Here is a 56,392-nt window from a genome sequence, read left to right as displayed (position 1 = left end):
GGATGCTGAGGCCCTGCGGATGACCCCCCTGAAGACGGCGGCCGGCGCAGCGGACGGCCCTCTGCTGGTCGAGCGGCACGGGCGGGTGGTCACCCTCACGCTGAACCGGCCGCACCGCCGGAATGCGATGTCCACCGCGATGCTGGACCGACTCGCGCGTGAACTGGGAGCCCTGACGGCCCGGGACGGGAACGCACCGGGTGTGCTGGTGATCACCGGGGCCGGCGGGACCTTCTCCAGCGGTGCGGACACCCGCGAACCCGACTGGCGGGACCTGTCGCGCCGCGCGGTGCGACGCTCCCGTTTCCGTGCCGTGTTCTCGGCGTTGCACGAGGCCCCCTTCCCCGTGGTGGCGGCCGTCGAGGGGTACGCGCTCGGGGGCGGGCTCGAACTGGCCCTGGCCTGCGACCTGGTGGTGGCCGGTCAGGGCGCCCTGTTCGGTCTTCCGGAGCTGGGGGTCGGCGCCGTGCCGGGCGGCGGCGCGGTGCACTCGCTGGTACGGCGGGTCGGCCGCGGAGTGGCCGCCAGGATGCTGCTGATTCCCGAGGAGCGCGTACGGGCGGACGAGCTGTACCGGCTGGGCGCGGTGGAGCGCACCGTGCCCGACGGCGGGGCGCTCGCCGAGGCTCAGGCGCTGGCGGCCTCCGTGGCCGAGAGGGATCCGGCGCTGCTGGAGGCGGGGGTCAGGCTGGTGCGGGACTCCGGGCACCTGGACCGCACGGCGGCGCTCGGCGTGGAGAACGGCTACTGGTGGCAGGCCGCGTCCGCCGCGGGCCGCGACCCGTCGCACCCCGGTGACCAGAGCGTTTCGGGCCACGAGCGGTGAGTGCTTCGTTGCGGCGGGCGGGGCGCCCCGTTAGCCTTGTTCATGAGATTCAGTAACCAGTGAACGATCTGTGTGCGCCGCACACCAGGCGCTGACGCCCCCACCCCCGATGCCCTCGATGCTCGCCGGACGACCCGGGCCGACCGTGGACGCATGAGCCGTGGACGCAAGGGGAGAGAGCAGAAGAGACGTGACCCCTCTCATCGAATGCATCGACGTCACCAAGAAGTTCGGTGACTTCACCGCGCTGAACCGGCTGAACCTGACAGTTCCCCCGGGCGTGGTCCACGGATACCTGGGGCCCAACGGAGCGGGCAAGAGCACCACGATCCGCATGCTCATGGGCCTCTCCCGGCCCACCTCCGGCCGGGTCCGGGTGCTGGGCCAGGATCCGGCCGACCCCGAGGTCCGGCGGCGCATCGGCTACCTGCCCGGAGAACTGCGGCTGGACGACCGGCTGACCATCGGGCAGACACTGGTCTCCTGGGGGCGGCTGCGAGGGCTCACCGACACCGCCTACCGCGACGAGCTGGTCCAGCGGTTCGGCCTCGACCCGTCCCGGAAGGTGCGCGGGCTCTCCACCGGCAACCGCCGCAAGGTCGGCCTGGTCGGCGCCTTCATGGCCAGGCCGGAACTGCTGATCCTGGACGAACCGACCAACGGACTCGACCCGTTGATGCAGCAGGTGTTCCTCACCACCGTCGAGCAGGCCCGGGACAACGGGCAGAGCGTGCTCCTCTCCTCGCACGTCCTCTCCGAGGTCGAACGGGTGGCCGATCTGGTCGCGGTGCTCCAGGGCGGCGAGCTGGCCGCCTCCGGGCCGACCCGGGAACTGCGCCGCCGGGCCGCCCAGCGCTTCCACATCACCTTCGCGGAGGGCGAGGACGTCCCGCTCACCGCGCTGGCCGCCCTGGACGGGGCATCGGCCGTGGAGCGGCGGCGACCGGAGGGCCAGGAGGTCTCCCTCGCGTGGGCCGGCTCGCCCGACGCGCTGCTGAGATTGCTGGCGGGTCACCGGATCACGACGCTCACCGCGCCCGAACCGGACCTGGAGGACGCGTTCCTGGAGTACTACCGGCAGGACGTCCCCGGCAGCCGGAGCTCCACGGCCGAGGAGCCCTCCTCGGCCTCCGACCCGGTGCGGTAGCGACCGCCGGACGCCACCGCCACGGGTCTCAGCCACCAAGGCCGCTCCCCCGGGCCGGCCGGAAGGGAAACACATGTCATCGCCCAGTTCGGAGATCTTCCGGCGCGGAGTACAGATTCAGAAGCGCACGCTGATCGCCTGGTCGGCCGCGCTGGTCCTGCTCGCACTCTCCGTCGTCGGCGCCTGGCCCTCGATGGAGGACTCCGGCGCCCTGGAGGACTTCTCCTCCGGCGTGTCCCCGGAGGTGGCCGCGGCGTTCGGGATCGACCAGATCAGCAGCGCGAGCGGCTACCTCAAGGGGAACCTGTACGCGGTCCTGCTGCCGCTGCTCCTCGGCCTGATGGCCGTCACCGCCACCACCGCCCTGACCGGCGGGGACGAGGAGGCCGGACGGCTCGAACTGCTGCTCGCGCTGCCGGTCGCCCGCCGCCGGGTCTTTCTGGTGCGCTTCCTCTGCGTGGTCTTCGGCCTGGCCCTCACCAGCGTCCTGGTCTGGCTGTCGGTGTACGGCTCGGTCGTCTCCTTGGACATGGACGTCTCCGGGGGCGGGGTGGCGGCGGTGACGCTGACGGTCGCCCTGCTGGCCGTGCTGCACGCGGGGATCGCGTACGCCGTCGTCGGGTTCGGCTTCGGGCGCGGTCCCGCTCTGGGCGCGGCGGCGGGCGTGCTCGTCGTCGGGTACCTGCTGCACGCCATCGCGCCGATGTCCGACGGCCTGGAGCCGCTGGCGAACGTCTCCCCCTGGGAGTGGGCGCTGGGCAACGACCCGCTGCTCAACGGACTCCCCTGGGGCGGGACCGTGCTCCTGGCGGCCCTCTCGGTCGTGGTCGTCGCCGCCGGTACCTACGCCGTGGACCGTCGCGACATCAAGAACGCCTGAACCGCACGCCCGCAGCGGCCCGGCACCTCCCCGAGGGAGGTGCCGGGCCGTCGGCGCGTGTACGGGCGCGCCACGGGCTTCGGCGTCCGAGTCGCGAGCTGTCGACGTACGGACCCGGAAAACGAGTACCGGCAGTCATCACATATGGCGTACATGAGTACTTGACGGCCGTAGCAAGGCTCATGTAGGAGCAGTTAGCTTCGGTTCATGGACAGCAGCCGAGCCCATTCCCCGGACCTCTCCGATCCCGTCGTGCTGACCGGCATCGGGTGCGTGCTGCCCGGCACCACCGATGTCCATGACTTCTGGGACCATGTCTCCACAGGAACCCCACAGGTGAGCCGGCTGGAGAAGCCCGCGTTCGCCGCTGCCGGGCTGCCCGTCCACGCGGCCGCGCAGTTGGGCGAGTTCGACGCCGCGACCCGGCTGCCGCACCTCCTCCCGGCGCACGCCGCGAAGTACAACCGGGACATCCTGGCGACCATGGCCGCCGTCAGCGACGCGCTGAAGGACGCCGGGATCGCCCGGGGCCAGATCGCCCCGGAGCGCCTGAGCATCATCCAGTCCTCGTCCCGCGGCCCGCTGTCCTGGTGGACCGAGACCCTCGCGGCGGACTCGGGACAGGACCCGTACGGAGGCAAGGCGACGGCCATGTTCCGCGGTCTCGCCGGCTGCCCGGCCACGCTGGCCGCCATCGACGTCGGCGCGAGCGGCCTGGTCACCACCCTCAGCAGCGCCTGCGTCGGTGGCCACCACGCCATCGGCCTCGCCCTGCGCGAGCTGCGTTCCGGCAGCGCCGACGTGGTCCTCGCCGGAGGGCACGAGTTCCCGATCGTCCCCGAGGTCGCCCGCTGCTACCTGGCCCTCGGTGACGGAGTGCTCTCGCCGGAGAGCGACGATCCCGCCACCGCCGTACGCCCCTACGACAGGAACCGGCGTGGATTCGCCCTCGGCGAGGGCGCCATGACGCTCTGCCTGGAACGGGAGTCGTCCGCCCGGGAGCGCGGCGCACGGATCTACGCCCGGATCCTGGGCCACCGGGCCCTCAACGAGGCCGACCACGCCACCAGCATGGACCTGGTCGGTGACGTCACCGCCTCGGTCGTCGCGGGCGTGCTCGACGACGCCGGGCGCAAGCCCGAGGAGATCGGCTACGTCTGCGGCCACGGCACCGCCACCCGGTACAACGACATCGCCGAGAGCCGGGCCCTGCGCCGCCTGCTGCCGCGCCACGACGACGCCGACCTGCCGCCGCACGGCTCCAACAAGCCCATCTACGGCCACACGTTCGGCATGGCCGGGATCATCAACGTCGCCGCCACCTCGTTGATGCTCCACCACCAGCGACTGGCCCGGACCGCCAACCACCTCACGCCGGACCCCGAGTGCGACTACGACCACGTCGCCGAGGGGCCGCGTGACACCGAGATCGACCTCGCGGTCTCGCTGTCCTTCGCCTTCGGCTCGCAGACCTCCGTCATGGCCCTGGAGCACGCATGACCACAGCCCCCGCACGCCCCTCCGCCGCCGGCCACCGGCCCGCCCCCTACCTGGCCACCGGACCCGACGACCTGGTGCGCCGCTTCGTCCGCGAGGGCGACCACGTGCACGCGGCGGCAACGATGTCACGGCCCAACGCCCTGCTCAACGCGGTGTGCCGGGCCTTCGCCGGCAGCCACAGCCTGACGGTGAGCACCACCGCCGTGCACTCCAGCGCCCACGCGCTCGCCCTCTCCGGTGCGGTGCGCAAGGTGATCACGGGCTTCGTCGGTGACACCTTTCCCTCGCCGCGCCCCAACCGCCTCTACCGCGAACTCGCCGAGGGCAAGCCGTTCGAGGCGGAGATGTGGTCGCTGCTCAGCTACACCCAGCGGCTGATGGCCGCGGCGCTCGGCCAGCCCTTCGCCACCACCGGCTCGATGCTCGCCGAGACCGACCTGCGCAACGGCAAGGAGGGCAGCCTCCACCTGGTGCCCCACCCCGAGGACCCGGAGCGGTCCGTCACCCTGCTCAGCCCGTTGCGTCCGCGCTTCACCCTGTTCCACGGCGTCGCCGCCGACCGCCGGGGCAACGTGGTGGCCTGTCCCCCGCTGGGCGAGGGCGCGTGGGCCGCGTACGCCGCAACCGAGGGCGTGCTGGCCTCCGTGGAGGCGATCGTCGACGACGAGGTGATCGCGGCGATGCCGGACCGGGTGGTCGTCCCCGCCGGCCGTGTGCTGGGCCTGTGCCAGGCACCGCTCGGCGCCCACCCGCAGTCGCTGCGCACGGGCGGACTGGCCGGTGTCGACGGCTACGTGGACGACTACGCGTTCCTCACCGACATCGTGGCCGCCTGCAAGGACCCGCAGACGGCCGCCGCCTGGTACGAGGAGTGGGTCGGCGGGACGGGGAGCCACGCCGAGTACCTGGAGCGGCTGGGCGGGGAGCGCCGCGCCGCGCTGCTCTTCCCCGCTCCCCCGGGAACGCCGGAGAAGGACCGGAGCCCGGCGGACGGATCCGGCGCTCCCACCGAGCAGGAGCAGCTCATCGTGCTCGGCGCCCGCGCGGTCGCCGATCTGGTCCGGGAGCGCGGGTACGACACGCTGCTCGCCGGGATCGGCACCTCGCACATGTCCGCGTGGCTGGCGGCCCGGCTGCTGGCGAACGACGGCATCCAGGTGCACGTGGCCGCGGAGCTGGGCCTCCAGTCCATGGACCCCGAGCCGGGCGACGTCTTCCTCTTCAGCCAGCGGCACGCCGAGCGCTCGCAGATGCTCGCCGGTGTCGCGGAGACGCTGGGCGGGGCCGTGGCCGCCAACCCGCGCTGCCTGGGCGTGCTCTCGGCGGCGGAGATCGACCCGGACGCCAACATCAACACGACGCTGCTGCCGGACGGCCGCTGGATCACCGGCTCCGGCGGGGCCAACGACATCGCCTCGTCCGTGGACTGCGTGGTCGTCGCGGTCGCCTCGGCCCGCCGCTACGTACCGCGGCTGACCCACCTCACCAGTCCGGGCCTGCGGGTCCGCGATGTGGTCAGCCAGTTCGGACGCTTCACCCGCCCGGCGCCCGGCACGCCCTTCGAGCTGACGAGCTGGCTGCCGCCGGTGCCGGGCCGCGGACGCACCGATCAGGACCTCCCCGACGGGCCGCAGGCGGCGGTACGCGACCTCACCGGCTGGACCTTCCCCGAGGGCTCCACGGGGGTCAGCCGGTTCCTGGCCGACGAGAAGGCCGTCACCACCGAAGAACTGGCCCTGCTGCGCACCATGGACCCGGAAGGCTGCTACCGATGACCACCACCGCCCCCGACCCGGCGACGGCCCACCTCCGCCCCCTGCCGCCCACCGCGATCGCCCCGGTGCGGCTCGCCGGGATCGGCCACTACTTCCCCGGCGAGCCGGTCACCAACGCCCACTTCGAGCAGCTCGACGCGCTGGGCATCGACGACGCCTGGATCCGCGAGAACACCGGGATCGTCAGCCGTCACTGGCCGGCCGACGAGAAGGAGCGCGCCGTGGAGATGGCGGCCAGGGCGGTGGACGACGCCCTGACCGCCGCCGGACTGGCGCCCGACGACATCGACCTCGTCATCGGCACGACCTCCACCACCCGGCCGCGTACCAACCCCTCCAGCGCGACCAACAACTACATGGACATCTCGCTGCCGCTGCAGAAGCAGGCCGGACTGCGCCACGCCACCTGCTTCGACGTCACCTCGGTGGCCTGCGCCGGCTTCATGTACGGCACCGCGGCCGCCGCCGCGATGCTCCCGGCGCTCGGGATGCGCAACGCGCTGGTGGTCTGCGCGGAGAACCCGCGCCCGATCCTGAACTTCGACTACCGCTACTCGGCGCTGTTCGGCGCGGGAGCGGCGGCGGCCGTCTGGTCGGCCGACACCGAGGAGCGCGGGCTGCTGGACGTGGCGCTGCACGCGGACGGCTCGTACTTCGACGCGTTCGACATCGACGAGAACGACAAGATGCTGATGCGCGGCAGGGAGGTCGGCGCGGTCGGTCCGAAGCTGCTCTCCCACGTGGGCCAGGAGATCCTGGAGCGCAACGGGCTGACGGTGGACGACGTCGACTGGTTCGTCCCGCACCAGGGCAACCTGAACATGATCAATCAGGTGTGCCGGACGCTGGGGATCCCCGGCGAGAAGCTTCTCACCAACATCCGGGAGCGCGGCAACACCTCCAGCGCCTCCATCCCCAGCTGCCTTTCCGAGAACCTCCGCTCCGGGAAGATCCGCTCCGGCGACCTCGTCGCGACGATCGGCATCGGCCGCGGCTTCAGCTGGGGCGCGATGCTCCTGCGGATTCCGTGACCCCGGCGATCCCCCATCCGCCGGACGGCCCCCTGCAGCCACCGCACCGTACGGGAAGACGAGAGATGCACGACGAGACCCCCTTGTGGCGCGAGAGCGGTCTGCGCCTGTCCGGATTCGGGCACTACTACCCACGCCTCCTGGTCGAGAACGGGAACGCCGACGCCTCCGCGGGCAGCACCGTGGACGAGGCCGTCATCGGCCGGCTCGACGTCCGCAGCCGGCACGTGGCGGACGAGGAGGAGACCCCCGCGTACATGGGGGTGCGCGCCGCCCGTGCCGCGCTGGAACAGGCGGGCGTCACGGCCGCCGAGGTCGACCTGCTGGTCTTCAGCAACTGGACGGACCGCCAGTTCGTCCCCGAGTGGGGCCCGCACGCCGCGCACCTGCTGGGTGCGGACCGGGCGCTCGCCTTCGACGTGTGCGGCGCCTGTACGGGGTTCGTGCACGGGGTCCAGACGGCAGCGGCGCTCCTCGGGGCGCACACCGCCTGGCGCCATGCCCTGGTCGTCGCCAGTGAGCGGTTCTCGCGCCGGGTGCGCCCGGGCAGCAAGGGCGAGCTGATCGTGGGCGACGCGGCCGGTGCGGCCGTGCTGTCCCGCGGGGCCGAGGCGGACGGGGGGTTGTGGGACTCACTGCTGATCAGTGACGGCTCCGGCCGGGAGACGGTCACCGTCCTGCCGCCCAACGGATGGATCAAGAGCAGTCCCGAGCTGGTCTCCATCGCGGCCGACTCCCACGCCGACCTGGCGGCCCGGATGCTGGCCCGCTCGGGCACGAAGATGGAGGAGATCGACTGGGTGGTGCCGCACCCCGGGACGGGCCGGCTGCACACCGCCGTGCGGGAACGCCTCGGCATCCCGGAGGAGCGCTTCGTCACCAACTACGAGACACGGGCGAACACCGGCAGTGCCTCGGTGCCGATCGTGCTCTCCGAGATGTCGCGGGACGGCCGGCTGAAGCCCGGGGACCTCTGCTACACGCCGACCGTGGGCTCGGGCTGGTACTACGGAGGGCTGCTCTGCCGTGTCTGATCAGCCATCACGTGCTCCTCTGCACAGGGGGAACCGCGGCACCGCTCTGGTCACCGGCGGCAGCCGCGGCCTCGGCGCGGCCATCGCCCGCCATCTGGCCTCCGTCGGCTGGCACACCGTGATCTGCGGGCGCGCCCCGGAGAGCCTGGACGCGGCGGTCGAGGCGGGAGCCGACGACGGTCTCGTCCTGCACGCCGTACGGGCGGACGTCACCGACGAGGGTTCGGTGGCCGCCCTCTTCGAGCGGCTGGCCGGGGAAGCCCCGCCGCTGGGGCTCTGCGTCAACAACGCCGGGAACAACTTCTCCCGCCGCCTGGTGAGCGTCAAGGAGCGGCCCGGCGGCCCGCCGCTGCTCTCCCCGCACCCGCTGGAGGACTTCGAGCGGGTCGTGACGTCCCTGCTCACCGGCACCTTCCTGGTCGGCCGCCACGCGGCGCAGGCGATGCTGGCCGCCGGTACCCCCGGGGCCATCGTCAACATCTCCTCCACGGTCCGCCACGGCGCGTACGGGCAGTCGGCGTACTGCGCGGCCAAGTCCGGCGTGGAGGCGCTGACCCGCACCTGGGCGGTCGAGCTGGGCGAGTACGGCATCCGGGTCAGCGCGGTGGCGCCCGGCGTCGTCGACGGCGAGGCGCTGCGCCGCCGCTCGGCGGCGAGCGAGCGGCACGCGGCCTACATGGCCGATCTCCGGCGCCATGTGCCGCTGCGCCGCTGGTGCGACGAGCAGGACGTGGCGGAGGCGGTCGCCTTCGCCGCCGACAACCCCTCGGTGACCGGCACCGTGCTGGAGGTCGACGCGGGCGGACTGCCCGCCCGCGTCCTGCCCCCGGCCGGCCGGCCCCCGAGTCCGGCCCCTGCGGAACGGACCGCGGGGGCGAGCACGGCAACCGCGCGCGCGGACCTCCCCGAGAAAGCGGAGAAAACAGCATGACCAGCGGCTTCGCGCCCACTTTGCTCCAGGGCAGGACCACCTTTCTGACCGGAGCCAGCAGCGGGATAGGCGCCGTCCTGGCGACGATGCTCGCCGCCCACGGCTCCCGAGTGGCGCTGATGGCCCGCAGCGAGAAGGAGCTCCGCCTGCTGGCCGAGCGGATCGAGGCGGACGGCGGGCGGGCGGTGGCGGTCCCCGGGGACCTCACCGACGCCGACAGCGTGCGCGCCTCCGTCCGCGCGGCCGAGGAGCAGCTCGGCCCGGTCGACCGGCTGGTGCACTGTGCGGGTGAGGCCCGCAACCAGGCGTTCCTCTGCGACCAGGACGAGGACCAGTGGATGGCCACCCTCGACATCAACCTGCTCGGGGCCTTCCGGGTCGCCCGTGCGGTGGTGCCGGGAATGATGGAGCGCCGCGAGGGCAACATCGTGATGGTCTCCTCCATCGCCGGGAAGCGCGGGCTGCCCGCCAACACCTCCTACTGCGCCTCGAAGTTCGGGCTGAACGGAATGACGCAGGCGCTCGCCGCCGAGCTGGGCGCCTTCGGCGTGCGGGTCAACGCGGTCTGCCCCGGGCTCACCGACAGCCCGGCCGCCACGGACGGCGAACGGTACGGCGACCCCTTCATGGCCGCCATCGCCAAGCACCACGGCCCGCCGGACCTGACCTGGGAGCGGTACCTCAGGCGCGCGGTCAACAGCACCGTCCTGCGCCGCCTGGTCCGTCCGGAGGAGGTCGCCGCCCAGGTGCTGTTCCTGCTCTCCGACCTCTCCGGCGGGATGACCGGGCAGGCCGTCAACGTGGACGCGGGGGCTCTGTGAGCAAGGAGCACGGCCTGCGGCAGGGCGAGCCGCCCCTGCCGGAACAGCTGTCGGCCCCGGCGGCCCGGCCCTGGGTCCCCGGCCACCGGGACACCCTGGTCACCGGGATGGGCTTCTGCCTGCCCGGCGCGGGCGACGAGCCGGTGCGCGAGGCCGGGCAGGTCTGGGCGACCGCCTCCACCGGGGCCAGCCATGTCGAGCGCGACGGCTTCCACCACGGCACCGTGCGCGGTGCGCGCGAGGCGTTCGGTGAGCTGCTGCCGGAGATGCCGGCCCGTTATCTGCGCAGCTACGCCGACGTCCACCTCTACGGCCTCGTATCGCTGGCCGAGGCGTGCAAGGACGCCGGACTCGACCACCGTGCGGGCGAGTTGAGGGGCGCGGACGTACTGACCGCCCGGGCCGGGGTGGACAGCAACTACGACAGCTACCGCGCCTGGCACGACGCCGACCCGGCGACGATCAGCCCGGCGGACGCCAAGTCCCTCTTCGTGCGGCTGCTGGTGGCGGGCACCTCCAGCGATGTCGGTCCCGTCCAGGCGGCGCTGCTCGGCTCCACCGGCGCCAACTACACGGTGAGCTGCGGCTGCGCCTCCTCCTCCGTGCTGCTCGGCATCGCCCGCGTGATGATCGCCTCCGGCCAGAGCGACCTGGTCGTCGTCACCGGGGTCGACCGCTTCGACACCGAACGGGTGCTGCACGGGCATCGGTTGCGCGAGGTGGTGGAGCGCGAGGGGGTGACGGTGCGGCACAACGACGATCCGCCGGCCGCACCCCGGCACGACCGGTCGATGCGCCCGTACGACGCGGCGGGCGACTGCATGAACTACGGCGACGGCTCGGTGACCCTGATCCTGGAGAGCCGCGAGCACGCCGCCGCGCGCGGCGCCCGGGCACACGGGGCGATCCTCGGCCAGGCCACCACGCGCGGCGGGCTGAACAGCGCGGTCGCCATCGACACCAGTGGTACGGGGCTGGCCGAGGCGGCCCGCCGGGCCCTGGGCGACCACACCTCGCTGGGACGGATCCCGTACGTCAACGGCGGAGGCGAGGGCGACGCGCTGTTCACCCGGATCGAGTCCAACGCGGTGCGTGCGTTGTGGGGCGAGGAGTCCGAGCGCGTACTGGTGAGTTCGCAGGAGGCCTGCTTCGGCCACAGCGGGGCGCCGCTCGGCAATCTGGGCGCGGCGCTGACGCTGATGATGATGCGCGAGGGCCGGGTCTGTCCCACGGCCAACTGCGAAACCCCTTCGCCCGTCTGCACGTTCGACCCGGTGCCGGGGACGAGGACGCGTCCGCTGGAGTTCGACCGGGCGCTGAGTTTCAACTACCAGGTGGGCGGGGTCAACAGCGCGTTGCTGCTGGGTGGTGGCGATGTCTGCTGAGCTGCCCGCAGGGGCCGGGGTGTGCCGAGACGGACGGTGGTCGTGATGCCCGTTGGGATTCCCCTGCTGCGGCTGGCCGGTGCCGGACTCGTCCTGCCGGGGCCGGACGGCCGCGCCTGCACCGACCTGGACACCTTCTGGCGCGTGGTGCGCGACGGGGTGAGCTGCCTCTCCCCGTACTCGCATCCCGAACTGCCCCTGCGCATCGCCGGGACGGTCGACGGCTGGGATCCGGAGGCCGCCCTGCCCTTGTCGGAACGGCAGATCCGCCGCTCCTCACGGGCCGGGCTGATGGCCACCGGAGCGGTGCACCGGGCCCTGGAGCAGGCGGGGCTGAGCGCCGACGACCTCGATCCGGAACGCACCGCGCTGGTCGCCTGCTCGCTCCAGTTCGCCTTTCCGGAGACCGAGCGCTACTACGACCTGGTCCGGGACAAGGGAGTCGCCGCCCTCGGCATGGAGTACTGGCTCAACGGCACCCCGCCCAGCGTGGTGGGCACCGTGGCCTCCGGGCTCCGCCTTCCCTGCCAGACACTGAGCGTGGCGGGTTCGTGCAATGTGGCGCTGCGGACGCTGCACCTCGTCCAGCAGATGTTCCGGTGCGGAGACGTCGACCGCGCGATCGTCGTCGGCGTGGACACCACCGTGGACCCGGTCTTCGTCGCGGGCACCAGCCACACCGGGCGCAGCGGCTACCGCGCCTCCTCGCTCTCCGACGACCCCGCCGACGTCCGGCCGCACGACGAGTTCCAGACCGGCAACGCCACCGGGGAGGGTGCGCTCGCCGTCATCCTGGAGGACCCGGCGACGACCGGGGACCGCCCCGGACTGCTGCACCGCGCGCACCTGCGCACCTCGCGCTCCAACGGCCCCTCCACCGTCGCCACCGGCCCGCCCGCCAACGTGGTGGGCGATGTGCTGGCCACGCTGGCGTCGGCCGGGCGCGGTCTCGGCGATCTGGCGTTCGTCAACGACTACGCGGACGGCAACCGGTTCGTCGAGGACCACCTGTGCGAGGCGCTGGCCGGCGTACGGGAGGCCTCCGGGTACGGCGGCGAAGTACGGCTGACCAACCAGGAGGCGGTCTTCGGCCATGTCGCCGGGACCGGCGGCCTGGTCAAACTCCTCGGCAGCCTCCTCATGCTGCACCACGGCCGCATCGCGCCGAGCGCCAACACCCTTGTCCCGTACGCGGGTCTGCCCGGCGATCCGGTGCCGGCGGGCGGCCTGGCGACCGGCGGCGACAGTGCGCTGGTGCTCGCCTCCGGGGCGGGCGGCGACGCGACGAGCATGGTCATCGAATACGAAGGCGGCGACTTGCCATGACCCACGTTCACAGTACGGCGACGCGGCCCGGCACGGCCGCCGGGGGGGATCCGCTGCGGGCGCCGATCAGCACCCGCGTGGTCGTCGACGCCTCGGGGGCCGGGACGGGGGGCGCTGCCGCCGCGGCCCTCTCCGACGCGCTCACCGCGCTCGGCCTCGCGCCCGAAGCCCCTGACCGCGACGCCGACGCCCCGGCCGCGTACTGCGCGCTGCTGCTCGGCGAGGAGGCGTACGGCGCCGAGCGCTCGGCGGGCCTGGACCGCGAACGGGTACGGGCCGCCGCCCTGACGATGGCGTCGGCGGGCCGGGGACGCCTCGTCCTGGTGACCGACGCGACGGGCGAGACGCACACCGGGACCGACCCCGACCGGTACGCCCGGCTCGCCGCCGACCGGGCCTGGTGGCAGCACCTGGTCACCCAGGTGGCCGGGCACGGCGTCACCGGCAACACCGTGGTCACCGGCTACTCCCCCGACCTGGGTCACCGACTCTCCCCGGCCGCCGAGGCCGGGCTGCTGCGCTATCTCGTGCAGCGCCGCCCCACCTCGGCCGTCGATGTGGCGGCCACCGTCGCCTTCCTGGTCTCCGAGGGGTGTTCGTACCTCGTCGGCGAGACCCTGCCGGTGGACGGGGGCGCGAATCTCGGCCAGATCCCGTCCCTGCCCGCCGGCCCGCCTGCTCCCGCCGCTCCGCGCCGCGCCGCCCCGCAGGAGCAGCCGCCGCCGGAGCCGGTCAGCGGCCGGGACCTACGGGGACACAAGGTGCTGGTGGCGGGCGCCAGCAGCGGCATCGGCCGGGCCGCCGCCCTGCACCTGGCCGGGCGCGGGGCCGACGTGGTCCTGGCCGCCCGCCGGACGCGAGCGCTGGAGGAGCTCGCCGACGAGATCGCCGCACTGGGCGGGCGGGCCTGGGCCCTCCGCTGCGACCTCTCCGACGCCGAGGACGCCGCGACCCTGGGCGAACGCGCCTGGAAGACCGCGGACGGGGTCACCGCGCTGCTGTACGCGGCGGGGCACCTGGGTTTCAGCGCGGTCGGCGGCGACCGGCCGTCCGCCGCCCGGACCTTCGCGGTGAACCTGCACAGCTTCATCGCCGTCACCGAGTACCTGACGGCCCGTTGGCGGGACGAGAAGGTCTCCGGCGCGGTGGTCGGGGTCGCCTCGGTCAGCTCCACGCTCAGCCCGGTGTCGGGACTGGAGTACTACGGGGCGAGCAAGGCGGCGATGGCGCAGTACATCCGCTGCCTCGCGGTCACGGTGGCGCGCCACGGCATCCGCGCCAACTGTGTGGCTCCCGGCATCATCGAGACGCCGATGGGCGACGCGGCGGGGCCCGAGCACCGACGCGGCTGGCTCAGCCGGATCCCCGCCGGGCGGGTCGGTGACCCGCGCGAGGTGGCGGCGGTCCTCGGCCACCTCCTGAGCGGCTCGGCCTCCCGGGTGACCGGTGCGGTGCTGCGCGCGGACGGCGGCTTCGGCCTCGGGGACGTGGCTCCGCTGCGGCCGGGCTTCCCCGGGCCGGCCGGGGAGGGGGGCCGGTGAGCGCGGACCTGGGAACGGGCGGGACGCGAACGGGCGCGGAGGACGGACCGGCAGCGGACACGACGCCGGGGGCGGCGTCCGGCAGCCCTGTCACCGGCCCTCCGGTCGCCCTGGTCGCCGGGGCCTCGTCCGGGATCGGCGCCGCCGTCGCCCACAGGCTCGCGGCGCGCGGCAGCGCCGTGGCGCTGATCGGACGCCGCGAGGCCGAGCTGAAGGAGGTCGCGGAGTCGATCCGCGCGGCCGGGGGCACCGCACTGCCTCTCGCCCTGGACCTGGCCGAACCGGGCGCCCCCGCCGAGGCGGTCGCCGCCACCGCCGCCGGGCTGGGTCCGGTCGGGCTGCTGGTGTGCAGCGCGGGCGCGATCCGGCTGGCCGCCGTCCACGAGACCGAGGAGCGGCACTGGGAACGGCAGTTGCGGGTGAACCTCACGGTCCCGTTCCTGCTGGCGCGTGAGGTGCTGCCCGGGATGCGGGAACGCGGCTACGGCTGGATCGTGAACATCGGGTCGGGGGTGGGCTCGGAGGTGGTGCCGGGCAGCGGCGGTTACGGAGTCAGCAAGCACGCCGTGCACCGGCTCACCGAGCTGATCCACGAGGAGAACCGCGACCTCGGCATCCGTGCGGTCACCGTCGCCCCGGGCTGGGTCTCCACCCGGCTGGCGGCCCGGCCCGCCGATCTCGGCGTCCCCGAGGAGGAGGTGCTGGAGGCGGAGGACATCGCGGAGACCGTCGTGTGGCTGCTGGACCGTCCGGCCCGGATGAGCGTCGGCCCGCTGGTGCGCGTCGAGCCCTCGGCGAGCCGGGCCGCCGCCGGTGACGCCATGACCCGCCATCTGACCCGGTCCCGTGCCGAGGGCGCCGGACCGGCCGTGAAGGAGAACCCCTGATGGGCAGAAGCACCCTCGTCGAGCACGACGTGCCGGTGGAGATGCGCGACGGGACCGTGCTGCGGGCCGATGTGTGGCGCCCCGCCGACGGCCCGGCCTCACCCGCCGTGCTCTTCCGGACCCCGTACGGCAAGTCTCCGCTGGGGCTGACCTCGTTGACCCCGGCGCAGTGCGTCGACCGGGGGTACGCGGTCGTGGTGCAGGACACCCGGGGCCGGTTCGCCTCGGAGGGCGAGTGGGCGCCGCTGGACTGGTCGCAAGAGGGGCCGGACGGATACGACACCGTCGAGTGGACCGCCGCACAGCCCTGGTGCGACGGGAACGTGGCCATGGCGGGCTCCTCGTACCAGGCCATCGTGCAGTGGCTGACCGCCGTGGAGAAGCCCCCGCACCTGCGGGCCATCGCGCCCATGATGTCCACCTCGGCGCCCTTCGACGCCGAGCAGCTCGGCGGCTCCGTGCGGCTGGACCACCTCACGAGCTGGCTCGGCCTGACCGCGCTGGAGTGGGTGCAGCGCCGTGCGGCGGCGGGCGACCCGGTGGACGGGGCGATCGTGGCCGAGGTGACGCAACTGCTCACCACGCCCGACGTCCTGCTGCGGCGCTGGCCGTTGGCCGCCGTCCTCGACTTCGAGGGCTTCCCCGGCCGGCTCCGGGACGTCTTCGCCGGGCGCGTGGCGACGGTGGCCGACTACCGTCTCGAGGAGGTCGACGTGCCCACCTTCTCGGTGGGCGGCTGGTTCGACGTGTTCTCCCACGGCACCGTCGAGCTGTACCGCGCCATGCGCGCCCGGGACCCGGGGGCCGGGCGGCACGAGCTGGTGATCGGCCCCTGGGTGCACTCCGGCCAGCTCCCGCAGGTACAGGGCGAGGTGAACACCGGCCTGTACGGTTCGGCGCAGGGCGCACGCCTGGCCGATCTGCACCTGGACTTCTTCGACCGCCACCTGAAGCAGGCCGGGGGGACCACCGGTGAGGATCCCGGCGGGGACGTGCGGTACTTCCTCTTCGGTGACGACACCTGGCACCGGGCCGCGAGCTGGCCGCCGCCCGAGGCCGTCGACTCACCCTGGTACCTGGCGGGTCCGGCCGACGGCGGCGAGGGCGGCCGGCTGCTGCCCGCGCCGCCCCGGCAGGGCCCGGACCACGACACGTTCACCTACGACCCGGAGGATCCGGTCCCCTCGCACGGCGGGCGGGTGCTCCAGCTCGGCCGGCTGGTGGCGGGCCCGCTCAACCAGGCGCACCTCGAGAGCCGGCCGGACGTGCTCTGCTACACCTCCGAGCCGCTCGCCGAACCGCTGGACGTGGTCGGCCGACAGCGGCTGCGGCTCCGCTTCGGCTCGGACGCAGCCGCCACCGCCGTGGTCGCCAAGCTCACCGACGTACATCCGGACGGGCGTTCGCTGCTGGTGGCCGAGGCGAGCCTCCGGCTGGAGGCGGGAGGGGACGGGCCGCCGGACGAACCGTACGAGGCCGACCTGCTGCTCGGGGACACGGCGTGGCGCTTCGCCCCCGGGCACCGGCTGCGGGTCCACGTCACCAGCAGCAACTTCCCCCATCTGGACCGGCACCCCAATGTGCCGGGCCCGATCGGCGAGGCGGAGCACTGCCGCACCGCTCGGCAGTCGGTCTGGTACGGAGGTCCGTACCAGAGCGTGCTCCGGCTGCGGACCCTGCCCGCCCGGAGCACCGGGGAGGGGGCGTGAGCGCGGAGGCGGGCCGTTCCGGGGCGCGTCCTCAGGCACCGGCCGCCACGCGGCCCGCCTCCGCGCTCCCCGCTCCCCCGCGGATCCCGGCCGATGTGCTCGACCCGGCGTCGGCACAGGTGCCGACCGCCGAGCAGTGCGTGCTGGGTCCTCTGCTCCGGCGACGGGCCGCCGCCGCGCCCGAGGCACCGTACGCGCTGATGCCGGACGGCGACATCTGGACGTACGCGCGGACGCTCCGCGAGACCGAGGAGACGGCCGCCGCGCTCCAGGCGCTCGGCGTCACGCCGGGCGAACTGGTGCTCAGCTGGCTGCCGAACGGAGCGGACGCACTGCGCACCTGGTACGGCGTCAACCTGACGGGCGCGGTCCTGGTCCCGCTCAACACCGCCTACCGGGGCGCGGTCCTGAGCCAGGTGATCACCGACAGCGGGGCCGAGGTGCTGATCTGCCGGCCGTCGCTGGCGGCCCGGCTGGAGAAGGCGCCGGACGGGACGGGAGCGGTGCGTACGGTGGTCCTGCTGCCGGGGCCCGAGGACGTGCCCGAAGAAGTGGAGGCGCTCGCCGGGCGGCTCTCCCTGCGCTTCCGCGTGGAGACCGGACTGCGGGCGGAGCGGCAGGAGTTCACGGAACCGGTGCCCGCTCCGCAGCCGTGGGACGCGCAGACCGTCGTCTACACCTCGGGGACGACCGGCCCGTCCAAGGGGGTCGTCTCCTCCTACGCGCACCTGTACAGCAGTTGCACCGCCGCCTTCCACGACATGGCCGGACCCGAGGACCGCTACCTGCTGCAACTCCCGCTGTTCCACGCCGGCGGCACGATCGGCGCGTACGGGATGCTGGTGCACGGCGGTTCGGTGACGGTCGTGCCCGCTTTCACCACCAGCGAGTTCTGGCCGCTGATCCGGCGTACGGGGACGACCCTGTGCACGCTGCTCGGCGTGATGGCGACCTATCTGCTCAAGCAGCCGCCGCTGCCGCAGGACACCGGGCATCCGCTGCGGGCGGCCTACGTCATCCCGTTCACCGAGGGGGCGGCGGAGTTCTCCGAGCGGTTCGGGGTCTCGGTCCGCGCGCTGTTCAACATGACCGAGGTGTCGTGTCCGGTGCTCTCCGCCCCGGACCACCGCCCCGGCGTCCCGATGCACTGCGGCCGGCCCCGGCCCGGCATCACCGCCCGGGTCGTCGACGACCACGACCGCGAGGTGGCGGACGGCGAGGCGGGCGAACTGGTACTGCGTTCGGACCGTCCGTGGTCGTTCCTCAGCGGCTACCTCGGGCGGCCCGCCGAGACGGCCGCCGTCTGGCGCAACGGCTGGTTCCACACCGGGGACACCGTCCGGCGCGTCCCGGACGGCGGGCTGGTCTTCGTGGACCGCAAGAAGGACGCGATCCGCAGGCGCGGCGAGAACATCTCCTCCTTCGAGGTGGAGGCTCAGGCGGTGGCCCACCCGGCGGTGCTGGAGGCGGCGGCGGTGGCCGTGCCCGGTGACGAGGGCGAGGACGAGGTCCTGCTGGTGGTGGCGGGCCGCGCCCCGGCCGCACCGGTCGACCCGGCGGCGCTGCTGGGGTTCCTGCGGGAACGGCTGGCCCATTTCATGCTGCCGCGCTACATCCGGGTGCTGCCCGAGCTCCCGAAGACCCCCACCGGCAAACCGACCAAGCACACGCTGCGCGCGGAGGGCGTCACGGCGGGAACGTGGGACCGCGAGGCGGCGGGCATCCGGATACGCAGGGAGAAGATCGTATGAGCCAGGAAACATTCCGGACGGACCAGGAGCCCGTGGCCGAGTGGGCGGGCGCGGCCACCGAGTCGTTCGCGGTCTTCGCCGACCGGGTGGACGGCAAGGAGGACATACCGTTGCGCGCCTCGCTGGAGGGCGGGGTCGCCACGCTGACGCTGGACCGGCCGCACCGCCGCAACAGCCTGGATCTGACGCTCTCGCGCCATGTGCTGCTCGGCCTGATGTGCGCGGGCGACGACCCCCGGGTGCGCACGGTCGTGATCACCGGGAACGGCGGGGCGTTCTGCGCGGGCGACGACGTCGAGAGCGTACGGAGGTGGCGGCTGGGCGACCGGGTGGACACCCCCTTCGACCCGGTCACCTCGGACGCGCACTATCTGCGGATCTGCGAGGCGATCCTGCACCTGCCGAAGCCGGTGATCGTGGGGCTGACCGGTCCGGCGGCGGGCGCGGGGGCGGAGATCGCCTGCGCCGCCGACTTCCGGCTGGCCGACACCCGCGCCTCGATCGGCAGTTGCCTGGCCGGAGTCGGGCATGTGGGGAACGTGGTGCTGATGTCCCGGCTGACCGGCCCGGCGCGGGCGACGGAGATCTACCTCACCGGGCGGATGGTCTCGGGGGCCGAGGCGGTGCGCCTGGGGCTGTTCGACCGGCTCTGCGAACCCGAGGACTTCGGCCGCGACCTCGCCGAGCTGGCCGGCCGGTTCGCCGCGCTGCCGACCGCTTCGGTGGGGCTGTTCAAGGAGTTGCGGGAGCGGAGCTGGGGGCAGCCGGCCGAGTACGGACTCCGTCTCCAGGACGCGTACCACCTGAAGACGCACGCCACGGTGGCCGACGCCCGCGAGGGGATGGCCGCGTTCACGGAGAAGCGGCCGCCCCGCTTCACCGGCGGCTGACCGGGCGAGGGCTTCCCGTCACCGCCGACGCGGTCGGGCGGGCGGCCTCCTCCCTTTGCGGTCGTGACGGAGAGAGTATTCTGATTCTGATGAACGAAGTGCTGTGGCACCACCGTCCGGCGGCTCCGCCGCTCCTGTCCCCGTCCCCGTCCGCCCGGCTCGTCAGCGGCCTGGACGAGGAGTGCGCGCGATGACCTGGCGGGCCGGCGCCGGGTCCCGGGTCGAGGAGGTGGCGAGCAGTGTCGAGGCCTCGGGCGTCCGGTTGCACTACTGGACCGCCGGGGCGGCCGACCGTCCGGTGGTCGTCCTCACCCACGGCGCGGGGGCCGACCACCGCATGTTCGATCCACAGATCCCCGCGCTGGTCGACGCGGGCTACCGCACCCTGCGCTGGGATGTGCGCCACCACGGTGCGTCCGTCTCCGGCACCGGCGGATTCCGGCCCCGGGCCGCGGCACAGGACCTGGGAACGCTGCTGGACGCGGCCGAGGTACGCAGGCCCGTGGTGCTGCTGGGGCAATCGATGGGCGGCAACATCTCGCAGGAGTACCTGCGCCAACGGCCCGAGGAGGTCGCCGCGCTCGTGATCATCGGTTCCACGTCCAGCACCCTGCCCATCACACGGGGCGAACGGCGCCGCCTGGCGCTGTCCCGCGCTCTCATGCGGCTGATGCCCTACCGCCGTCTGACCCGGTGGATGGCCCGGGCATCGGCCGAGACCTCCGGGGCCCAGGAGTATCTGCGCGAGGTCTTCGCAGCGAACGGGCGGCGTTCTTTCCTCACCACCTGGGACGGCATGACGCGCGCGGTCGCCCCGTCCCCCGGCTACCTCGTCGAGAAGCCCGAGCTTCTGCTCTGCGGTGAACACGACAACACGGGTAACATCCGCTCGTCGATGGAACGGTGGAGCGCACGCGATCCGAACAGCGAGTTCCACGTGATCCCCGGCGCCGGACACGTCGCCCAGCTGGACCGTCCCGACGAGGTCAACCGGCTGACCATCGCCTTCCTGAAGGCCTGAGAAACCAACGAGACCATGACTGACCACGACATCACGGCCGACGCCGGATCCGCCCCGGCCCCCGGCACCGACAGGTTCAGCGCCCCGGAAGCCTCCTTCATCAACGAGATGGGTTCGCTGATGGAGCGCTGGGGACTCCCGCAAGCCACCGGCCGCCTCTTCGGCTACCTGCTGCTGCGCAACAAGCCCGTGGACCTCGACACCATGACGCGCGAACTCGGCCAGTCCAAGAGCGGACTGAGCGTGGCCGCGCGCCAGTTGGAGTCCTGGACCCTGGTGCGGCGCTCCACCCGGCCCGGCAGCCGGCGGATCGGCTACGAGGCGGTGGGCGACCTCCAGCACCTGCTGCTGGTGAACAACGCCCATATGCGCAAGTTCACCGAGACGCTGAGTTCGGGGGTTCCGGTGGCGCGCGGCGAGGCCCGGGACCGACTGGCCTCGCTCGCCGACCTGTTCAGCGGGTTCGTGCAGCAGACCGAGGCGCTGGTGGCCGAGTGGGAAGCTCGGCGCGCCGCCTCCTGAGACCCCACCGCTCCCGTACCCGGCCGCACCCCGGCGCCTCCCCGTACCGTCCCCCTTCCGAATCCCGACGGAGTGACCGTGAACGTCTCGTCCGCCCTCGCCCCGATCGACGGAACACCGGCGGGCCCTCGTGTCCGGGCCCGCCCGCCGGTCGTGGACGCCTGCTCGCTGGTGTACGACGACGCGGGCTGGCGGGCGTACCTGAACCGGCTGGGCCAGAGGGCCCCCGAGTACCTGGACGTCTTCTCCACCTCGTTCTGCCGGTACTTCGGCGCCGCGCACACCGCGTACCGCGAGGCGCTGGCCGTCCGCTGGCAGGACGCGGTCGATGTGCTCCTCCCCCCGGACCGGCCGCCCTTCGACCTGGCCGCACACCTCGCCGACCGACAACGGCAGGGTGTGACGGGCGAGTTCGCCATGGGTTCGCAGGAGCGGCTGCCGGACGGCCGTACCGTCAACGAATGGCTGCTGGAGACCGTACGGGACGCACGCGACCGCATCCACGTCTGGGCCGGTCTGTCGCTGCGCGACCCGGCCGCCGCGCTGCGCGAGCTGGAGCGGTCGCTGGCGGCGGGGGCGACCGGCCTGTGCGTGATCCCCTTCCTGGACGGCACCGACCCGGCCGATCCGTTGTTCGCCCCGGTCTGGGACGCGGCGGCCGGGGCGGGCCTGCCGGTCTGGCTGCACACCGGTCACCACTTCGCCCGCGGCTACCCCAGTGGCCTGGGCAGCTGGCGCGGGGTCGAGGCGCTGGCGGGCCGCCACCGCGAGCTGCTCCTCGTCGCCGGGCACGCGGGCTGGCCCGACGTGCAGGAGATGCTGCTCACCGCCGCCCGGCACCCCGGGGTCTTCCTGGAGTTCTCCTCGCACCGGCCCCGGCACATGGCCAAGCCCGGTTCCGGCTGGGAGCCGCTGCTCCACCACGCCCGGGGGATGGCCCGCGACCGGGTCCTGTTCGGCACCTCGACCTGGGTCAATCCGGGTCCGACCGGACCGCTGGCCGACGAGCTGGCGGCGCTCCCGCTGCCCGGCGAGGTGGTCACCGCCTGGCTCTCGGGCAATGCGGAGGCCCTGGTGGCCCGCACGGCCGCGACCCGACGGGACTGAGCCGCACGGAGGCCCTCCGGACGACCGCGCCGGTCCCGTCACCGACGCGCGGGCCGCTGCCGGGCGATGTCGCGACGGCCTCGCCGGAGCGGTCCCGCACCCCGACCACGGCGTCCGGCGCACCGGCGCCGCGTCCGTCGACGCCTGCCGCCGACCCGGCGTCGGCTTCGGTGGCGGCTCGCCGGCGGTGCGCGCATGCCGGGGCCGCTCGGGGGACCGGGTGCGCATCGTCGTTTCCGGAAGCGGCCGGGCCCGGGCCGCTCGGCGCGGGGTGCGGGGCGGGTGGTCCGACAGGGCTCGCGCTTTCCGGGGTCAGCGCGTCCTTTCCCGTGGCCTCGAGGGTCGCCGGACCATCACGACTCCGGCCGGCCGGGTGCGCAGACCGGTGGGCTGGGCTTCGTGGTCCAGGCGCGGCACCTTTCCCGGGGTGCCGCGGCAGACGGTGACGGTGGGCCGGGCCGCCCCCGACGTGCGGGCGGCCTTCCTGGTGCGGCGGCTCACTGCACGTCCTGCGCGGCGCGGTTCCAGGCGGCGTCGCGCAGCAGACGCAGCCCGTTGAGACCGACGATGACGGTCGATCCCTCGTGGCCGAGAACACCGAGCGGCAGCGGCAGGTGGCCTGCCAGGTCCCAGATGACCAGGCCGGAGATGAACACCGCGGCGATGACCAGGTTCTGTGTCACCAGGCGGCGGGCCGCCCGCGAGAGAGCGATCACGGTGGGGACGGCGGCGAGTTCGTCGCGGACGATGACGGCGTCGGCGGTCTCCAGGGCGAGGTCGGAGCCGGCCCGGCCCATGGCGACGCCGGTGTGGGCGGCGGCCAGAGCGGGGGCGTCGTTGACACCGTCGCCGAGGACCAGCACCTTGCGCCCTCGGGCCTCCAGGCGCCGCACGGTTTCGACCTTGTCCTGGGGCAGGAGACCGGCGTGGACCTCGTCGCCGGTGATGCCGACCTCGGCGCCCAGGCGGGCGGCGGCGCGGGGGTTGTCGCCCGTCACCAGCATCGGGGTACTGCCCGTCAGCGCGGTCAGGGCCGCGACGGTCGCGACCGCGTCGGGCCGCAGCCGGTCGGCGATGCCCAGCACCCCGACGGGGACGCTGTCGCGCAGGACCAGGACGGCCGTACGGCCGCCGTCCTCCAGGTCGGCCGCGACCCGGGCGGCGCGGGCCGCGTCGGTGTCGTCGTTGCCGCCGAGGAGGCGGGCGGGGGCGCCGACCGCGACCGTGTGGCAGTCGACGGTGGCGGTGACACCGACGCCGGGGGTGGAGGTGAAGTCCCGCGTGCCGGCGACAGTCAGGCCGCGGGTGCGCGCGGCATCGACGACGGCGCGGGCCAGGGGGTGCTCACTGGGGTGCTCGGCGGCGGCCGCGAGTGCCAGCAGGGCGTCCCGGTCCAGGCCGGAGCCGTCCAGGGGTCGGATGTCGGTGACGCGGGGGGTGCCCTCGGTCAGGGTGCCGGTCTTGTCCAGGGCGACCGCGTCGACCTGCCCGAGACGCTCCATCACCACGGCGGACTTCACCAGGACGCCGTGACGTCCGGCATTGGCGATCGCCGACAGCAGCGGCGGCATCGTCGCCAGGACCACCGCGCACGGCGAGGCCACGATCATGAAGGTCATCGCCCGCAGCAGCGAGCCGGTCAGGTCCGCACCGAACGCGAGGGGGACCAGGAAGACCGCCAGGGTCGCGACGACCATGCCCAGGCTGTAGCGCTGCTCGACCTTCTCGATGAACAGCTGGGTGGGCGCCTTCGTTTCCGAAGCCTCCTCGACCATGGCCACGATCCGGGCGATCACCGAGTCCGAGGCGTCCCGCTCGACCTTCACCCGCAGCGCGCCCGTGCCGTTGAGGGTGCCGGCGAAGACCTCGTCCCCCGCCTCCTTCGCGACCGGCAGCGGCTCCCCGGTGATGGTGGCCTGGTCCACCTCGCTGGCCCCGGTGAGGACGCGGCCGTCCGCGCCGACCCGCTCGCCAGGGCGGACCAGGATGGTGTCACCGACCACCAGGTCCTCGGTGGCGACCGTCGCCTCGCTCCCGTCGTCGGCCAACCGGGTGGCCGTGGTGGGTGCGAGGTCGAGCAGACCGCGCACCGCGTCCTGGGTACGGGCGGTGGCCAGGGCCTCCAGCGCACCGGAGGCGGCGAAGATGACGATCAGCAGCGCCCCGTCCATGACCTGCCCGATCGAGGCCGCGCCGATCGCGGCCACGATCATCAGCAGGTCCACATCCAGGGTCTTCTCCCGCAGCGCCGTCAGCCCGGCCCAGGCCGGTTCCCAGCCGCCGGTGAGGTAGGCGGCGGCGTAGAGAGGGCCCCACGACCAGGCGGGTGCGCCGGTCAGCTGGAGCGGCAGCGCGATCAGGAACAGCACCAGCGCCGCGGCGGCCCAGCGCGCCTCGGCCAGGGCGAACACCCGCGTGCGCCGCTTCGGCGCCGTACGCGGGGCGGCCGAAGCTGCCCGCTCGGGCCGCTGGATCAGATCGGAAGGCATGGCAGGGCAACCCTTCAGGGTGGAGGACGGCGAGACGCCCACCATACAGGAACACTTGAACAGCTTTTCATATGTGGTCGGTATGATGGACGGCATGGGTCACGGAGCCGACGACAAGCACCACGCCACCCCCCGCGAGCGCCTGGACGCGGCAGGGGCCACCGACGTCGCCGCCACCCTCCAGGCCCTGGCCACCCCTTCGCGGTTGTACATCCTGGCCCGCCTCCAGGAGGGCCCCTGCGCGGTCGGCGACCTCGCCGAGGCCGTGGGCATGGAAGCCTCCGCCTGCTCCCACCAACTCCGCCTGCTGCGCAATCTCGGGCTCGTCACCGGGGAACGCCGGGGCCGCTCCATCGTCTACGCCCTCCACGACAACCACGTCGCCGAGCTTTTGGAACAGGCCCTCTTCCACGTCGAGCACCTGCGACTCGGCCTGCGTGACGCCCCCGCCGCCACAGCTGCCCCAGCCCGTCGACAGCCGGTCGCGTTCCGCGACTCCCCCACATGACCAATCGCGAGAGTCCCGCGAACACCTCGGAACCGATCACGAATCCGCAGGTCACCGTTGGCGGAACCCCTCCCGGAACCGGCGAGTTGCGCGAGACGGTTCCGACGGACCACCCGGTGGATCCGGCACCCGGTCATGTCGCGAACACGGTAGTCGGCCGGGCCGGCCGCCGGGCGCCCACGTACCGGCATCGCACACGCCCACCGGCCTCCCCTGTCCCCTGGTCGGCGAACTGCCGGTTCCCTGCCGGGAGATGCCGTCCGTGCTCGCCGCACAGCGCCTCCCTCAGGCCGGGGGTCACCGGCTCGATCTCCTGCGCCTGCCCTGACGTCCTGGGCAGGTCCGGTGCGTGCGAGTTCCGTGCCGGCGAGCGGGGCGGCGTCGAGGCCGACCCGGCCCGCCCTCCGCGGGGAGCACACACGTCACCCGGCGACCGGCGGGTGACCGCGTCGAGCGGGACGCGTCGGACCACCACGGGGAGTTACGCATGCGACGCGAATACCGGGCTGCCGCGGGAACTCGGGAGAGGGTCACCGACCGGGCGCGGAGGGCGGCGCCGTCCGGAGGGGCTTATGTCCGTGACCTGACAGGTCACGGACATAAGCCCCTCCACCGCGGGAACGGGGCGATCGCCCGGACGACTTGGTGACCCCGGGAAGGAAGCCGGCGTGGGCCTGCTCACGCACGCGGACACGTGACAGGCCGAACTTCCGCAGGTGGCCTCGCGGCCGCCCGTCCACGCCGTCCCGGTTGCGCACCCGGGTCGCACCGGCGTCGCGAGGCTGTCGCCGGTGCTCCTCCACGGCCGCCCGGCGTTCGGCGTCGGTGGAGGACGGCCGACGGACGACCTCCTTCAGCTCCGCCCGCCGGGCCGCGTACCGCTCGACGGTCGCCTTTCGCTTCTGGTTCTGCGCGATCTTGCTCTTCTTGGCCATCAGGCCTTCACTCCCCGGGCGCGGATGCGGGCCACGGCGGCCTCGCTGCCGATGCTGCCGATGCTGCCGATGCTGTCGATGGTCTTGACCGCCTTCGCGCTGAGCGTCAGCCGGACGTACCGGCCCTCACTCGGCAGCCAGTAGCGCTTGCGCTGGATGCTGGGGTCGAAACGGCGTGACGTGCGCCGGTGCGAGTGGGAGACGGTGTTGCCGAAGCCCGGCTGGGCGCCGGTCAGTCGACAGTGGGCGGACAAGGTCTTACCTGCCTCTCGCCGGACGACCAGTTTTTGGTAATGGAAATCATTCCCATATAGTGCCCGTATGGCTCGCAACGAGGTACGCCCGATCATCAAGCTGCGCTCCACCGCGGGAACCGGCTACACGTACGTCACCCGCAAGAACCGCCGCAACGACCCCGATCGCATGGTCCTGCGCAAGTACGACCCGATCGCCCGGCGCCACGTCGACTTCCGCGAGGAACGCTGACCCGCCGACCGCACCCCCTGCCACCGGCCCGCCCCGACCCGAAGGAACCGCTCCATGAAGCCTGGAATCCACCCCGCGTACGGTCCCGTCGTCTTCCGCGACCGCGCCGCGAACTACGCGTTCCTCACCCGCTCCACCATGACCAGCGACAAGACGATCGACTGGGAGGACGGCAACACCTACCCGGTGGTCGACGTCGAGATCTCGCACGTGAGCCACCCCTTCTACACGGGAACCGCCCGAGTCCTGGACACCGCCGGGCGGGTCGAGCGGTTCGAGCGCCGCTACGGCCGACGGGAGGCGAACTGATGCGGGACGAGGCCCGCCTGCCGGTAGTGATCGTCGGCGGACTGCACTCGGATGCCCGCGGGAGGGTCGTGGACCGCCTCCTGCGTGCCGTCCCCGGCAGCGTCGCCCTCCACCACGACCTGTCCACGGCCGCCCGGGGCACCGTCCTGCGCCAGGTACGCGACGCCTCGGGCGAGCTGTCCCGCGGCGACGCCCCGCTCGTCAACGACTGCGCGTGCTGCTCGCTGCGCGAAGACCTGGTTCCCGAGCTGGAGCGGCTCGCCGACGCCGGCCTCACCCGGCTCGCCGTCGTCGAACTGTGGGACTCCGTCGAACCCAGGGCGATGGCCGAAGTCGTCGTCGCCCACGGCGCGGGGAAGGTCCGTCTCACCAACGTGATCACGGCGGTCGATCCCGCCCTCGTGCTCCCCTGCCTCGCCAACGGCGACGACCTGGCCGAAGCGGGACTCGCGGTCGGCGCGGGCGACCAGCGCACCGTCGCCGACACCTGGGCCCGGCAGCTGGAGTACGCCGCCGTCGTCGCCCTCGTGGAAAGCGAGGAAGCCGACAACGAGGACCGCGCGCTCCTCAGCCAGCTCCACCCCACCGCCCGCCAGGTGAACACCGAGTCCGCGGAACTCGCCCGGCTGGCCTTCGCCGGTTTCGATGTGGACGCGGCCGCCGCCGCTCAGCACCCGGCTTGCGCCCTGCTCCCCCAAGAGGCGGACGAAGCGGGAGTCGCCACCTTCGTCTGGCGCCGCCGTCGCCCCTTCCACCCCGAACGCCTCTACCAGGCACTGGAAGACCTCTGCTGCGCTGCCGCCCGGAGCCGTGGGCGGTTCTGGCTCGCCGACCGCCCCGACACCCTGCTCGCCTGGGACGCCGCCGGCGGAGCCCTGAGCGTGGAGAACGCCGGTCCCTGGCTGGCTTCCCTGCCCGACGCCGCCTGGGACCTGGTCCCTCCCGTACGCCGGACCGCAGCCGCACTGGACTGGCACCCGGAGCACGGCGACCGCTGCCAGCACCTCGTCTTCACCTCGCCCGGACTCGATCGCGACGGGCTCGCACGACTCCTCGAGTCATGTCTGCTCACCGATGCCGAGTACGCCGCGGGACCCGAGGCGTGGAAGCACCTGCCGGCCGCGTTCGACACCCTCCTCGCCCCCGTCCCCTAGCCCCCGGGCCGCGCAAGCCGATCCCTCCACCCCCAAGACAGAAGGACCGCCCATGGCCCGCCTCCAAGACCCCCGCAAACCCGTGAAGTCCCGTCCCAACCCGCTGGACGCGGCCGGGATCACCTACATCGACTACAAGGACACCGATCTGCTGCGGAAGTTCATCTCCGATCGCGGCAAGATCCGCAGCCGCCGGGTCACCCGCGTCACGGCCCAGCAGCAGCGGCAACTCGCCACGGCGATCAAGAACGCCCGCGAGATGGCACTGCTCCCGTACACGATCCGGTAGGGCTGAACACGGCTGCGCCACCGAAAGGTTTCCCAGTCCACTCGTCACAGGCGCTTTGAATTCGCGAAGCACCTTCACCGTGGGAGGAGTGGCAGCGCGCAAGAGAATGCACCCCCGTATCGGAGGTGCATTCTCTTCTCCCGGTTCGCCGTAAGGAGCGCTTAATGGTCGTCCCAGTGGCCATCGTGAGCCGCATGCCGGTGCCCGTCGTGCACGTAGTCCATGTGATCGCCATGGGGTACCGCCACATGCCCGCAGCCCTCGCCGTGCGTGTGGGCGTGACTGCTGTGCTCATGGTGCTCGCCGGCCTCGCACTCGTCCGTGTGACCCTGGTGGTCGCGGTGCAGATGACCGTCGTGCACGTAGTCCACGTGGTCACCGTGAGGTACTGCCACATGCCCGCAGCCCTCGCCGTGCGTGTGCTCGTGTCCGGGGTGCGACCGGTGTTCCAAGGCTGTCGCCACGCTGATCATCTCCGCGGGTTCATGCCGCCGCGCACCACGCACGGCGCGTCCGGAGCCATTTGCTGCCCGTGTACGCAACATTGCCACAGGAGACACGCGTCAGCAAAAACTCCCGCACCTTGAATCATAAAACGGTTTTCGATGCGAATGCCGGCATTGCGATTCCGGGTTCGCGGCGCACGTGAGAGTTCATGCCGTCCGGTCGATCACGCACGTAGCCGCACGGGGCGGTACGGTTCGGATCCATTCTCCGCGGCGCGTTTCGGCGGTCCTGTCGTCGGTCCGCGGTGAACCGCAGGTGCGGGGCGACGCCGCGGAGTTCCTCGCAGGTCTCCTCGATCTCCCGTTCGGGGCCGGTCCGAGCGGCGACTCACACCCGGCCTGCGGCGCACGGGCCGGCCCCACCAGTGCCTCGCCCCTCGTGACGGCCTCGCCGTGCATGCCGGACGGTCCTCGGCGCGCCTGATCCCAGCCCGATGGCGACACCGCGGCCGAGCGATGAGTCCGGCCCTCCGAAGCGGCTGTCCCCCCGCGGACTCATGTCCCGGCGGGAGCACGGACCCCGCGCGCGTCGCCCATGACCGCCACCAGTACGGCGCTGTCGCCGAACTGCCAGACCGGCGCGACATGGGCGAAGCCCGCCCGGCGCAGCAGTTCGGCGTGGCGGCGCACCGTCACCCGCTCGTCGCCCCCGCTGCCGGCGTGGACGGCCTGGCGCCGTCCGCGTTCGTCGAGCAGGTCGGCCAGTTCGGGGTCCCGGGCCGCGGCGTCCCACCAGGACCGCCAGTCCTCCCGTGCGCGGCCGCCCGTGCGCTCGGACCTGCGACGGCCCACATGGGCGGTGAGGCCCGAGCACTCCGGCGCGTCCGGCGGGAAGTGGTCTCCGTTGACGAGGACGCCGCCGGGGCGCAGCAGGGACGCCAGGGAGCGGTACGTGCGCAGCAGGGCCTGCTCGGGCAGGTAGTGCAGCGCGGTCGTCGAGACGGCGGCGTCCAGGGGGCGTTCCAGCCCGAGGGCATCGGTCCAGCCCTCCTCGCCGATGACGGTGTCGACGTAGCGGGCGGCGTCGGCGTGGTGGGTGCGCCCCAGTTCCAGCAGGAGGGGGTCCATGTCGGCGGCGACGATCTCGGCGTGCGGGAAACGGGCGGCGAGCCTGGCGGCCAGGGAACCGGGACCGCACCCCAGGTCGAGCAGATGGGGGCGGGCGCGGTCGGCGACGACGTGCTCGACGACGTCCGCGATCACGGTGAACCGCTCCTCGCGGTTCACCGCGTACTGCTCCTGCTGCCTTTCCCAGCGTTCCACCCACATCCTGGCCGCCGCCATGCTCACGCCCATCGCTTGCGCCACCTCATCCGTTCCTCGTCCGTCCGCGGGCACGGACGAATCTACAGGTGGAAACGGTTATCAGTTGCCATTCACTCCAGCGACGCGAGGACGGTCAGCAGACGGTCGATCTCCTCCACCGTGTTGTACACGTGCAGGCTCACCCGTACCGACCCGTCCCGCTCGTCGGCACCGGCCTGGCAGAGGCTGTCGGCACGGACCATGAAGCCGTGGCTGTAGAGGATGAACCCCAGGTCGTCGGAGGGGATGTCGCGGTGCCGGAAGGTGACGATGCCGTGGCGGCGCTGGGCCGCGGCGAGTGCGGAGTCGGCGGCCAGACTCGCCGGGCAGCCGAGGACCTCGTACGGGCCTAGGCGCCTGAGCCGGTCGGTCAGCCGGGTGGTGAGCGTGGTCGTCCAGCGCGCGATCCGTTCGACTCCGGCGGCGTCGAGCCAGTCGAGCGCGGCCCGCAGGGACACGATGCCCACCGTGTTGGGCGTGCCCTGCCATCCGTCCGGCCGGAACACGGGCCCTCGCGCGTTGCGCGCCCAGACGGCTCCCGTGCCGGGCAGAGCCATCGCCTTGTGCCCGGAGAAGACCACGAAGTCGACGTCCAGGACGGGATCGTCGAGGCGGACGGGCAGGTGGCCGACGCTCTGCGCCGCGTCCAGGCAGATCGGCACGTCCGGGCCGACGGCCTCGCGGATGCGGTGCACGTTCATGTCGCCGCCGTAGACGTGGTGGACGTGGGTGGCGGCCACGAAGCGGGTCCGGGGGCCGATGACCTCGCCGAGGGCCCGGTGGTCGTAGTCGCCGGATACCGCCTGGTACGGCAACGCCCGTACGCGGACGTCGACACCGCGCTCGGCCAGCAGTCGCCGGGCCTCGAGCCAGGGGTCCAGGTTGGCCCGGTGGTCGGCGTGCGGCACGAGGATCTCGTCGCCGTCGGTGAGGTACGGGACGAGCCAGTCGCGGGCGACGGTGCGCAGGCCCTCGGTGGTGCCGCTGGTGAAGTGGACGCCGGAGCGGCCCGGTTCGGGGTCGTGGAGGAACTCCTTGACCCGCTCCCGGGTCGATTCCACCAGTTCCGTGGTCCGGTTGGCCCAGGGGTAGGTGCCGCGGCCCGCGTTGGCGTTCGACGTGGTGAGGTAGGTCCGGACGGCCTCCAGGACGGCTCGCGGCTTCTGGGCGGTCGCCGCGCTGTCGAGGTAGGCCAGCTCCGGATGGGCGGTGACGATGGGGAACTGCTCCCTCAACTCCCTTTGCCAAGACGGGTCCTCGGGCTCCGCCGCGGGAAGCGGGTGCATCGCGCTCACTCGCGCACCAGCGGTGCGCCCGCGTCCCGCCAGGCGACGATCCCGCCGGCCAGGCTGCGGACGTCCGGGTGCCCCATCCGGGTCAGTACGGCGGCGTAGCGCAGCGACTTCTCCCCGACGGGACAGGCGAGCAGCACGGGCGTGCGCTTGCTGAAGGGGAGCCCGCCGCGGAGCAGGTCCTCGAACAGTTCGTCGACGATGTTGAGCGAGCCCTCGATGTGCAGGGCGGCGTAGGCGTGCGGGCTGCGCAGGTCGACGACGAGCGGCCGGGGATCACCCGTAGCGGTCCAGCGCCGGGCGTCGTCCACGCCGACGACGCGGGCCTCCGCACGGGCTTCGGCTTCCGTGACGGCCGAAGCCGAGCTCCCCCGGTCCGTCCGGCCCAGGAGTTCCGGGCGGCGTCGGCGCACGTAGCTCAGGTAGCTCTCGGCCCGGTCGCACACGATGAAGACAGCCGTCCGGCGCCGCCCCGTCCCGTCCAGCTCGGCGTCGGCGTTCCGCAGGTGCCGTACCGCTCCCTGGTAGGCGGCGCCGCCGGTCGGTCCGGACAGCAGTCCGCAGCGGCGGATGAGGGTGAGCATCCCGTCGATGGCCTCGTCGGAGGTGACCGACTCGATGGTGTCGTACGTCGCCGGGTCGAACAGGCCGACCTGGTGGACCTCGTCGATGGTGCGGATGCCGGGGATGAAGTCCGACTTGTGGGCGACCAGGCCGAGGACCCTCACCTGAGGGTCGTGCTCGCGCAGGACCCTGGCGACACCGGTCGACGAACCGGCCGTGCCCACGCAGGCGATGAACCAGTCCGGCACCCGGCCGTCCAGGTCCTTCACTATCTCGGGACCGGTGCCCGCCGCGTGCGCCTCGACGTTGCGCGGGTTGAAGTACTGGTCGGTGTGCAGGTAGGTGTTCCCCGGGTCGGAGAGCGCCCGGTGGAAGTGGGTCAGCGGGTCGTCGGTGTCGGTCGGGTCGAGGCACTCGCTGCGCCCGGGCAGTTCCTCGATCTCGGCACCGAGGAGCAGGAGGAGTTCCTTGATCTCGGGCACGCGCATGCGGTTGGTGACGCTCTTGAACCTCAGTCCGTGCATACCGGCCAGCAGGGCCAGGGCCTTGGCCGTGTTGCCGCTGGAGAGCTCCACGACCGTCCCGTCGCCGTCGGCGGCAGTCTCCAGGTGGGGCCGGGCCATGTGCCAGGCGGGCCGGTCCTTGACGGATCCGAACGGGTTGAGCATCTCCAGCTTGGCGTAGAGGTCGATGTGGCGCAGCCCGTGCACGGCGGGATCGATGCGCACCAGAGGTGTGTTGCCGATGGCCTCCGTGATGCTGTCGTACCTCATCCGGGTGTTCCCCCCAAGGGTGTGATCGGCCAGTAGTCCTCGTCCGGGCACCAGCGCCAGGAGTCGCCCCGCCGCTCCACCGCGACCGTCCGCGCGACCGGCTGCCGCTGTGCGTGGTGGGCGTGGAAGTCCATGGCGTATCCGGCGGTGTTGGCGAAGGCCAGCAGGTCGCCGACGCCCGGCAGCCGGGGCAGGAAGACCAGGCGGCGGGTGATGAGATCGCCTTCCAGGCACAGGTTGCCGGTGAGGTAGACGCCGACCGGTTCCTCGTCACCCGCCACCGCTTCGCCGCGCGGCAGCAGCACGGGGTCCACCAGGACCCCGTGCTCCTCGAGGCTCATGTCTCCCGCGTTCATGCCGAGGTGCACCAAGTACTGCCCGGAGTCCGTGTCCGCGGGGCGTACGTCCAGCACCCGGGCCAGCGACAGTCCGCACTGGTCGACCAGGGAGCGGCCGGGTTCGACGTACAGGTCGTGGAGGTGTTCCAGGAGGAGGGTGGCCGGCGGCCGGCCCAGTGCCGGTGCGGGCAGGGAGAGCAGCTCGTCGAGGTAGCCGGGCCCGGCGGTGGGACGGTGCGCGGGGTACAGCGCGGCCGTCCCGCGGACCGTGCCGCCCTCGTTGCGCAGCCCGTAACCGTGACCGCGCCAGGTCAACGGCGGGCGGACGCCGAGCACCGCCTCGGTCAGCGCGGTGGTCCACCGCTCCCACTCCCCCGCCTCGGCGACGTAACCGACGCCGAATCCGCCCCCGATGTCGAGGGCGCGCGGCGCGAGTCCCCGAGCCCGGCACTCGTCCATGAACAGCACGCACTGCTCCAGCGCCCGTGCCTTCTCCTCCACGCCGGTGGTGTCGAGGTGGTAGGCGGCGCCGGTGAACTCCACGGCGTCCGCGTTGTGTTCGAGCGCCGACAGCAGCGCCTCCGTGTCGCGCACCGGGGTGCCGAAGCGACTGCGCCGGGAGAGCAGCCGAGTGCCCGCTCCCCCGTGGCCGGCTGCGGATTCGAACCCGGACAGGCGCACCAGCACGGCGGCCCGGCCGAGACCGTGCGTGCGCACCAGGCCGCAGAGCCGTTCCAGCTCTCCGGGTGAGTCGAGGTTCACCGTCGCTCCCACGCGCGCCGCCAGCCAGAGGAACTCGGCGTCCTTGGGGCCGGTGGCCATGATGCGGTCCCCGGTGAACCCGCACCCCAGTGCGTGCCTCAGCTCCTCCAGGGAGGCGACGTCGACGCCGACGGCGGCCGGGTCCTCGGCCGCCAGTCTCCGCAGCAGGGCGCTGGACCGGTTCGCCTTGTGCGCGAAGTACACGCGCCCGGTCAGACGGTGACGCCGGTAGACCGCGCGGAAGCGGGCGGCGTTCTCGGCGACGGCCTCGGGGAGCAGCACGTTGAGCGGTGATCCCAGCGCGTCCACGAGCGAGTGCAGGAAGGGCCGGTCCGTCAGCAGTGAGGCGAGCGGCGGATCCACCCTCGGCCTCAGATACAAGGGCGCATCCACGTGAGACCCCTCCCCGTCCCTGCCGACCGCCGCTGCGGCGATCGTTCGGGAGTAGTCGTTTCCAGGTACACCCGTCCCTAAGCCTCACCGCCCCGGGTCCCTGGGCGGCCCGTGCTCAGGAGGGGGTGGTGGCGAGTATGCGGTTGAGCGCGCTGCCGGGACGGCTGGTGAGTTCCTCCCAGGTTCCCTCTTCCGTGACGCGGCCCCTCTCGAGGACGGCGATGCGGTCGGCACGGCGGATGGTCCCCGGCCGGTGTGCGATGACGATCGTGGTGCGGCCCTCCTCCTGCAGCGCGGTGGCGAGTTGTGCGTCGCCTGCGTTGTCCAGATGGGCGGTGGACTCGTCGAGGATGAGGACTCTCGGGCGGACGAGCAGTGCGCGGGCGAGGGCGACGCGGGCCCGCTGGCCTCCCGAGAGCGTCGCGCCGCGCTCGCCGACGAGGGTGTCCATCGGTGCGATCAGATCGACGCCGCACAGCCGTGCCGCTTCGGCGAGCCGGCCGTCGTCCGCGTCGGGTGCGGCGAGCCGAAGGTTTTCGGCGAGGGTGCCGTGGAAGAGGGGCGTCTCCTGTCCCACGAGGACGACCGCACTGCGCAGTTCCGCGTCGCTCACCTCCCGAACGTCCACGGGGTCGCCGTGGGCGGGGACCAGCCGGACCGTTCCCTCGGAGGGGTCCCAGAACCGGGCCAGCAGGTGGGCACAGGTGGACTTGCCGGCGCCCGAGGCTCCGACCAGCGCGAGCGTCTGCCCGGGGGGCACGGTCAGATCGACACCGTCCAGCACGGGCAGGCCACCGTAGTCGAACCTCACGCGGTGCAGCCGGACACCCAAGGGACCGGGTGGCAGGGCGCGGGGCTCGGCGGGCGGCGGGGCGAGGGCGGGAGCTTTGACGGCCGCGCCGACGCGGGAGGCGGCGGCGCGCAGTGCCACGGCCTGGCTCAGGGCGCGGGCCGATTCCGCGACCGGGCCGAGGACGGACAGGGCCAGGGCCATCGCCGCCGGGGCCCATGCGCCGTGCAGCCGTCCGGAGGTGACGGACTGCGCCGCCGCGGCGACCACGCCGAGGACCGCGACCACGATGAGGAGGTCGCGGACCGCGGCGGCGACGGCCTCCCACGTGACCTCGGCACGCTGGGCGTCGCCCACCTGCCGCCCCCGCTCGGCGAGCCCCCGGCGGCGTTCCGCCAAAGCTCCGAAGGCGAGCAGTTCGCGCAGTCCGTCGACGGTCTCCACCGTGTCGGCCGACAGCCTCGTCGCGGCCGTCCGGGTGCGGCTGCCGCGTTCCGCGCGTCCGCGCGCGTCGGCGAAGGGCGCCGCGGCGAGCAGGGCCGCGACCGGCAGCACGGCCGCCAGCAGCCACGGTTCCACCGTGGCGAGGACCGCGGAGCCACTGGTGAGGACCGTTCCTGCCGCCAGCAGTTGGGCGGTGGTGTGGGCGTAGAAGAACTCCAGCGCCTCCACGTCGGCCATGGCGGTGGCGGCCAGGTCACCGCTGCGCCGGCCCGCGACCCGGGCGGGTGCGCTGCGGGCGAGTCCGTCGAAGACGCGTACCCGCAGTACGGCCAGCACCCGGTAGGCCAGGTCGTGGGAGAGGTCCATCTCCCGCCAGGTCGTCAGGGCGCGGACGAGGACCAGGGCGACGAGCGCGGTGACGGTGGCGGCCGAGGGGGCGCGCCCTTCGATGACGGCGGTACCCACGGTGTGCGCGGCCAGGGTCAGCAGCGCGACGAGGGAACCCTGTTCGAGGAGGGCGGCGGCGCAGGTACGGGCCGTCATGGCGCGGTGGGCGGCGAGGGCGGGGAGGAGGGCCCGCAGTGCACCCCGTGCGGGTGCGTCCGCGTGGGTGGTGGCGGTGTCGGTGGTGGCGGCGGTGCTCATGCGGCGAGTTCTCCTCGGTGGGCGCGGCCCGCCTCGACGAGCCGCGCGTAGACGCCGTCGGCCTCGACCAGGCCGGCGTGCTCGCCGACGGCGTCCACCCGTCCCGCGTCGAGGACGACGATGCGGTCGGCGTGCCGGACGGCGGCCAGCCGGTGGGCGACCACCAGGACGGTCCGGCCGCTCACGGCGCTCAGCAGTTCCCGGACGATGTCCGCCTCCCGGCGTTCGTCGACCGCGCTCGTGGCCTCGTCGAGGACGAGGACCGGGGCGTCCGCCAGCAGGGCCCGCGCGAGGGCGAGCCGCTGCCGCTGGCCGCCCGAGAGGGTGGCACCGCGTTCGCCGAGGACGGTGGCGTAGCCGTCGGGAAGGGCGGTGATCTCGTCGTGGACGCCGGCGACGCGCGCTGCCCGGATCAGGTCGTCGTCCGTGGCGCCGGGCCGGGCCAGGCGCAGGTTGTCGGCGATGGTGGCGTGGAAGAGGTACGTCTCCTGTGAGACGACGGCGATGCCCTGCCGCAGCGAGTCGAGCGCGTACTCGGTCGTGGGGCGCCCGTCGAGCGTGATCCGGCCCTCCTGCGGGTCGTGGTGGCGCAGGAGGAGGGCCAGCAGCGTGGATTTTCCCGCGCCGGAGGGGCCGACGATCGCGGTCGTCCGTCCCGCCTGCGCGGTGAAGGAGACGCTGTCCAGGGCAGGCGCCGGTGCGCCGTCGTAGGCGAACAGGACGTTGTGGAAACGCACTTCGGGCGGGTTCGTCCAGTGGGCGGGGACCTCTCCCGTGTCGGGGACGGCCGGCTCGGCGGTGCGCAGGGCCGCGAGACCGTCCGCGGCCGACGCCCCCAGGTATCCGGCGTGCCATTCGCGGGCCAGGTCGCGGACCGGCCGGAAGCACTCGGAGGTCAGCAGCAGCACCAGGTAGGTGCCGGTCGCCGTGGTGGATCCGGTGACGGCCGACCAGCACGCCAGGAGCGCGGCGGCGACGGTGCCGCCCTGGATGGCGAGGTCGGTGATGCCGGTGTCGACCAGGGACACCCGCAGTTTGGCGACGGTCGCCCGGTGCAGCGCCGCGGACCGCTCCTCCAGACGTGCGCGGGTGCGCCCGACAGCGCCGGCGGCACGGAGGGCGGGCATGCCCTGGAGCGCCTCCAGGTAGTCGGCGCCCAGCCCTTCGTAGGTGTCCCAGTGTTCCTTGCCGCGTGCGGCGAGGAGCCGGTCCCAGGCGCGCGGCCCGGCCAGCGCCAGGAGCAGGGCGGGGACCAGGCCGAGGAGGGCCCACGGTTCGGCCGCGGCCAGGGCGGCCAGTACCAGGGGCGGCACGGTGAGGGTGACCAGGAGCTGGGGCAGGTAGCGGGAGACGTAGGCGTCGACGCCCTCCACCCCGTCGACGAGGGTGGTGCGGACGGCTCCGGCCCTCGCGGTGGTCAGGTGAGCGGGCCCCAACCGGCCCAGGTGAGCCAGGAGTCCGTCCCGGAGGGCCACCCTGACCCGGGCTCCGGCACGGTTGGCGGTGCGCCGCTGCCACACGGCGAGCCCGGCCCGGGCGGCGACGACGGCGAGCACCGCGGCCAGCAGCCAGGGGAGCCGGCCGGTGTCACCGCGGGCCAGGTGGGCGAGCGCGAGGGCCAGCAGTGCGGCCTGCGCCAGGTGGGTGAGGGTGACGGCGCCCTGCAGGAGGGTGGCCGCAAGCAGGGGGCGCCGTGCGCGTCGGGCGGCGCGGCGCAGCTCGGGGTGGACGATCACGTGGTGTTCTCCTCGTCGGCGTGGTGGGTGCCGAGGGCCAGCGCGTGCACGACCCAGTCCCGGCCCTTGGCGTCGCCGAGCGCGGCGCCGAGGTCCGCCTGCTGCCAGGAGCCGACGGGCCGGGCCGCCAGACCGTGACGCAGGGCGGTGACGTGAGCCAGGTGGACGGCGAATCCGGCCCTCAGATGGGCACGGCGGATGTGCGCGGCGTCGGCGTCCGCGGGGCAGCCGTGGGCGAGCAGGACGGCGCCCGCATCCGCGATCCACACCTGGCCCGCGGCCCACGCCGCGAGTGTCGGGCGGGCCTCGCCCGCCGCGTACCGCCGCAGGGTCGTGCCCTCGGGGGCCGGTTCCACCAGGCCGGGTCGTGGCGGGCCGACGGCGGCGCACCAGCGCAGGTCGCCGGTGCTCGCCCGTGCGGCGGTGGTGAGGACCGCCCGCAGCGCGTCCTGGGACGGGGCGCCCGGCATCGGCGGTGGGGTACTGCGGCGTGCCAGTAGTTCGGCGGGGGTGGGCGGGCCCCCCGGCGGGCCCGGGACGCGGGCGCTGTCAGCCGGGTGCATCGGGCTCCGCCCGTCGGGCGGCGGGATGTGCACGACGGCCAGAGGGTCTTCCGCGCGTCCGTCCAGCCGTACCCCGGGCTCGTCCGCACCCAGCGCGCGGGCCGCCAGGAACAGCGCCGCGGCGGCGTGTCCGGTGTCCAGCAGCAGCAGGGGCCAGGCCCGGTGGCCGTAGTGGGAGACCGTGCGCCGCGCGGTGACGGAGAGTTCGGCGGTCACGCCCGGCGGCGTGCCGTCGGGTCGCCGGCCGAGACGATGGACGCGGTGGCGCAGCGGGTCGTAGCCGTAGCGGCCGGGCGGCAGGGAGCAGCCGGTGCCCACGACCAGTTCGGTGTCCACCGGGTGCAGCGCGCCGGCGGACGGCGTGGGCCTGAGGCGTCCGGAGGTGTCCGCGGCCGCCAGGGACAGACGCAGCAGGGCCCGCAGGTCGAGGTCGGCCGGGCCGGCCTCCGGGACCGGGCGCGGCGGCCCCGGCCAGGCCCGGACGGCTGCCCCGGCGGGTGTGCCGGGGCCGGGGCGTTCCGGGGAGCGGGCACGGGCGAGGGCGGCGACGAGGTCCACCGGTCGGTCCTCGCGGAGGTGTTCCACGGTGGCCCTCACATGTGCGGCGGAGGCGCCAGCGTGAAGTCCTCCGGCGCGCTCGGCGGGGTGGTGCGCCATCCCCGCGCGACGGCGGCCTCGGCGAGGCGTCGGCAGCCGAAGTAGCCGAAGGCCGCGGGGGCGTTGGGCAGGAGTCCGGAGACGAGGACCCGGGCGACGCGCAGGGGCGTCTCGGCCACGTCCTCGGTGGTGAGGTCGAAGGTCATGACACGGTGACCGCCCGCGTGCAGCGCGCTCTCCAGCCGCTCCCGGCTGCCGGGCTCGACCTGGCCGACGGACACGGTTTTGAGCGCGGGCTCGGTGAACCGCCGGGCCTCGGCCGCCATCCGCTCGTCCAGCCACACCTGCACGTGCGCGCCCAGGTCCCGTACGTGCTCGAACCGCTCGCCGCACGCGTCGAGATAGCGGCCGTCGGCCCGATGGTCCAGGTACAGCCCGCGGGCGAGCAGTCCGGCCTCGACGGCCTGGAACACCCAGCCGTCGGGGTCGGTCAGGCCCTGGGTGAAGACCCAGGTGTGGACCGCTTCGAGGACGGCCTTGCGGACGGCCTCGGCCGGGTCGTACTTGCAGGCGAAGCCGGCCGCGTACAGGCCGAGGCGCGGGTCGTGCACGAGTGCGGCCATGCAGGGGGCGAACTCCGAGTGCATCTCGACGATGTGGACGTCGAACGCGGAGCCGGCGAGGTCGTCGGCGAGGCCGGGCACGCTCGACGGGTCGATGCCACGGGCCGGACCGTCCAGGTGCCACCACAGTTCCAGGGCGTCGCGTTCGACGGTCTCCAGCAGGCCGCGTTCGACGGCGTCGTCGAGACCCTGGCCGGTGGCGATGCCGGCGTAGTTGAGGTGGTGGGTGCGGGGCAGCTCGCGCAGTTCGCCCTGGCGCCAGTTGAGGTGGGTGAGCGCGACGGGTGCCCACACCTCCGCCGTCCGTCCGCCGGGCAGCAGTTCGGTGCCGCGCGTCCACAGGGCCGGGGTGCCGGGGGTGAGGGGGCGGTAGGGGAACTTCTCCCGGGCGTACTGCCAGTCGGCGTACGCGGGCAGATCCCCTGGACCGTACAGACGCAGGCCCTTCTCCAGCAGTTCGGCGGCGGTGGCGCGCACGGGGGCGTCGGGGTGGCCGGGCGGCGGTACGCGGTTGCCGCAGTACCGCTCTATCCCCTCGGCTATCGCGGCGACGCGGGCTTGCTCGGGATCGCCGAAGGTGGTGCCGAGGGAGACCCGGTCGGCGGGCCACAGGCCGTGTCTGCGGGCGTCGGAGACCTCGGCCGTGAGCGCGGTGTAGCGGGGTGGTGCGCCCGCGGGGTGCTCGACGGGCGCGACCTTGCGGACGATGCCGCAGACGGGGTCGACGAGTGCTTCCAGCGACAGCGTCGTCATCGGAGGATCTCCTCTGCGGGGTCGACGGGGGTGGGGCGGGACGGGAGCGCGGGCAGGCTCAGCACCACGCTGTCCGGATCGACCTCCCGCCGGGAGGCGAGCAGCCGGTCGGCCGTCATCGGGTCGTCGTCGGTGTGGGGATTGCGGGCGTGGGCCGGGAAGTGGTGTCCGGCGATCTCCAGGCGCAGCCGGGTGCCGACCCGCAGCCGGCGCGCGAGCCGGCCGAGGTCGACGGTGAACGCGGCCTCGCGGCCGACCGGTTCGGAGCGCCGGGCGACGCCGACGGCGAGCCGCTCGGCGGTTCCTTCCGGCGTGAGCGTGACGAGCCGGGCGGCCCAGTCGGCGGACGGCGTGTGGGCGGTGGCCCGCAGTCCGACCCGCACGGGTCCGACCACGTCGAGCGGACGCGGCAGCGGCGAGGTGACCAGCAGGCAGCGGTCGGGCGGGCCGTCGGGCGGGACGGTCAGGTCGTCGGAGCGGACGGGCCGGTCGGGGTCGGCGGTGAAGGCGGAGCCGTGCAGCGGCCGCAGCCGTGGTGTGCGCGGTTCGCCGTCCGTGCCGGCGGGCAGCCACAGGCCGGCGCCGCCGAGCGCCACCGCGCCGTGGCGGCCGGGGGCGAGTTCACCGGTCAGGGCGCGGCGGGCCCAGCGCACGTACAGCTCGCCGAGGTTCACCCGGTGGGCCGGGCCGGCGTCGGGTCCGGGCGCGGTGACGAGGCCGTGCCCCCATGGGCCCAGCAGCAGCCGGGCCGAGGGCCCGCCCCAGGCGTGCCACAGCGCGAGGGTGTCCTCGGTGAAGTGGTCGTGGTGGCCGCCCACCGCGAGCAGGGGCACGTCGGCGTGCGGCGCCCGCGAGAGGAGGCGGCCGCGCTCGCGGTGCCGCCACAGGCCCGCCCAGGAGGGCAGGTCGCGGCCCAGCCGTTCGGGGAGGCCGGTGAGCGGCAGGTGGGTGAGGAGTCCGGGGTCCGCGGCGAGGGCCTTGTCCAGCGCGCTCTCGTCGGAGTCCCGCCGGTCACCGTGGGCGGCCCACCATCCGGCGCGGGACAGCAGCCGCTCCACGCCGGACGCCTCGCGCGCCGTTTCGGCCGCGCCGAGGGCCGGCACGGCGGCGATGACGGCGTCGGGCCGGGCGTCTTCGGGAACGTCGAGGGCGAGGACGAGGGCGCAGTGGGCCGCGTAGGAGGCGCCGACGGCCACCAGTCGGCCGTCGCTCCACGGCTGCCGTCGGATCCAGCGGACGGCCGCCGTGCCGTCGGCGGCCTCGTTCTCGTACGGGTGCCACTCCCCCGGCGACGCGAACCGGCCGCGCACGTCCTGGACGACGGCGGCGAATCCGCGGCGGGCCCAGCCGCGCGCCTCGGCCCGGTGCCGGGTCCGGTCGTAGGGGGTACGTACCAGGACGGCCGGGAAGGGACCGTCGCCGGCCGGGAGCAGCACGTCGGTGGTGAGTTCCTCCACCGTCGCGTCGAACGCCGTCATCCGTCCTTCCTCGGCATCGGTGCGACGTCGGGCACCGGGAGGACGGGGTGCTCGGTGACGGTCAGCGTGCGCAGGTCCACGCGGCGGAGCCTGCGCCGGGCCGGCAGGCCGGCCGTGTCGGGGGCGCCGGTGGCCCACCGGCCGAGATCGTCCGCCAGCAGCGCCGCGAGCAGCGTGGCGGCGGGTGGGGCGAGCCGGACCGGCGCGCCGGAGGTACGGGGTCCGCTCCAGTACGCGGCCAGTTCGCGGTGGGCGGGGGTGGCCGCGAGCCGGCGGGACCGGACGTGCGCCGAGGTGACGTCTCCGGGAGCGGCGGCCACCGGCTCGACGTACGCCTGCCAGCCTTCGCGGTGGCAGCGCAGCCACGCGACGCCGTGGTCGGGCAACCGGTCGGCGGCGTCCCACAGCCCGTCCGGCACGGGTCCGTCGAGGCACCACACGACTGCGGAGGGGTCTCCGTCGAGCAGGTCCTCGACGCCCGCCGGCGGCCGGTCGGAGGCGGTCACGGCCGGAGTCGTGCGCGGCCGCGCGCCCAGGGCGGCCAGCTGCACGGCGAGCGGTTCGGTCAGTACCGGGTCACCCAGGAGCCGGATGTCCCGGCGAGCGGCGGGCCACTCCGAGTGCAGCGGTCCTTCCGCCAGATAGCCGGCCTTCTCGAACGCCCGCACCACACGGTCGAGTTCCTCGCCCCCCGAGCCTGTGGTCACGCCCGCGAGCCGGGAGAGCAGGACGTTCTCGTCGGCCTCCCCCCTCCTGACGCTGAAGAACTCCCCTTCGGGGGTACGGACGGCGAGTCCCCGCCCGGGCACGGCGACGACCTCGGCACCGGGGACGAGACGACTGCGGGACACGACGATCCTCCTGACGAAAGGGTGGGGAACGGGCGTGGGCCCGCCCGGAAGGCAACGGGCGGGCCCACGGTCGAGGGTGGGTGGCCCCTCGCTTACTCCTCGTCGTCGTCGAAGGGGTTCTCGACGAGCGCGTTGGAGTGGGAGGCCGAGGCGTGGGCCAGCTGCCCCTGGTCGGCGATGGGCGTGAAGATCTGCTCGTTGTCCATGAACTCTCCTTTTTCGCAAGGGAGATGCGGCGTTCGGATGAGCGCCGCAGTCACAATCTAATGAATCTGATTTTCATATTCTAGAGAGGGGAGAGGGTGATCTGGGTAACACACCGGCCAGCCCCCCTCGGGGTCCCGACCGACCCGGCCGGCCACCTTCAGCACGTCCGCCAGCAATGCCGGCGTCACGACCTCCTTCGGTGTTCCGTCGGCCACCACGCGGCCGTCGCGCAGGGCGACGATGCGTTCGGCGAACCGGGCGGCGTGGGCCAGATCGTGCAGCACCATCACCACGGTGAGTCCGCGCTCCTCGCGCAGGCGCACCACCGTCCGCAGCACGTCGAGCTGGTGGTGCAGGTCCAGGTAGGTGGTCGGTTCGTCGAGGAGCAGGACACGGGTGTCCTGGGCGAGCGCCATCGCGAGCCTGACCCGCTGCCGTTCGCCTCCGGACAGCGCGTCGACGTCGCGGTCGGCCCACTCCTCCACCCCGACATCGCGCAGCGCCCGGTGCACGACGGGGTCGTCGCCCTCGCGCAGCATGCCCAGCGGACCGCGTGCCGCGTACCGCCCCTGACGGACGAGGTGACTCACCGTCATGCCCGGGACGGACGGCGCGGACTGGTGCAGCAGCGCCACCCTCCGGGCCGTGGCGCGCCTCGACAGCCGGGCGAGGTCGTCCTCCCCCAGCAGCACGCGCCCTTCCAGAGGTCGCAGCAGTCCGGCGGCCAGCCGCAGCAGGGTCGACTTGCCGCAGCCGTTCAGGCCGATGAGAGCGGTCAGTTCACCCGGACGGACGGTCAGGTCGACGCCCCGCAGCACGGGTCGTCCCGGGTAACCGAAGTGGACCCCCTCGACGTGGATCCCCACGGACTCGGTCATGCTCTGTCCTTAAGTCGACTTCAGAACGTACGGCTCGGCGTGCGGCGCACGACGACCAGCAGCAGCGCGGCGCCGAGGCAGGTGGTGAGTGCGCCGACCGGCAGCGCGAGCCGTCCGGAATCCAGCGCCACCGCCAGCAGCCGCGAGGACAGCTGCGCCGCCGCGTCCGCCCCGCACACCACGACCGCACCCACCAGGGCGGCGCCGGGAAGACTCACCCGCAGGTCCGCGCCGAAAACGGCCACGGCCAGGTGCGGAGCGAGCAGCCCCACGAAGCCCAGCGCTCCTACGGCGGCCACCGCACCCGCCGTCAGCGCCACCGCGCACAACAGGGCCAGGGTCCGGGCCGGGCGGGCGGAGAGGCCGGCGGCGAGGGCGATGTCGTCCCCGCAGCGCAGCAGGGTCAGCGGCCCGGCCAGGAGCCAGGCCGCGATCCCCCAGGCGAGCGCCCACGGCCACAGCAGGTGCCAGTGCTGCCACACCCGGCCCTCCGTGGTGCCCACCAGCCACTGGACGACGCTGCCGAGTTCGCCCGGCTCCACGAGCAGCACCATGGCGGTGAGTCCACCGAGGACCGCGGACACCAGGACTCCGTGCACGGCGGTCTGCGCGGGATCGCCGCGCCCGCGACCGGCCAGCAGCCACAGCAGCAGCGCTCCGGCGCACCCTCCCGCGCAGGCTGCGAGGACCACGGCCAAGGGCGAGTCCCACCCGGCCAGTCCCAGGGCCGTGGCGGTGACGGCGCCGAGCACCGCCCCCGGGGTGACGCCCGTCACCTCCGGCCCGGCGAGGGGGTTGCGCAGGGCGGACTGCAGGACCAGTCCCGCCACGGCCAGGCAGGCGCCCGCGCAGAGGGCCACCAGGAGTCTGGGCAGGCGCAGTTGGAACAGGATGTGGCGTTCCGTCGCGTCACCGCCCCCGTTGAGGACGTCCCAGACCGTCCCCGGGGACATGCCGCGTCCGGCCACCACTTCCACTCCGGCGCACACGACGGCCAGCGCCGCGAGCGCCGTGAAACGCCGAGTCACCGTACGTCCTCCGTTCTGGTTGTCCTGGAAGGGGGCGGGCAGGCACCGCCGGGCCCGCAGCGCCCGGACTCGTCCCGGCGGGCGTTGTCCGACGCTCCGGCCCCGGGGACTTCGTCCGCCGCCCCGGGAGTCGCCCCCCGCGGTCCGGGCAGCGGTTCGCGCACAACGGCCGGGGCGGCCGGTCCGGGCCGGGCCGCCCGGCCGCGACCGCCCGACCGCATCAGCACGATCCCGGCCGGCACCCCCAGCAGGGCCGTCCAGGCGCCGGCCGGCGTCTCCACGGGCGCCAGCGCCAGCCTGGCCGGGACATCGGCGACCGTCACGACGACGGCGCCCCACGCGGCGGACCAGGGCAGCCAGCGCACCGCCCCCGCCGCGGGGCTGAACCGACGGGCGAGGTGCGGGGCGAGGAAACCCACCCACGCGACGGGCCCGCACACGGCCGTCACCGGGGCGATCAGCACCACGGCGACGGCCAGCGCGGCCAACCGTGCGCGATGGGCGCGCACGCCCAGCGCCTCGGCGTCCTCGTCGCCCAGCCGCATCACCGCCAGCACCGGCGCACACAGCACGAGGGCGGGGACCGCGACGAGCAGCCACGGCCACAGGCCCGTCACGTCGTCCCAGGTCCGGGCGGAGAGGGAGCCGAGCAGGTAGCGGTAGATCAGCTGGAGGTCGAGCTGGTCGGCCATGACCATCAGCACGAGCAGCGCGGCCTGCAAGGCGGCCGCCACCGCGGCACCGGTCAGCAGCACGGCGGACGGACTGCGCCCCAGCCCGGCGACGAGCAGCGTGAGCCCGCCGCCGAGCGCGGCCCCGCCGATGGCCAGCAGCGGCTGGACGGCGGCGGGCAGCGAAAGGGCCAGCACCAGCGGCGCGGCCACCCCCAGCGCGGCCCCGGACGACACGCCCAGCATCTCCGGCACCGCCAGGGGATTGCGCAGCGCCTCCTGGAGCACCAGTCCGGCCGCCCCCAGACAGGCTCCGGCGACGAGCGCCAGCACCAGACGGGGCACACGGAGTTCGACGACGACGATCCCGGCGAGCGTGGTGTCCCCCTCCAGCACCGCGGCGGCCAGCCGGTGCGGCGGCACGTAGGGGGTGCCGAGGCTGAGCGCGCAGACCGAGGAGACGGCCAGCAGTACGACCACCAGGAGCGGTTGCCACCGCCGTACGCCGTGCGACGGCCGCTGTCCGCCCGCCGCGGCGCGATCCGCCGCGGCGGGCGCCGAGAGGGGCGTCCTCACCGCAGTGCGGCCGTGGCCTCGTCGAGGACGAGGCCCAGCGAACGGGTGCCGCGCCCCTTGGCCCACACCTCTGAGTTCACCTCGTGGACATCGCCGTTCCTCACGGCCGGGATCTTGCCCCAGAGAGGGTTCTCGGCCAGCTTCTCCGAGAGCTTGCCGTCCGCGTCGCCGAAGCTCATCGTCTCGACGAACAGCACGTCGACGCCTTGGGCGAGGATCTCTTCGAGACTGTAACTGCCTTCCACACCGCGTGACTTCCACGGGTAGTCGGTGATCTTCGGGAACAGGCTGGCGGTCACGTCGCCCTCCGGGGTCGCGACGCCGAAGTTCTCGTCACTGCCGTAGATGATGAGAGCGGTCTTCCCGCTCGGGGCCTTCTCGGCCGCGGCGAGCTTGGCGCGGAAGGCCTTCTCGGCCTTCTCCCCCTCGGCGGTGCGGCCGGTGAGCGCGGCGACGTCGCGCAGGTACCCCACGCTGTCCTCCCACGTCTCGGGTTGCATCGCCCAGAACGTGGTGGCGCCCTTGAGCGCCGGGGCGAGTTTGCCGTGGGTGTCCCCCAGGCCGATCACGAGATCGGGCTTGTGGGAGAGGATCGCCTCCACCTCCGGGGCGATGAATCCGCCGGGGATGACGTCGACCTCCTCGGCCTTCTCCTCCCCCAGGAAGCCGGGGTGGGCGAGCAGTGCGCTGTTGGTGGCCGTCGGGACGACGCCCAGTTCGGTCAGGATGTCGTCGCAGAGCGCGAACAGGCAGACGATGCGCTCGGGTTCCTTCTCCAAGGAGACCTCGACGCCGTTCGTGTCGGTCAACTCCGTGGCCGCCTCGATGGGTGCGACGGTGACCTCGGTCCTCGCCGCGGGCTTGGCCTTGTCACCCGCGGGTTCTTCGGACAACGAGCCGCAGCCGACCAGGACGGAACCCACCACCGCTGCGGTGATCCAACTGCGGACGAATCTCGACGGTGAGCGCAGCATCGATGCCCTCGCTTCTTCTCAAGTACCGGGAACGCACTGAAGATACATGATAATCGTTTTCACCATCTCGGTTTCCGGAGGACCTCATGCCCGCTGCCACCCCCGTCCTGCTCGTCTCCGACCACGTGGACGGATCCGTCCACGTGCTGACCGTGCCGGACGGCGCCGTCGTGGGACGTCTCACCGGCCGTCATCTCTCCGAGCACGCCGGGTTCCTGGCGCTGCCGGGCGGGCGGGTGGCCTGCGTCGACGACCGTCGAGGGGAACTGCTGGTGCTCGATCCGTTCGCCGAGAAGCTCGTGGAACGCACGGTCCCGGTCGCGGTGCCGGCCGAGCACCTCGCCTGCGACCCGTCCGGTCGCCGGTTGGCCGTCACCACCGGTCTGGGCAGGAACACCGAACCGTGGTCGGACCTGCTGACGGTCATCGACCTGGCCACCGGAGAGACCGCGCGTGTACGCACGCGCGTCGGCGAACCGGGCGTGACGGTGCTGGGCGCCGGCGATCCGCTGGTCGTGCTGCGGCACAGGGAGCCCGGGGCGCTGGCCGTCCACCGGTTCGCGGACCTCCTCGCGGCTCCGCCCGGCTGCCCTGCGGCCGAACCCCACGCTCTCCTGCCGCTGCCGGACGACGGACACGGGGACGCACAGGCACCCGGCACGGGACACGTGTTCGCGGCCACGGGCGAGGGAGTGCACCGGGCCCGGAGAAAGGGCGACGCGCTCGCCGCCGAGACGACCATTCCATGGGGATCGCCCGCCCGGGGCTGGTACCTCCGGCTCGACACCCGCCGGCAGGCGCTGTGGTCCACGCTGCGCGGCGGTGACCCGGACCCCCTGCACTGGCCGGAATGGACCAACCAGGCTTGGCGCCACGACCTGGAGACGGGCCGGACGCTCCGCATGGAACTCGGTCCCGGACTCGTCTTCCGGCTGGCTCTCGCCCGGCGCCACACCGCTTTCACCCGCATCCACCCCGACGGCGACGAACTGGTCCTCCTGGGCACCGATGACGTCGTCCGTCGCCTTCCCCTGCCCGCCATGGACGGCGCTCCGCGTCGCGGCGGCACCCCCTGGGAGGGCGTCCAACGCCGAGCGGTGGCCGCCTCACCGGACTCCGACTGGATCGCGGTCACCCGGGGCGGCCACGGCGAGGTGCACATCGTCGACGCGCAGACGGGCCATGAGGCGACCCGTCTGCGGCTGGGTACACCGCTGCATCACGGTGGCCACATGACACTGCGCAGCCGGAACGACGGTGCCGACGGTGATCCCGTGGGCCGCTGACGGCACGGTCGGGCCGGCACGGTCCGCACGTCCGGAACAGCCGCCACCCGCAGGAGCGGATGTCCGGCATCGCGCCACGGTCCGGCCGGCGCAACCGGTCCGGCGTCCGGACGCCACGTCACTCGTCATGGCCGGCCGCTGGGTCCCGGCCCGCCGCGCGAGTGGTACGCGATGTGTCCTCGCCGCCGCAACCGGAAGGCCGCGGCGGCGAGGACACGGGGCGGGGTCAGTGTCCGGCGACGACGCCCGACAGCTCGTTGGTGCTCTCCGGCAGGGTGACGGAGGTGGTCTTCTTCCCCGTCTCCAGGTCGATGGCGTGCAGGGCCTTCTTGCCGGGCTCGGAGACGTACGCGGTGTGGTCGCGGACGAAGAGGGTGGGCCGGGCCCGCTGCCAGTCCAGTGGCTCCTGCCACTCGCCCACGGCGGGGATCTTCTTCTCGATCTTGCCGGTGTTCTGGTCGATGACGTGGATGGCGCCGTCGGTGCCGAGGACCAGGGCCTCGCCGTGCGGGCCGCGGGCCAGTGAGCGGAAGGAGTAGCTGGTGCCCAGCTCCACCAGGCGCAGCTTCTTCTTCTCGGTGTCGATGAGGGAGACGCGGGTGGGCCGCTCCAGCTCGGCCTCGGGGTCGGTCTTGTAGTCGCCCAGGAGGATCGGCGAGGTGTCGCTGCCGGCCTGGTTGCCGATGCGGCCGTAGTCGTCGGGGGCGTCGACCTTGGTGAACTCGCCGTCCTGGTAGATCAGGATGCCGTCCTCGCAGCCGACGGCGACGGCTTCGTTCTCGGCGGCCGCCTCACCGTGGACGCCGGGGCAGTCCTCGTTGCGCGCGATCTCCTTGTTGCTCTTGTCCAGCACCAGCGCGCCGGTGCGCTCCTCCTCGGTGCCCAGGGTGCTGAGGAGTTCGCCGTTGGCCAGTTCGATGGCGACGCCGTGGTGCGCCTCGGCGGAGGTGTAGGTGCGTCCTTCCGGCTTCTTGCCGCCGCTCAGGTCGGCGGGGTCGAAGACGTTGACCTCTCCGGTGCCGTCGGTGAAGAGCACCGTCCTGCCCGCGTGACGGACGACGTGTCCGGGCTTGGCGCCCTTGTACTCGATGTCGGTGAGGGCTCGGCCGGTGGCGTTCAGCACACGGAAGCCGCTGTCGGTGGAGACGACGACATGGTCCTCGTCGCCCGCGGGGTTGACCCGGTTGAAGCCGGGAAGCTCGATGGTCCCGGCGAGCTTCAGGCTCTCGCCGTCCAGGATGTACAGGCCGCCGTCGAAGGTGGCGACCAGCGGGTCCTTGACCTCTGCGGCGGGCGTGGCGCTCGCCGTGCCGTCGGCCTTGGCGTCGGCGGAGGAGGAGCCCTCCCCTCCGCAGGCGGTCAGGACCGTGGAGACCGCCAGGGCGAGTGCCGTGCCCGTAAGGGCTCTGTCGCGTATCGACTTGTTCATCGGTGTGTTCCTTTCCGCGCCGCCCGGTGGCGGCAGTGGGGTGTGGTGGTGCCGGCCCGTCGGCCGGTGTGCGGGGAGGCTCGGAAGGTCAGCCGCCGGTCAGGCCGTCGACCACGGCGGTGGTGTTGGCGCGCATCATCCGCAGGTAGGTGTCGGCGCCCTCGCCCTTGGCGGTCAGCGACTCCGAGTAGAGCTCGACGACCCGCACCTGGCCGCCCGTCTCCGTACGCAGCACCTCGGCGAGCCGTGCGGGCTGGGAGGAGTCGGCGAAGACGGTGCGTACGTCCGCCTTCTCCATCGCCTCGGTGAGTGAGCGCAGGTCCGAGGAGCTCGGTGAGGCCAGCGTGGTGCCGCTGGGGATGACCGCGCCGATCACCCGGAAGCCGAAGCGGTCGGCGAGGTAACCGAAGACGTGGTGGTTGGTCACCAGGGACCGCTCGTCCTCGGGAACGCGGTCGAAGGACTTCTCCATCCAGGCGGTGAGGCCGGTGAGTTCTCCGGCGTAGCGGTCGGCGTTGGCGCGTATCGTGTCGGCGTCCACGCCGCCGACGTGCTCGATGACCTGGTCGGCTATCAGGCCGGTGACCTTGCGCACCCGGTCGGGGTCGGTCCAGAAGTGCGGGTCGGGCTGCCCCTCGTCACCCTCGGGACCGCCGTCGTCGGCCGTGTGGAAGGTGAGCGGGTCGGCCGCCTCGCCGGCCGCGAAGGTGGCGACGCCGGACTCGCGGGCGGCGTCCACGTGCCGCAGGAGGTTCTCCTCGAGTCCCAGGCCGTTGTGGACGACCAGGTCGGCCCGTTCCAGCTCCGCGGCCTGCACCGCCGAGAGACCGAAGGAGTGCGGGTCGGCGTTGGGCTTCATCAGGACGGTGACGTCGGCCTCGTCACCGACGATCTCCCGGGTGACGTCGCCGAGGATGTTGGTCGTGACGACGATGCCGGGCTGATCGTCGTCGGTGGTGCAGGCGGTCGCGGCGGCAACCGTGACCAGGGCGAGCAGGCCCACGACCAGACTGCGCAGGCGTGCGATGCCCACCCTCGCGCGCTGCTTCGCCTCGGTCCCGCTCATCGGCCGGTCTCCGCCATGAGGACCGGCTTGACGTCCAGGTCGAAGGAGCGCGCGATGCGCAGGTCGTCGTTGTAGTCGATTTCGAACACCTTCTTGCCCTCGGGGTCGTTGACGTAGGCGCGGCTGCGGTCGACCTCGATGACGGGGGCGCTGCCGTCGGTGCCGGCCCGCTCTCCTCCCGTCAGGAGCGGCTTGGTCCGCGCGGTCCGCTTCCCGGTGGCGATGTCATAGCCGTGCAGCGAGCCGTCGGTCTCCAGGACGAGCAGCGGAGATCCCTCTCCGGCGGTGCCGACCGCGACGACCGGTCCGGTCGCCACCCGGGTCCAGGTCCGCTCGGTGACGTCGAGGACCCATACGGCGTCGTTCCCGGCCGGGGCGGTGAGGGTGTCGCTGCCGGATCGCCGGCGGAAGGAGGTGGCCCGTTCCTTCACCGGGACGTCCCTTCCGTAGGGGATCTCCTCGGCGGTGAAGGCGCCGTCCTGCGCACGGACGAGCAGGGCGCCGCCGGCGCAGCCCAGGACCACGCCGCGCCGGGTGACGGCATCACCTCGCGGCTCCTCGCACTCCACGTCCGGGGAGGCGACGCGCTCGCCCTCGCGGTCGAGGACGACGAGCTTGGCCGTGCCGCCCTCGTCCGCGAAGGCGAGCAGGTGCTCCTCGTACGGCACGACGGCGCCGGCGTAGGTGCCCGGCAGCGTCCGGGAGGACACGATCCTGCCCTTCTCCAGCTCGCTCCGCTCGTAGAGGACGGTGCGCCCGTCCTCGTCGGTCACCGCGGTCACGACGACGTCGCTGCGCACCTGCGCCCGGCTGCCCACGGGAAGCTCACCCACGTCCCTTGTCGCCGCGCTGTAGTAGTGGACGTGCTCCCCGTGGTCCACCATCCAGGCGCCGCTGTCGATCACGTGGGTGCCGCCGGTGGCGTGGAGGTAACCGAACCTGCCGTCCGTGCCCAGCCGGACGGCGCCTTTCACCCGGGCGGTCTTGTGCACCTTGCCGGTGATGAGGTCGAGAACCCTGCTGTTTCCGCTGTCGGGGTCGTTCAGGAGGAGCCGGGACTGCTGCTCGGCGGCCTCCTGGGCTCCCTCGACGTACCCGTGCGGAGCGGCGGAGGGGGAACCCGCCGCGGGACGGGGGGCGTCGCCCTTGTCTCCCGCGCAGCTCGTGGCGAGCAGCGCGGCGAGTACCAGTGCGGCCGAAGCCCACGGAGTGACGTTTCTGCGGACGGTCATGACGAGCGCCTCAGGCTTCTTTCAGTTGACTTCGAGTACGGGGGCGGGGACATGGCGCGCACGGCGGTGACGCAGCCCGGACAGCACGTGGGAGAGGAAGAACAGGCTCACCGCGAGGGCCGCGACGGTCGCGCCGGCGGCGGTGCTCAGGTGCCAGGACAGCAGCAGGCCGCCGAACGTGGCGCCGGCACCGAGCAGGGCGGCGAGCGCCATGACCCCGCGCACACTGCGGGCCCAGGGCAGAGCGGCCGCCGGCGGTGCGATGAGCAGCCCGAGGACGAGCAGCGTTCCCACGATGTGGAACGAGGCGACGATCGCCAGGCCGAGCAGGCCGAGCAGCACCGCGTGGGCCAGGCGCGGCCGCAGCCCCAGGGTCTGGGCCTTGCGCGAGTCGAACGCCAGGGCCAGGAACGCGCGGTGACCGAGGACCGACACCACCAGCGCCGCGAGCGACGCCGCCGCGAGCACGAGGAGGTCCTGCTGACGGACGGCGAGGACGTCACCGAAGAGGAAGCCGGTCAGGTCGACCGCGAAGGACTGCGAGCGCGACACGATGATCACGCCGAGCGAGAGCATACCGACGAACAACAGCCCGATGCCGGTGTCCTGGGACAGCCTCGCCGTACGGCCGAGCACGGTGACGCCGGCCGTCATGACGGCGGCGCTGGCCACCGCGCCCACCATCGGGTTCCCGCCGAACAGTGCGGCCAGCGCAACGCCCGGCAGCAGCCCGTGGGACATGGCGTCACCGAGGAAGGCCATCCCCCTCAGCACCACCCAGGTGCCCGCCAGCGCACAGATCGCGGACACGAGCATCCCGCCCCACAGGGCTCGCTGCACGAAGGTCACTTCGAAGGGGGCCGTCAACCATTCCATACCGAGGACACTACAATGAAAATCATGTTCAAAAAATCACGGCCCTCGCCCGCCCCGCCCCTGAAGCAAGCTGCTCGCATCCACTTCTCCGGGTTGTGCGCCGGCTATCCAGGCCGCCCAGTGCTCCGTGAAGTCAGCGCGGAAATACCCGAGTCGGCCGCAACGGCGCTCGTCGGGCCGAACGGCAGCGGCAAGTCGACCCTGCTCGGTGTGCTCGCCGGTGTGATCCATCCGACATCCGGAGACCTCCACCGCAACGGAGACCGGCCACCCGCGTTCGTACCGCAGCGCGGAGCCGTCGGCGACACCCTGCCGCTCACCGTCCGGCAGACCGTGGAGATGGGGCGCTGGGGCGAGCGCGGGCCGTGGCGCCGACTGACCCGTCAGGATCACGCGACCGTGGACGCGGCGCTCGACCGACTGGACATCCGGGACCTCGCCTCACGTCAACTGGGCGAGTTGTCGGGCGGGCAGCGTCAACGCGCGCTCATCGCGCAAGGGTTGGTGCAGGAGTCCGACCTGCTGCTCCTCGACGAGCCGACCACGGGTCTGGATCCGGAGGCGAGGGAGCGGATCGGAACGCTGCTGACCGCACTCGTCGCCGACGGGGTGACGGTCGTCCAGGCCACGCACGACCTGGAGGTCGCACGCGCGGCGGACGCCTGCCTCCTGCTCCAGGACGGCCGCCTCGCCGGACAAGGGCACCCGGACCGGGTTCTCACCACGTCGGCACTGGCCCGCGTCTGGCAACCACTCTGAAGAGCGGCAGCGCACCCAGCCGCAACGGCCTGGTCGAGATCGACGGCCGAGCGGAACTCCGACCCGGTCACCGAACGGGGATCACTGCGCCCTGGTGGCCCACTCCGCGCCCTGTCGCTTGCGCCGGCGCAGGCGTGGCAGTTCGTCGGGGCGTCACCGAGCCTGAACTCGTGACGGGCCGACCGTGAACTGCTCTGTGCCGTATCAGCGTTGGACGCAGTATCCACAAGGGAGCGGCCGACCGCCGAACGCCGGGCGATCCGGGAACGGTTACGGCTGGAGGCAGCCGGGCGACACGACTCCGCCAGACTCAGGACGCTCCGGAGTCCCTACCGAACCCGGGACGGTTCACTGCCCGGTCGTGGAGACGGTGACGCTTGGCCCCGGCCCCTGCGGAGAGCTTCTGCCAGGCCCCAGGCCCTCGAACGCCTCCTGCCGGCGGGCAGGGTCTACGCTGTGACCTGTGGTCACCGCGTGACCGTTCGTCTTCGCACACCGATGATCAACGGGTGGCCGCACCCGTCTCCGCAGCGCGCCGGGGTCGCACAGCGTCCGCCCGCCGTTCCTGTGTCAGGAGGGCATGTGCAACGTGGCGAAGTCTGGTGGGTGGAGTTCGACGAGCGGCGGCCGGTCGTGCTGCTGTCGGGAGACGAGGCGTCCGGGATCCGGGTGATGCAGGTCGTCGCACGGGCGGGTGTCGACATCACCGGTCTGGGCGTCGAAGTGGCAGTAGGCGCCGTGGAAGGACTGCCCTTTGAAGGCGTGCTGCGGTTCGCGTTGCCGCGTCCGGGCTTCACCCCTTGCACGTGGCTGACCACCGTGTCCCGGGACGACCTGATCGAGCGAGCGGGCGTTCTGCCCTCCGCGAAACTCAGCGAGATCGAGAACGCCCTCCGTCTCGGTGGACTCGGGTAGGCGGAGAAGGAACGGACGCCCGCGACGGCGTGGTCGGTCTCGTCCAGATGATCGACGCTGCCGGCCGTCTCCTCGGCGCCCCTCACGACCGAGATCACGGACTACGGCTGGAGCAGAGGGCCCGAGCGACGCATCGTTGCTTCCGAAGGGGAGGAGACCGGGGGCTCGGGCCGCTTGGCGCAAAGTCCGAATCGTGTACCCGCCCGCCGAGTACACCGCTTGTCGGATTCCCGCGAACAGCACACGTCTCCACGCCTGAGCGGCCGCCACGGGACAAGCCCGTCGGCTCCGGAGTCGGCATCAGCGAAGCGCTGTGGCGCCGAGGGCGCCTCATGAAGGGGCGAGTGGGGAGGGCACCGCCCCGCCACCTGCCTGACGATCCATCGGGAAAGCCGGTGAAAGGTCGGCACTGGTTCGACTGAAGCTGCCCGCAGATGCCCATGCATGGAGGACTGCGGACAGCATCAGAGGCGCCCGGAGGGCAGGAACCGAAGACCCGCGCCAGAGGGTGGCCACGTCACCGGGCAGGCTCAGCGGCGATCCTGCCCCCCTTGGTTCAGGACTCACGCTTCCACAGGTCAGCGCGCCCTCCCTCGTGGCTTCAAGGGCGCGTTCGGCAGCTCCGGCGCGGGCAGTGGAGCCCCTTCGTACCCGTGGACCTCGCCGAAACGGGTTCCCGTCATCCAGTCCTCGCGCGCCCGGACGATGTCGTCGTGCGACCGTCCGATGAAGTTCCACCACATAGCGAACTCCATCAGCGTTTCCGCACGTCAGCGGCGTTCCGGATGCCTGGCGGTCAGCAAACTGTCAGCATCAGTCGCGGGAGTCGGTCGGCCATGGGGCGGGATTCGCTGGTTCGTGGGATGGGGTCGTTCTTCAAGGAGTGTGAGCATCCGCGGTCGCGGTGGTCGAAGTGCCCGCACCCCTACAAGATCCGTTACCGGTCGGCGGCCGGGAAGCAGATGGAGGAGTCGGGGTTCGCGACCCAGGACGATGCCATCGAACGCTTGACGGATGTCTACAAGGCGAAGAAGGCCGCGCCGCGGGGGCGGGCGAAGGCGGAGCGGGTCTTGCTCTACGGGGCGATGCGCTTCCAGGAATACGCCGTGGAGTGGAAGGCCGGCCAGCGTGACCTGGGCCCGGCGTCGGTGCGACACCTGGACTCCCTGCTGGAGCATCACATGCTGCCGCTGCTGGGCAGCCGACGGATGAGCACCTTCGACCACAAGGTCGTCGAGCAGTTCTTGCGCGCCATGGAACGCGGCGGCGTCGGCCTGGCCACCCAGGCCAACGCCTTCGACAAGCTCCGGGCGATCCTGCTGGACGCCCACCGTCTCGGCCTGTACGAGGACAACCCCGTCACGGGGGTCAAGCCCCCGCAGTACGACCCGGGCCGCGCCGTCATCCCCTCACCTACGCAGCTGCAGCAGATACGGGCGGTCGGTGACGACCGGTTCCGGCTGATCGTGGACCTGATGAGCGGCTGCGGCCTGCGTAATGGCGAGGCCGCCGCGGTGAACCTGCGCAACATCGTCGCTGACGACGTCTACCGCATCACCGAACAGGTCAACCAGACCACCGGCCGCTACGCCCGGCTCAAGCATCGCAAGCCGGGCGACTACCGCGACGTGCCGCTGCCCGCTCACGTCCGCCACAGCATCGAGGCGTACGCCGCCACCCATGGCACTCACGACGGCTACCTCCTGCGGCACCCCCTCGACCCGTCACGGGCATTCCCGCACTACTGAACTTGAACTCGTGATGTCGGCTCAAGGGCTTGCTGTGCCGCAGGACGGCTGCTCTACGATCCCGTGCTTGCCAACCGTGA

The 56,392-nt window shown here is 73.1% G+C and carries 52 protein-coding genes and 2 pseudogenes (2 of these 54 running past the window's edge); 29 read left to right on the top strand and 25 right to left on the bottom strand.

The features are described from left to right. The 20 genes from ACZ8ZB_RS32520 to ACZ8ZB_RS32425 form a co-directional block, all read left to right on the top strand. Positions 1-23, top strand: partial view of a helix-turn-helix transcriptional regulator gene (locus ACZ8ZB_RS32520; protein ID WP_470741150.1) — the final stretch only. It extends 598 nt beyond the left edge of the window; 23 of the gene's 621 nt are visible here — the last part of the coding sequence; its start codon lies off the left edge, out of view; it ends in the stop codon at positions 21-23. After that, entirely contained in the window at positions 20-826 is an 807-nt protein-coding gene (locus ACZ8ZB_RS32515; protein ID WP_470741149.1) for an enoyl-CoA hydratase/isomerase family protein, read from the top strand. Before ACZ8ZB_RS32520 ends, ACZ8ZB_RS32515 begins: the two co-directional genes overlap by 4 nt. A 190-nt stretch (positions 827-1,016) precedes the next feature. Next, positions 1,017-1,973 carry an ABC transporter ATP-binding protein gene (locus ACZ8ZB_RS32510; protein ID WP_470741148.1) on the top strand — a complete coding sequence of 319 codons (957 nt, stop codon included), beginning with the start codon at positions 1,017-1,019 and terminating at the stop codon, positions 1,971-1,973. 73 nt (positions 1,974-2,046) lie between these two features. After that, entirely contained in the window at positions 2,047-2,853 is an 807-nt protein-coding gene (locus ACZ8ZB_RS32505) for an ABC transporter permease subunit (protein ID WP_470741147.1), read from the top strand. Between the two features lie 207 nt (positions 2,854-3,060). Further along, the gene (locus ACZ8ZB_RS32500) at positions 3,061-4,353 is read left to right on the top strand and encodes a beta-ketoacyl-[acyl-carrier-protein] synthase family protein (protein WP_470741146.1); all 1,293 of its coding nucleotides are present in this window, start codon (positions 3,061-3,063) and stop codon (positions 4,351-4,353) included. Further along, positions 4,350-6,128 (top strand): CoA-transferase, encoded by a 1,779-nt coding sequence (locus tag ACZ8ZB_RS32495; protein WP_470741145.1) that lies wholly within the window; start codon positions 4,350-4,352, stop codon positions 6,126-6,128. Before ACZ8ZB_RS32500 ends, ACZ8ZB_RS32495 begins: the two co-directional genes overlap by 4 nt. Continuing rightward, complete coding sequence (locus ACZ8ZB_RS32490) at positions 6,125-7,159, top strand: ketoacyl-ACP synthase III (RefSeq protein WP_470741144.1); 1,035 nt, start codon at positions 6,125-6,127, stop codon at positions 7,157-7,159. Before ACZ8ZB_RS32495 ends, ACZ8ZB_RS32490 begins: the two co-directional genes overlap by 4 nt. Before the next feature lie 65 nt (positions 7,160-7,224). Further along, positions 7,225-8,193 carry a ketoacyl-ACP synthase III gene (locus ACZ8ZB_RS32485; protein WP_470741143.1) on the top strand — a complete coding sequence of 323 codons (969 nt, stop codon included), beginning with the start codon at positions 7,225-7,227 and terminating at the stop codon, positions 8,191-8,193. Then, positions 8,186-9,124, top strand: coding sequence for an SDR family NAD(P)-dependent oxidoreductase (locus ACZ8ZB_RS32480; protein ID WP_470741142.1), 939 nt, complete (start codon positions 8,186-8,188; stop codon positions 9,122-9,124). The genes ACZ8ZB_RS32485 and ACZ8ZB_RS32480 overlap by 8 nt, the downstream gene beginning before the upstream one ends. Further along, positions 9,121-9,945 (top strand): SDR family NAD(P)-dependent oxidoreductase, encoded by an 825-nt coding sequence (locus tag ACZ8ZB_RS32475; protein ID WP_470741141.1) that lies wholly within the window; start codon positions 9,121-9,123, stop codon positions 9,943-9,945. Before ACZ8ZB_RS32480 ends, ACZ8ZB_RS32475 begins: the two co-directional genes overlap by 4 nt. Next, positions 9,942-11,330 (top strand): beta-ketoacyl synthase N-terminal-like domain-containing protein, encoded by a 1,389-nt coding sequence (locus ACZ8ZB_RS32470; protein WP_470741140.1) that lies wholly within the window; start codon positions 9,942-9,944, stop codon positions 11,328-11,330. The genes ACZ8ZB_RS32475 and ACZ8ZB_RS32470 overlap by 4 nt, the downstream gene beginning before the upstream one ends. Before the next feature lie 45 nt (positions 11,331-11,375). Next, positions 11,376-12,656 (top strand): beta-ketoacyl synthase, encoded by a 1,281-nt coding sequence (locus tag ACZ8ZB_RS32465; RefSeq protein WP_470741139.1) that lies wholly within the window; start codon positions 11,376-11,378, stop codon positions 12,654-12,656. Next, the gene (locus ACZ8ZB_RS32460) at positions 12,653-14,197 is read left to right on the top strand and encodes an SDR family oxidoreductase (protein WP_470741138.1); all 1,545 of its coding nucleotides are present in this window, start codon (positions 12,653-12,655) and stop codon (positions 14,195-14,197) included. Before ACZ8ZB_RS32465 ends, ACZ8ZB_RS32460 begins: the two co-directional genes overlap by 4 nt. Next, positions 14,194-15,084 (top strand): SDR family oxidoreductase, encoded by an 891-nt coding sequence (locus ACZ8ZB_RS32455; protein WP_470741137.1) that lies wholly within the window; start codon positions 14,194-14,196, stop codon positions 15,082-15,084. The genes ACZ8ZB_RS32460 and ACZ8ZB_RS32455 overlap by 4 nt, the downstream gene beginning before the upstream one ends. Further along, positions 15,084-16,793 carry a CocE/NonD family hydrolase gene (locus ACZ8ZB_RS32450; RefSeq protein WP_470741136.1) on the top strand — a complete coding sequence of 570 codons (1,710 nt, stop codon included), beginning with the start codon at positions 15,084-15,086 and terminating at the stop codon, positions 16,791-16,793. Before ACZ8ZB_RS32455 ends, ACZ8ZB_RS32450 begins: the two co-directional genes overlap by 1 nt. Beyond that, positions 16,790-18,544 carry an AMP-binding protein gene (locus ACZ8ZB_RS32445; protein WP_470741135.1) on the top strand — a complete coding sequence of 585 codons (1,755 nt, stop codon included), beginning with the start codon at positions 16,790-16,792 and terminating at the stop codon, positions 18,542-18,544. Before ACZ8ZB_RS32450 ends, ACZ8ZB_RS32445 begins: the two co-directional genes overlap by 4 nt. Then, positions 18,541-19,434 carry an enoyl-CoA hydratase/isomerase family protein gene (locus ACZ8ZB_RS32440; protein ID WP_470741134.1) on the top strand — a complete coding sequence of 298 codons (894 nt, stop codon included), beginning with the start codon at positions 18,541-18,543 and terminating at the stop codon, positions 19,432-19,434. Before ACZ8ZB_RS32445 ends, ACZ8ZB_RS32440 begins: the two co-directional genes overlap by 4 nt. 190 nt (positions 19,435-19,624) lie before the next feature. Further along, positions 19,625-20,455 carry an alpha/beta fold hydrolase gene (locus ACZ8ZB_RS32435; RefSeq protein WP_470741133.1) on the top strand — a complete coding sequence of 277 codons (831 nt, stop codon included), beginning with the start codon at positions 19,625-19,627 and terminating at the stop codon, positions 20,453-20,455. Between the two features lie 15 nt (positions 20,456-20,470). After that, positions 20,471-20,977 carry a GbsR/MarR family transcriptional regulator gene (locus tag ACZ8ZB_RS32430; RefSeq protein ID WP_470741132.1) on the top strand — a complete coding sequence of 169 codons (507 nt, stop codon included), beginning with the start codon at positions 20,471-20,473 and terminating at the stop codon, positions 20,975-20,977. Positions 20,978-21,055: 78 nt separating this feature from the next. Then, positions 21,056-22,084 (top strand): amidohydrolase family protein, encoded by a 1,029-nt coding sequence (locus ACZ8ZB_RS32425; protein ID WP_470741131.1) that lies wholly within the window; start codon positions 21,056-21,058, stop codon positions 22,082-22,084. 497 nt (positions 22,085-22,581) lie between these two features. On the opposite strand, the gene ACZ8ZB_RS32420 is transcribed toward ACZ8ZB_RS32425, so the two are convergent. After that, positions 22,582-24,573, bottom strand: a complete 1,992-nt coding sequence (locus ACZ8ZB_RS32420) for a heavy metal translocating P-type ATPase (protein ID WP_470741130.1) — start codon at positions 24,571-24,573, stop codon at positions 22,582-22,584. A gap of 94 nt (positions 24,574-24,667) precedes the next feature. Here ACZ8ZB_RS32420 and ACZ8ZB_RS32415 point away from each other — a divergent pair, with 94 nt between their 5' ends. Continuing rightward, complete coding sequence (locus tag ACZ8ZB_RS32415; RefSeq protein ID WP_470741129.1) at positions 24,668-25,081, top strand: ArsR/SmtB family transcription factor; 414 nt, start codon at positions 24,668-24,670, stop codon at positions 25,079-25,081. A 635-nt stretch (positions 25,082-25,716) separates the two neighbouring features. Here the strand turns inward: ACZ8ZB_RS32415 and rpsN are convergent. Together rpsN and rpmB are read right to left on the bottom strand one after the other, a co-directional pair. Beyond that, a pseudogene (rpsN, locus tag ACZ8ZB_RS32410) lies at positions 25,717-26,016 on the bottom strand (30S ribosomal protein S14); the annotation flags it as partial. Continuing rightward, on the bottom strand, positions 26,016-26,270 hold the full coding sequence (gene rpmB, locus ACZ8ZB_RS32405; RefSeq protein WP_470741128.1) for a 50S ribosomal protein L28: 255 nt from the start codon (positions 26,268-26,270) through the stop codon (positions 26,016-26,018). The gene rpmB and the pseudogene rpsN, both read right to left, overlap by 1 nt. Positions 26,271-26,337: 67 nt before the next feature. On the opposite strand from rpmB, the gene rpmG reads away from it, so the two are divergent. The 4 genes from rpmG to rpsR are packed head-to-tail and all read left to right on the top strand — an operon-like array spanning position 26,338 to position 28,254. Then, positions 26,338-26,502 carry a 50S ribosomal protein L33 gene (gene rpmG, locus ACZ8ZB_RS32400; protein WP_129802794.1) on the top strand — a complete coding sequence of 55 codons (165 nt, stop codon included), beginning with the start codon at positions 26,338-26,340 and terminating at the stop codon, positions 26,500-26,502. A 54-nt stretch (positions 26,503-26,556) separates the two neighbouring features. After that, positions 26,557-26,811 carry a type B 50S ribosomal protein L31 gene (locus ACZ8ZB_RS32395; RefSeq protein WP_470741127.1) on the top strand — a complete coding sequence of 85 codons (255 nt, stop codon included), beginning with the start codon at positions 26,557-26,559 and terminating at the stop codon, positions 26,809-26,811. Beyond that, a complete protein-coding gene (locus ACZ8ZB_RS32390) occupies positions 26,811-27,965 on the top strand; it encodes a CobW family GTP-binding protein (protein WP_470741126.1) in 1,155 nt (384 codons plus the stop codon). The genes ACZ8ZB_RS32395 and ACZ8ZB_RS32390 overlap by 1 nt, the downstream gene beginning before the upstream one ends. A gap of 52 nt (positions 27,966-28,017) precedes the next feature. Beyond that, complete coding sequence (gene rpsR / locus ACZ8ZB_RS32385; RefSeq protein ID WP_470741125.1) at positions 28,018-28,254, top strand: 30S ribosomal protein S18; 237 nt, start codon at positions 28,018-28,020, stop codon at positions 28,252-28,254. 161 nt (positions 28,255-28,415) lie between these two features. Here the strand turns inward: rpsR and ACZ8ZB_RS32380 are convergent, their stop codons facing one another. From ACZ8ZB_RS32380 to ACZ8ZB_RS32305, 16 genes are all read right to left on the bottom strand, one after another. Further along, positions 28,416-28,727 (bottom strand): hypothetical protein, encoded by a 312-nt coding sequence (locus tag ACZ8ZB_RS32380; RefSeq protein WP_470741124.1) that lies wholly within the window; start codon positions 28,725-28,727, stop codon positions 28,416-28,418. A 528-nt stretch (positions 28,728-29,255) separates the two neighbouring features. After that, on the bottom strand, positions 29,256-30,056 hold the full coding sequence (locus ACZ8ZB_RS32375; RefSeq protein WP_470741123.1) for a class I SAM-dependent methyltransferase: 801 nt from the start codon (positions 30,054-30,056) through the stop codon (positions 29,256-29,258). A gap of 80 nt (positions 30,057-30,136) precedes the next feature. Next, positions 30,137-31,351 carry an aminotransferase class V-fold PLP-dependent enzyme gene (locus ACZ8ZB_RS32370; protein ID WP_470741122.1) on the bottom strand — a complete coding sequence of 405 codons (1,215 nt, stop codon included), beginning with the start codon at positions 31,349-31,351 and terminating at the stop codon, positions 30,137-30,139. A 5-nt stretch (positions 31,352-31,356) separates the two neighbouring features. Next, a complete protein-coding gene (locus ACZ8ZB_RS32365) occupies positions 31,357-32,694 on the bottom strand; it encodes a pyridoxal-phosphate dependent enzyme (protein ID WP_470741121.1) in 1,338 nt (445 codons plus the stop codon). Further along, positions 32,691-34,187 (bottom strand): Y4yA family PLP-dependent enzyme, encoded by a 1,497-nt coding sequence (locus tag ACZ8ZB_RS32360; protein WP_470741120.1) that lies wholly within the window; start codon positions 34,185-34,187, stop codon positions 32,691-32,693. Before ACZ8ZB_RS32360 ends, ACZ8ZB_RS32365 begins: the two co-directional genes overlap by 4 nt. 115 nt (positions 34,188-34,302) lie before the next feature. Then, the gene (locus tag ACZ8ZB_RS32355; RefSeq protein ID WP_470741119.1) at positions 34,303-36,066 is read right to left on the bottom strand and encodes an ABC transporter ATP-binding protein; all 1,764 of its coding nucleotides are present in this window, start codon (positions 36,064-36,066) and stop codon (positions 34,303-34,305) included. Then, complete coding sequence (locus ACZ8ZB_RS32350; RefSeq protein ID WP_470741118.1) at positions 36,063-37,802, bottom strand: ABC transporter ATP-binding protein/permease; 1,740 nt, start codon at positions 37,800-37,802, stop codon at positions 36,063-36,065. Before ACZ8ZB_RS32350 ends, ACZ8ZB_RS32355 begins: the two co-directional genes overlap by 4 nt. Further along, on the bottom strand, positions 37,799-38,923 hold the full coding sequence (locus ACZ8ZB_RS32345; protein WP_470741117.1) for a SagB/ThcOx family dehydrogenase: 1,125 nt from the start codon (positions 38,921-38,923) through the stop codon (positions 37,799-37,801). Before ACZ8ZB_RS32345 ends, ACZ8ZB_RS32350 begins: the two co-directional genes overlap by 4 nt. Before the next feature lie 35 nt (positions 38,924-38,958). Beyond that, positions 38,959-40,338 carry a YcaO-like family protein gene (locus tag ACZ8ZB_RS32340; protein ID WP_470741116.1) on the bottom strand — a complete coding sequence of 460 codons (1,380 nt, stop codon included), beginning with the start codon at positions 40,336-40,338 and terminating at the stop codon, positions 38,959-38,961. Next, positions 40,335-41,816: a CocE/NonD family hydrolase gene (locus ACZ8ZB_RS32335; RefSeq protein WP_470741115.1), complete on the bottom strand. Its 1,482-nt coding sequence runs from the start codon at positions 41,814-41,816 to the stop codon at positions 40,335-40,337. The genes ACZ8ZB_RS32340 and ACZ8ZB_RS32335 overlap by 4 nt, the downstream gene beginning before the upstream one ends. Continuing rightward, positions 41,813-42,667, bottom strand: a complete 855-nt coding sequence (locus ACZ8ZB_RS32330; RefSeq protein WP_470741114.1) for a hypothetical protein — start codon at positions 42,665-42,667, stop codon at positions 41,813-41,815. The genes ACZ8ZB_RS32335 and ACZ8ZB_RS32330 overlap by 4 nt, the downstream gene beginning before the upstream one ends. Before the next feature lie 92 nt (positions 42,668-42,759). Then, a complete protein-coding gene (gene amiA, locus ACZ8ZB_RS32325) occupies positions 42,760-42,873 on the bottom strand; it encodes a streptamidine family RiPP (protein ID WP_470741113.1) in 114 nt (37 codons plus the stop codon). Between the two features lie 57 nt (positions 42,874-42,930). After that, positions 42,931-43,752 (bottom strand): ABC transporter ATP-binding protein, encoded by an 822-nt coding sequence (locus ACZ8ZB_RS32320; RefSeq protein WP_470741112.1) that lies wholly within the window; start codon positions 43,750-43,752, stop codon positions 42,931-42,933. Positions 43,753-43,772: 20 nt separating this feature from the next. Next, positions 43,773-44,780 carry a FecCD family ABC transporter permease gene (locus ACZ8ZB_RS32315; protein WP_470741111.1) on the bottom strand — a complete coding sequence of 336 codons (1,008 nt, stop codon included), beginning with the start codon at positions 44,778-44,780 and terminating at the stop codon, positions 43,773-43,775. Continuing rightward, positions 44,777-45,931, bottom strand: coding sequence for a FecCD family ABC transporter permease (locus ACZ8ZB_RS32310; RefSeq protein WP_470741110.1), 1,155 nt, complete (start codon positions 45,929-45,931; stop codon positions 44,777-44,779). The genes ACZ8ZB_RS32315 and ACZ8ZB_RS32310 overlap by 4 nt, the downstream gene beginning before the upstream one ends. A 92-nt stretch (positions 45,932-46,023) precedes the next feature. Beyond that, positions 46,024-47,001 carry an ABC transporter substrate-binding protein gene (locus tag ACZ8ZB_RS32305; protein ID WP_470741109.1) on the bottom strand — a complete coding sequence of 326 codons (978 nt, stop codon included), beginning with the start codon at positions 46,999-47,001 and terminating at the stop codon, positions 46,024-46,026. 86 nt (positions 47,002-47,087) lie between these two features. Between ACZ8ZB_RS32305 and ACZ8ZB_RS32300 the strand changes: the two genes are divergently transcribed. Beyond that, positions 47,088-48,287: a YncE family protein gene (locus tag ACZ8ZB_RS32300; RefSeq protein ID WP_470741108.1), complete on the top strand. Its 1,200-nt coding sequence runs from the start codon at positions 47,088-47,090 to the stop codon at positions 48,285-48,287. A gap of 226 nt (positions 48,288-48,513) precedes the next feature. On the opposite strand, the gene aztD is transcribed toward ACZ8ZB_RS32300, so the two are convergent. From aztD to aztB, 4 genes are all read right to left on the bottom strand, one after another. Continuing rightward, complete coding sequence (aztD, locus tag ACZ8ZB_RS32295) at positions 48,514-49,716, bottom strand: zinc metallochaperone AztD (RefSeq protein ID WP_470741107.1); 1,203 nt, start codon at positions 49,714-49,716, stop codon at positions 48,514-48,516. 88 nt (positions 49,717-49,804) lie between these two features. Beyond that, the gene (gene aztC, locus ACZ8ZB_RS32290; RefSeq protein WP_470741106.1) at positions 49,805-50,782 is read right to left on the bottom strand and encodes a zinc ABC transporter substrate-binding protein AztC; all 978 of its coding nucleotides are present in this window, start codon (positions 50,780-50,782) and stop codon (positions 49,805-49,807) included. After that, the gene (locus ACZ8ZB_RS32285) at positions 50,779-52,014 is read right to left on the bottom strand and encodes a hypothetical protein (RefSeq protein ID WP_470741105.1); all 1,236 of its coding nucleotides are present in this window, start codon (positions 52,012-52,014) and stop codon (positions 50,779-50,781) included. Before ACZ8ZB_RS32285 ends, aztC begins: the two co-directional genes overlap by 4 nt. Before the next feature lie 21 nt (positions 52,015-52,035). Beyond that, positions 52,036-52,890: a zinc ABC transporter permease AztB gene (gene aztB / locus ACZ8ZB_RS32280; RefSeq protein ID WP_470741104.1), complete on the bottom strand. Its 855-nt coding sequence runs from the start codon at positions 52,888-52,890 to the stop codon at positions 52,036-52,038. A gap of 15 nt (positions 52,891-52,905) precedes the next feature. On the opposite strand from aztB, the gene aztA reads away from it, so the two are divergent. Next, on the top strand, positions 52,906-53,649 hold the full coding sequence (gene aztA, locus ACZ8ZB_RS32275; protein WP_470741103.1) for a zinc ABC transporter ATP-binding protein AztA: 744 nt from the start codon (positions 52,906-52,908) through the stop codon (positions 53,647-53,649). A 582-nt stretch (positions 53,650-54,231) separates the two neighbouring features. Continuing rightward, positions 54,232-54,564, top strand: coding sequence for a type II toxin-antitoxin system PemK/MazF family toxin (locus tag ACZ8ZB_RS32270; RefSeq protein WP_470741102.1), 333 nt, complete (start codon positions 54,232-54,234; stop codon positions 54,562-54,564). 578 nt (positions 54,565-55,142) lie between these two features. Here the strand turns inward: ACZ8ZB_RS32270 and ACZ8ZB_RS32265 are convergent. Next, positions 55,143-55,316: pseudogene (locus tag ACZ8ZB_RS32265) on the bottom strand (pirin family protein); the annotation flags it as partial. Between the two features lie 255 nt (positions 55,317-55,571). On the opposite strand from ACZ8ZB_RS32265, the gene ACZ8ZB_RS32260 reads away from it, so the two are divergent. Next, the gene (locus tag ACZ8ZB_RS32260) at positions 55,572-56,312 is read left to right on the top strand and encodes a tyrosine-type recombinase/integrase (RefSeq protein WP_470741101.1); all 741 of its coding nucleotides are present in this window, start codon (positions 55,572-55,574) and stop codon (positions 56,310-56,312) included. Between the two features lie 53 nt (positions 56,313-56,365). Here ACZ8ZB_RS32260 and ACZ8ZB_RS32255 read toward each other — a convergent pair whose 3' ends face one another. Further along, on the bottom strand, positions 56,366-56,392 hold the 3' portion of the coding sequence (locus ACZ8ZB_RS32255; protein WP_470735662.1) for a hypothetical protein. Its footprint extends 276 nt past the window's final position; only the last 27 of its 303 coding nucleotides appear in the window; its start codon lies beyond the right edge, outside the window — the gene reads right to left on this strand; it ends in the stop codon at positions 56,366-56,368.

It is taken from the genome of Streptomyces sp. 12E (assembly GCF_055633275.1).
This window is presented reverse-complemented; position numbering and strand designations above follow the sequence as displayed.

Coding starts and splice junctions, on each gene's coding strand:
- ACZ8ZB_RS32515 (WP_470741149.1), top strand. CDS start 20: ATGACCCCCCTGAAGACGGCGGCCGGCGCAGCGGACGGCCCTCTGCTG.
- ACZ8ZB_RS32505 (WP_470741147.1), top strand. CDS start 2,047: ATGTCATCGCCCAGTTCGGAGATCTTCCGGCGCGGAGTACAGATTCAG.
- ACZ8ZB_RS32500 (WP_470741146.1), top strand. CDS start 3,061: ATGGACAGCAGCCGAGCCCATTCCCCGGACCTCTCCGATCCCGTCGTG.
- ACZ8ZB_RS32495 (WP_470741145.1), top strand. CDS start 4,350: ATGACCACAGCCCCCGCACGCCCCTCCGCCGCCGGCCACCGGCCCGCC.
- ACZ8ZB_RS32490 (WP_470741144.1), top strand. CDS start 6,125: ATGACCACCACCGCCCCCGACCCGGCGACGGCCCACCTCCGCCCCCTG.
- ACZ8ZB_RS32485 (WP_470741143.1), top strand. CDS start 7,225: ATGCACGACGAGACCCCCTTGTGGCGCGAGAGCGGTCTGCGCCTGTCC.
- ACZ8ZB_RS32475 (WP_470741141.1), top strand. CDS start 9,121: ATGACCAGCGGCTTCGCGCCCACTTTGCTCCAGGGCAGGACCACCTTT.
- ACZ8ZB_RS32465 (WP_470741139.1), top strand. CDS start 11,376: ATGCCCGTTGGGATTCCCCTGCTGCGGCTGGCCGGTGCCGGACTCGTC.
- ACZ8ZB_RS32460 (WP_470741138.1), top strand. CDS start 12,653: ATGACCCACGTTCACAGTACGGCGACGCGGCCCGGCACGGCCGCCGGG.
- ACZ8ZB_RS32450 (WP_470741136.1), top strand. CDS start 15,084: ATGGGCAGAAGCACCCTCGTCGAGCACGACGTGCCGGTGGAGATGCGC.
- ACZ8ZB_RS32440 (WP_470741134.1), top strand. CDS start 18,541: ATGAGCCAGGAAACATTCCGGACGGACCAGGAGCCCGTGGCCGAGTGG.
- ACZ8ZB_RS32435 (WP_470741133.1), top strand. CDS start 19,625: ATGACCTGGCGGGCCGGCGCCGGGTCCCGGGTCGAGGAGGTGGCGAGC.
- ACZ8ZB_RS32430 (WP_470741132.1), top strand. CDS start 20,471: ATGACTGACCACGACATCACGGCCGACGCCGGATCCGCCCCGGCCCCC.
- ACZ8ZB_RS32420 (WP_470741130.1), bottom strand. CDS start 24,573: ATGCCTTCCGATCTGATCCAGCGGCCCGAGCGGGCAGCTTCGGCCGCC.
- ACZ8ZB_RS32415 (WP_470741129.1), top strand. CDS start 24,668: ATGGGTCACGGAGCCGACGACAAGCACCACGCCACCCCCCGCGAGCGC.
- rpmG (WP_129802794.1), top strand. CDS start 26,338: ATGGCTCGCAACGAGGTACGCCCGATCATCAAGCTGCGCTCCACCGCG.
- ACZ8ZB_RS32395 (WP_470741127.1), top strand. CDS start 26,557: ATGAAGCCTGGAATCCACCCCGCGTACGGTCCCGTCGTCTTCCGCGAC.
- ACZ8ZB_RS32390 (WP_470741126.1), top strand. CDS start 26,811: ATGCGGGACGAGGCCCGCCTGCCGGTAGTGATCGTCGGCGGACTGCAC.
- rpsR (WP_470741125.1), top strand. CDS start 28,018: ATGGCCCGCCTCCAAGACCCCCGCAAACCCGTGAAGTCCCGTCCCAAC.
- ACZ8ZB_RS32380 (WP_470741124.1), bottom strand. CDS start 28,727: ATGATCAGCGTGGCGACAGCCTTGGAACACCGGTCGCACCCCGGACAC.
- ACZ8ZB_RS32375 (WP_470741123.1), bottom strand. CDS start 30,056: ATGGGCGTGAGCATGGCGGCGGCCAGGATGTGGGTGGAACGCTGGGAA.
- ACZ8ZB_RS32370 (WP_470741122.1), bottom strand. CDS start 31,351: ATGCACCCGCTTCCCGCGGCGGAGCCCGAGGACCCGTCTTGGCAAAGG.
- ACZ8ZB_RS32365 (WP_470741121.1), bottom strand. CDS start 32,694: ATGAGGTACGACAGCATCACGGAGGCCATCGGCAACACACCTCTGGTG.
- ACZ8ZB_RS32355 (WP_470741119.1), bottom strand. CDS start 36,066: ATGAGCACCGCCGCCACCACCGACACCGCCACCACCCACGCGGACGCA.
- ACZ8ZB_RS32340 (WP_470741116.1), bottom strand. CDS start 40,338: ATGACGACGCTGTCGCTGGAAGCACTCGTCGACCCCGTCTGCGGCATC.
- ACZ8ZB_RS32335 (WP_470741115.1), bottom strand. CDS start 41,816: ATGACGGCGTTCGACGCGACGGTGGAGGAACTCACCACCGACGTGCTG.
- amiA (WP_470741113.1), bottom strand. CDS start 42,873: ATGGACAACGAGCAGATCTTCACGCCCATCGCCGACCAGGGGCAGCTG.
- ACZ8ZB_RS32320 (WP_470741112.1), bottom strand. CDS start 43,752: ATGACCGAGTCCGTGGGGATCCACGTCGAGGGGGTCCACTTCGGTTAC.
- ACZ8ZB_RS32305 (WP_470741109.1), bottom strand. CDS start 47,001: ATGCTGCGCTCACCGTCGAGATTCGTCCGCAGTTGGATCACCGCAGCG.
- ACZ8ZB_RS32300 (WP_470741108.1), top strand. CDS start 47,088: ATGCCCGCTGCCACCCCCGTCCTGCTCGTCTCCGACCACGTGGACGGA.
- aztD (WP_470741107.1), bottom strand. CDS start 49,716: ATGAACAAGTCGATACGCGACAGAGCCCTTACGGGCACGGCACTCGCC.
- aztC (WP_470741106.1), bottom strand. CDS start 50,782: ATGAGCGGGACCGAGGCGAAGCAGCGCGCGAGGGTGGGCATCGCACGC.
- ACZ8ZB_RS32285 (WP_470741105.1), bottom strand. CDS start 52,014: ATGACCGTCCGCAGAAACGTCACTCCGTGGGCTTCGGCCGCACTGGTA.
- aztB (WP_470741104.1), bottom strand. CDS start 52,890: ATGGAATGGTTGACGGCCCCCTTCGAAGTGACCTTCGTGCAGCGAGCC.
- aztA (WP_470741103.1), top strand. CDS start 52,906: ATGAAAATCATGTTCAAAAAATCACGGCCCTCGCCCGCCCCGCCCCTG.